The organism is Chryseobacterium sp. NG-CE01, from assembly GCF_055695505.1.
On record NZ_CM146369.1, the window covers coordinates 3,452,532 to 3,510,202 of the forward strand.

Sequence of the window (57,671 nt, forward strand, 5' to 3'; positions counted from 1 at the left end):
TCGGAAGAAGATCTGCTGTAGCTTTGCAGTACAAATTATTGATAACAAAAAACTTATCATTATGAATACATTATTAAAATCTGCTCTTCTTGCGGGATTCCTACTGATCTCGGCAAACCTTATGAGTAAGGACAAAGACTTTTCTATTTCTGTAGGAACAGTAAGTGCAAAAACAATAAACTTTGAGATATCAAACGCCAAAAATGTTTCAGTGTTTGTGTACAATGATATTGACGGCGAGATATTTTCTGAAAAATTGAATGCAGAAAATATTGTATCTAAATCTTATGATCTAAAAGAACTTTCCACAGGTACTTATTACCTGGTAGCGGAATCAGAAGGAAAGGTTGAGAAATACAGAATAAGCATTAATAATGATAATGTAATGAATGTTGATAAAACACCGGTAAGCGTTATCAATAAGCCGGAATACACCATTTCAGGTAATTTTGTAAAACTTCACATGTCTAATGTGAAAAATCCTGTAGCTATTTCTGTAACAGATTTTGCAGACAGCACTTATTACACTGCAACTAAACAATCTGAAAACGGAGAACTGAATGTTACTTTTGATCTGGATCGAAATACTTCAGAAAATTACATCATCAGAATTGAAGATGTAAACGGAAATGTTTTTAATAAAATTATTTCCTTAAAATAAGGAACTTTTAAGTTCAACTGCGCATTTTCCATATACTAATTATTATATAGTTATTCCGAGTAATACCGGATAAAATTTCACGTACAGTTTTTTTTTGTGAGGCAACTCTTCTTTCAAATCACGGAGAACGAGTTGCCTCATTTTTTTTAATTATGGTGACCCATATTCAGTTTGATTTTTTTTACTTCTTCCAGATCATGCACTGGTCTTTCGATATCGTAAGGAATCGGGATTTTAGAGAAAGTCTGGAAATACAATAAACAGGCATCCTTCCACCAGACAGCATCTTTAGACTGGATCTTCAGCTTCGACTGTACTTCTGCAAACCTTTGACTGTCAATATAAGGTTCCATCTGATCCCAGATTTTCTGATAACCTCTTACTTCATGAACACCTGAATCATATTTATAGCACAGTTCTTCCCATAATGTTTTTCCATCTTTCATTTTATAATTCCACGGAACATGATGAAACCAAAGGATAAGATTTTCCGGACAGGTTTCAACATTTCCATAAATTTCATTTAGTGGCGGAAAATATTGTGAAACCGCGTTACTTCCGGTTACGGTTCTGTCAAATCCTACTCCATTTTTATCGGCCTGATGATAATACACCGGCGACCAATCGGGTCTACCGCCTTTGTAATCTCCCCAAGGTTCCGGACCGTAATGATGTCCTCCTGCGAAAATATGATGAAGTCCCAGAGGCATCATATAATCCACAGCAGTTTCTCTTGAAGTGAGCATCATTTCTTTCACCGGATTAACGAATTTTTCATTATCCGTAAAGGTCATTGTAATCCATTCATCGGCAATCTGATCTGATGTAAGCTCATGATTCCATGCCAGTCTTCCGAAAGCGTACCAGTTGGCCTGTGCAAAATGATGACCTGTCCAGTTGGTATCTTCTCCGATATTGGCAACTGCAGAAATGGCAGTCATCTTTGCCGGGCGTAATGTTCCGTCCGTAATTTTAGCAATGGTGGAGCCTTTGCCATTAGAATAGGTATCGCTTTCTAGAGTTTCTTTAAATAAAGGCGCCAGATAAACCAGATGATTGGCCTGTCCAAGATATTCCTGAGTAATCTGAAATTCCACCATTTCAGGAGTTTTATTTAATGCCCCAAACAAAGGATTGAAAGCTTCTCTCGGCTGAAAATCAACAGGTCCGTTTTTAATCTGGATAATTACATTGTCTCTGAATTTTCCATCAAGAGGAACGAATTCCAGGTAAGCCTGCTTGGCACGGTCTTCTTTGCTCGGACTGTAGACAAAAGCCCTCCACATTACAATTCCTCCGTAAGGTTTTAAAACATCAGCCATCATATTGGCTCCGTCGGCATGCGTTCTTCCGTAGTCCTGAGGCCCGGGCTGGCCTTCTGAATTTGCTTTCACCAAAAATCCGCCGAAATCAGGAATTAATGTATAAATTTCAGAAGCTTTTTCTTTCCACCATTTCTGAACGTTTTTATTCAACGGATCAGAGTTTTCGGTTCCTCCTAATACTTTCGGGGACGAAAAATTAACGGATAAATAAACTTTAATTCCATAAGGTCTGAAAATATCGGCCAAGACTTTTACTTTCCTGAGATAATCTTCACGAAGCATATTGGGCGAAGCATTTACATTATTTAGCACCAGCGAATTAATTCCGATAGAAGCATTTGCCCTCGCATATTCCTGGTATCTTGGCGAAATTGTGTTCGGAAGGTCTTCCCATTTCCAGAGAGAATGTCCTGCATACCCACGTTCGATTGTTCCGTCCAGATTATCCCAATGGTTGAGAATCCTTACATCGTACGAAGGTTTTTCCGTTATATTCAAATTGGCAGTGGAAACGTTGGTTTGCTGAAGCCGCAAAATATGATACACCCCATACAATAATCCGATTTCCTTTGCGGAAGCAATGACAATTTTATTGTTTACCGATTTTATGGTATAACCGTCTTTCAGTTTTTTTAGAGATTTATCGGTTCGGAGTTCCACGGTTTGCCCCTGCCAGTGACTGCTCAGTTCTTTTCTGGCAATATTCAGCGTCGGGCTGTTTCCTTTAGCAATAATCTGATCTGCAGAAATTCCGTTTTTGGCAGGAAAGCGAAGCCAAAGCTGGCTGCCGTCTTCGGCGAAAATTAGTAACGGAATCATTAGAAATGCGATGAAATAAATTCGGAAATGCTGCATGGCAATTTTTTTAACATTTAATTTAAATTCCACAAATTAATTTGTGAATATGATCTGCTGTTTACATTCCATAGGTTTCGCCTACGGCTATTGAACCCTTCGGGTTCCGCTAATAAAAATTTATCCAACTAATTAAATTAACCACAAAAGTCACAAAAGATCAGTTTAAAAAGCTTTATCAGCTAATCAAAGCTTTTCAAAAGAACGAAAATCAGAGATTTTTAAAGACTATTGTTTAACTTTTTCTTTTATAAATTGTTTAAGATAGAAATTTCTAATCTTTTGCAGCTTTTGTGGTTAAATAAGTTTAAAGTTTAGTTTGTCATATGACAAACTAGAAGCTATTAATTTTCGTCCAATCCTTCGATGGTTTTTATTTTACCGTCTTCGTCATATTCAAGCTCCACAACTTTCATGCTTCTGAGCCATGTTCTTCCGCCACTCGGAACACTGTCGTGAAAGAAGAGATACCATTTCCCTTTAAACTCAACAATGCTGTGATGGGTTGTCCACCCCACTACCGGTGTTAAAATTTCACCCTGAAAAGTGAACGGTCCGTACGGATTATCTCCGGTTGCATAACACAATAAATGCGTATCTCCGGTTGAATAGGAAAAATAATATTTACCGTTGTATTTATGCATCCAGGAAGCTTCGAAGAAACGGTGTCGGTCTCCGTGAAGAAGAGGATTTCCGTTTTCATCGAGGATGAGAATGTCTTTAGGCTCTTCGGCAAACTCCAGCATGTCTTCACTTAACAAAGCGACTTTGGATGGAATGGCAGGTTCATCATCCTGAGGAATTACGGCAGATTCCAGGGCTTTATTGTTTCGGTAACGTTGAAGCTGTCCGCCCCAGATTCCTCCAAAATACATATAATGTTTTCCGTTTTCTTCAAAAATACACGGATCAATGCTGTAGCTTCCCATCATCGGGTGTTTTTCAGGAACAAAAGGTCCGTAGGGTCTGTCGCTCACCGCAACACCGATTCTGAAGATATCGTTTTTATCTTTCAGCGGAAAATACATGTAATATTTGCCGTCTTTAAAAGCAACATCGCAGTCCCAAAGCTGTCTCCCCGACCACAGAATGTCTTTAACGGAAAGCACCACACCATGATCCGTAATTTCTCCGTTTTCTACATCATCTAAGGAAAACACATGGTAATCATTCATATCAAAGTGATCTCCGTTGTCATTTTCTTCAATTCCGCTTTCGCGGTCATGAGAAGGATAGATATAAATTTTTCCTTCAAAAACATGTACGGAAGGATCTGCCATGTAGTCGTTCGGGAATAGATATTTTGCTTTGTTCATTTTAGTTTAGACTTTTAGATAATAGATTGATAGATGATAGACTGATAGATGACAGACTGATGATTGATGATTGATAATTTTATGTTGCTGAAAGCAATAATTCATTGTCTATCAGATAGAATATATTACTTTTTTTCTTTTGTTAATTGAATGATTTTTTCAACGACTGGTTTTGCTTTAAAATTACGGTCGAAAAGTAAGGGATAATCGGTTCTGCCTTTTACCGGGAAATCATTTTTCCATGATTGGTTGTCGGTAACGCCCCACAACGTTACTCTTCTTATTTTATCCTGATGTTTGATGAAAAGACGGAAGAAATCAAGATAACGATTTTCCCATTCTTTCTCTACATTTTCAGGAAGACCTTTGGTATACGGATTCATCTTCGCCTGGTATTCCACTGTATCTGAAACGTTGGCAGAAGTTCCCCAAGGTGAAGGAAGCGCGCTGATTTCCATTTCGGTAACATTTACTTTTACACCTGCTGATGCATAATCTGTTATTGCTTTTTCATATTCCGCCAGTTTCGGAGTATCCAGGCCAACATGTGTCTGCATTCCTACTCCATCGATCCTGATTCCTCTCGATTTGAGATTTTTAACGATATTTATGACCGTTTTTACCTTTTCAGGGTACCATTCATTATAATCATTGTAATACAGTTCAGCATTCGGATCGGCTTCCTGCGTATATTGGAATGCCAAAGGGATAAATTCCTCACCAAGGATTTCATAAAACTTACTTTTTCTGTACGTTCCGTCTTCCATGATGGCTTCATTGACTACGTCCCAACCTTTCACGCGGCCTTTGTATCTTGAAACAACAGTTGTAATGTGATTTTTCATGCGTTGCTTCAATACTTCAGCAGAAACATCTTTCCCGTCTTTGTCCACGAAAAACCATTTTGGCAACTGTGAATGCCAGATCAGGGTATGACCGATGATAAACATTTTATTCTTTTCACCAAAAGCCACAAAACGGTCGGCGTCATCAAAAAAGAATTTTCCTTCCTGAGGCTGCAGAAACATTGACTTCATACAGTTTTCCGCCACAATAGAGCTGAATTGGGAGGTGATAATCTGATCCGATTTCACATCCGTTCCGTTAATCTGCGGGAGGCTCATGGCCGTACCGATATAAAATTTATTTTTAAAAGCTTTTTTCAGAGAATTTCCGGTTTTTTGGGCGACTGCATTTGATACGGCCAGCATTATTAAGCCTAATGTAATTAATCGTTTCATAGTCATAATTATTTTCTTCTTTCGGCCAGATCTTTCTCGATCTGAACTTCCATTTTTTTGTTGATTTTATAAAATAAAAGTAATCCGCATGCGATAAAAAACGGTATCGAAGGGAACACACTCACAAGCATCTTTGCGCCTGTTGCGACGGTTTCAGGCTGAACAGCGTTTACGCCTCCTTCAGCAGAAATATATCCGTATTTACCGATGATTAATGCCACCAAAGAACTTCCAATACTTAATCCTACTTTTAATCCTACCATCATTGCAGAAAAGATAATAGCAGTGGCTCTCCTGTTGTTCTTCCATTCGGAATAGTCGGCTACATCTGCAATCATAGCCCAAAGTAAAGGGGTACTGATGCCATAAAAGAATCCGTGCAAAATCTGGGAAAGGAACATAACTCCTACTGCTTTCGGAGGATAAAAAATAAAGAACAGTACAAATAGCGTGGAAATAAAAAGTGATGCGATAAATGTATCCCGCTTTCCGTACTTATCGGCGAATCTTTTGGAAAAAGTAATCCCGACAATCATCATGATAATTCCACCTGCATTAAACAATCCGAAACCGGCAGATTTTGGATCTTCACCAAAGAAATTCATTCCTACCGAGTTAAAAAATGTAGTAATCGGTGAAATAAAACTTTTAAGTGAAGCTTCATCCACATAATTGTTAAAGTAATACACATAAGCGCCGCCTTTCATCGCCAGGGTTATGAAAATGAAAGCTGTAACAGTAAGCATAATAATCCATGGCCTGTTTTGGAAAACATCTTTTAAATCTTCTTTTAAGGTTGATTTCTGTTCAGGTTTTGGGATGATTCTTTCTTTGGTGGTGAAAAAGGTAATCAGCAACATTACAGAGCCAATTATCGCAAGCCAGGTCATCACCGTTTCGATACCGGCAGCTTTATCACCGTTCCCTACAGATAAAATGATTGGCAACATAAATACCTGAACGAAAAACTGCGCAAACATCACCGCTACAAAACGGTAAGAAGAAATACTATTACGTTCTGACATATCTCCCGTGATAACACCGCTTAGTGCTGCGTACGGCAGATTATTCGCTGCATATAACAACAGTAACAACGAGTACGTTGCTGCAGCGTAGATCATTTTACCTTTATAAGAAAAATCCGGCGTACTAAATGCCAGTAAAGCAGTGATTCCAAGAGGAACAGAAGTGAAGAGAATCCACGGTCTGAATTTTCCCCATCTTGTCGCGGTACGGTCTGCCAAGGCGCCAACCATCGGGTTGAAACCAAAACCGGCAATCAATCCTACAATTAATGTGATCACCGAAGCATCTTCTGCTTTGAGTCCGTAAATATCCGTATAAAAGTAGGCGAGATAGGTTACCAAAGTCTGAAAAACAAGATTGGCGGCAAGGTCTCCCAGGCTGTAGCCTATTTTTTCAATGACAGATATTTTCTGTGATGAATTGTTCATATGGTTGTAGATGTATTAGTAGATGATTGATTAATGATTATAGATAATAGATGATAGACCGATAGATTATAGATCTTTTTAATCTGACTTGCTTTATCTCCTTCTAAATTTTATAAAGTTTTTTTAATTTTATTCTGTGGTGAAGGATGAAGCCGGAAGACCGGATTTGTTTTTTAAATTTCCGTCAGGATTGTCGGCCCAGTCATAGCGTACTGAAACGGGATCTTTAATTTCATCATTCCAGACAATAATATTTTTACCTTCTGTTTTCGCTTTTGCCCACTGGTATTTTCTGTCTTTACCTGCTATTGCAAAACCTTTTAATTCCGAAACGGGAGCAAAATCATCGGTTCCTTTTTTAAATGAAAGCATAATCTTATTTCCTTCAATTTTCATGGCCTGATAAACAGGTCCATCTGCAACAATATCTTTTTTATCAGCAATTTTCAATGCCTGTAATGCTAACCTGTCGCCTACGGTTTTTTTGTCAAGCGGATGAATATCGTTCCATTCTCCAACATCGATGATTACGGCAAGTCCGGTTTGCGGAACAGTAAGCGAAACTTTTCGCTGCTGATCTCTGAGTTCTGCCCAGTTGCTTTCGACAGGCTGATTTTTAGCTTCCATAAAATTTGCAAGCTGAACGATCAGGAATGGAGCGTCTTTTTCGTTCCATTTTAACCGCCAGTCGTTGATCATCGTGGTTAAAAGATCACCGTATTCTTTCGGTTTTCCGGTATTGCTTTCTCCCTGATACCAGAGAAATCCTTTTACTATATAGTTAATTAACGGATTAATCATAGAATTGTACAGCCCGGTTGGTTTCCAGCGGATGAATGTCTGGCCCGGAGCCATTTTCTCCATTTTTGCACCGATTTTATATTTCCATGAACCTGTAAGATCGATTTTCTTTCCGCCGATTTCAAGATAATACGGTTTGTCAGCGATAAACTGTCCTTTTCCGCTTCCGTTGGTGATTCTTACGGCAATACTATTTTTACCTTCTTTTAAAATGCCGGCAGGAATATCATACCATCTCGGTGGATATTCATAAGTAACGTTTCCTACTTTCACCCCGTTAATATAAGTTACATCGGCATCTTTTATTCTACCAAGATTCAGGAAAGCTGCTTTTTCTGCCTGTTCTTTTGATAATGTGATTTCTTTTCTGAACCAAACTGTGCCTTCAAACGAGCCCTCCTGATCTTCCCATGATCCAGGAATATTCATTGTTTTCCATGAAGAATCATCAAGATCAAATTTTTCCCAGTGCTGGTTTAAACCAATATCACTCTGATCAAGCTCTGTATACCAGGCTCTGCTCAAAGCCTGTTCGTTGGATTCTATAGATTTTATTAAATCATCATTCTTCCATTTTTCAGCTTCTTCCAGATATTCAGGATATTTTTTAAGGGAATTCGCATCCATCCACGCCTGGATTGGCGAGCCTCCCAAACTTGTATGTATGATTCCTACAGGAACTTTATTTTTTTCATATAGATTTTTAGCAAAAAAATAAGCTACGCCCGAAAAATTCTGAATCGTCTGTGGATTGGTAATTTCCCATTTTCCGCCGTCAAGATCATTTTGCGGTGCTTTAAAATTGTATTTCTGCGGAACCGTAAAAAACCTGATATTCTGATTATTTACTGTTTTCATCTCTTCACCATATAAAGGTTTAAGTCTTCTCATGGGAAGTTCCATATTAGACTGTCCGGATGCCACCCAAACATCGCCGATTAAAATATCTTTAATCGTAATGTCGTTAATGGTCATCACAAACGGTCCGCCGGCTTTAAGTTCGGGAAGCATAACGTTCCAGTTGCCGCTATTATCTGCAGTTGCAGAATAGGTTTTATTTAAAAATTTAATATATACCTTTTCTCCCGCATCCGCATAGCCCCAGATTTTAAGTTTTTGGTTCCGCTGGAGAATCATCCCGTCTGAAACCAGTGCAGGAAGCCTTACTTTAGCATCAAATAAACAGGCGCTGAAAATGGCTATTATTAGAAATAATTTTGAGCAATATATTTTCATGGGTTGATCTTTTAATTTTTATTGACAGACTTTTGGTAGTTCTGCGTAAGCAAACGAACTTCGATTATTTTTGAAGTAAGCATCTGCTCTTCCGCATAAAATTTTACACTAAGAATTTCTTTATTTTTTTCCGTTTCGGGAATTGGTAAAAGCAGGGATTGAGGCGAGCTTCCAGCTTTTCCGTCCAGTTTTTTTGCTGATACTTTTTTGCCGTTGATTTCTACATTTAGAGAACGGTTGGCGTTCGCATCGAAATATAAAACATACAGATAAGCAGCATTTTTATGTTGATTTTTCATCCGGTAGCTGAACCATCCTTTGGCATCGCGGAAATGGCGGTCTTCCATATACCCGGTATTGGAATCTTTGCTTTCAAAATAATGATCAGACTCCGGCTGCTGCTCACCGAGCTGGATTTTATCTGTTGTTATAAGATCAAGCCGGCTCGCTTCGGCATCTTCTTCAGCTTTCTTTTTTTGAATAGATTCAATTTTATCTTGGTCAGCCTGAGGCCAATAGAGAATGTATCTTTCTTCCTGAATTTTGTAAAAAGGAACCAGTTGAAGACCTTTATCAAACTTTTCTTTAGGATACAAACCTGTAAGAGTGAATGTAAGATCCTGATTATTAACCTGCTTTACATGATTAATAACCTCTTTACCATTTCCTAAAATCACCGGAATTTCATTTAACGGAATCTGCGGACCGTGAGCAATATGACCGCCGCGGCTGTCATCAGCCAGTAATCCCTGCTGATTTTTGGTCCCGTACGTAGCGGCAAGAACAACAGGCCCATATTTAAAAGCATAATAATCTGATTTATCAGGTAATTGCTCTGCAGAAAGATGCATCGGAAGATTCATTTCGATCACATCTCCTTTTTTCCATTTCTTGGTTAAAGTAAAATAACCGTTGCCATCCGGCTGTACATTTTGCTTTTTTCCATTGATTGAAATGATGACCTCAGAAGGACTTGTCCACTGTGGCGATCTTAGTTTCAGGCTAAAATTCCCTTTTCCGGCCAGATCAACAATCAATTTGGTGGACGGGGTTTCCGGAAAGTTATTTTCCTGTCTGATCAGGATTTTCTTTTCTGCCCATTTGAGTGTTGATGGAATGAAAAGATTAACATAAAGATCATTATCAGAATGTGCATAAATCATTTCACCATACTTGGCGTGATTTTCCAGTCCGGAACCTACACAGCACCAGAAACTGGTCTGCGGCTGTGAATATACACGGTAATGACCGGGACGCATCGGTGTAAAATACACAAATCCTCCTTTATCATGATTTTCTGTGGAAAGAATGTGATTATAGAGCGCGCGCTCATAATAATCCATATAATATGACTTGGGCAAGGTTGCAAAAAGCTCTGTGGTGAGTTTCAGCATATTGTAGGTATTGCAGGTTTCGGGACCTTCAATACTTTTAATCATGCTGCTGAAATCATTAACCGGATTAAAATGTTCACTGACGCTGTTTCCACCGATAACGGAAGATCTTTTTTCAGTGACATTGTGCCAGAAAAAATCTGCAGCATTGCTCCACTGCTGGTTATTCTCCAGATCTGCAATGCGTTTGTAACCGATCACTTTAGGAATCTGGGTATTGGCATGAATTCCTGTAAGTTTATCCTCCCCTAAAAGCAGCGGATTAAGAATCGCCTGATGAGAAAACCTGTGGGCAAGCTGAAGGTATTTTTTATCACCGGTAATTTCATAGACATCGGCAAAAACTTCATTCAGTCCGCCGTGTTCACTGCGAAGCATCTCCTGAATCTGCTCATCAGACAGTGTGGAAACTTCATTGGCCATCCAGTCGGTAAGTTTTACCAGCATATTTTTTGCTTTCTCGCTTCCTGCATACCAATAGGCATCACGAAGTCCTGCATAAATTTTATGAATATTGTATAAAGGAACCCAGCGGTCATTCAGTCCAAAACCTGAAGCGCGAATGTTGACGTCGGAAATTTCCTTCCATATTTTCTTTCCTGACGGTATTCCTGAAACATAGCCGTTTCCTGATGCATTCTGGCAACGATCAAGCTCATCGATCATATAATCAAGCCTTTGTTTGATTTTTTGATCTCCTGTTGAAGCATACATTAATGACAGGGCAGAAATATAATGCCCTCCGATATGTCCGTCCAAACCGGTATTTTCCCAGTTAGGATAATTCTCTGCTTTTTGCCGTAAACCTGCTTCTTTGAGATAAGGAGCCAACAGCCTGTCGGGCTCCATCGACATCATATATTTCCTGTCAGCCTGCATGGCTTTATCGAAAATACTTTCCGAAAGCCTGACATCCTTCAGCGGGAAATATTGTACTTTCTGATTTACCTGTGCAAAAGCAAGTGACGAAAATGCGAATACGATTATGAAGAATTTTCGGTTCATTAATAAATGTTATTTCAACATTTCTAAAATAAAAGAAAGAATTTATATACAAAACATTTTAAGAACGAACAAGATAAAATCATTTCCGGAAAAGGATTTGGGGAAGCTTCTGAACTGATAAATCCAGGTCAGCTTATCATAAAAAATAAGATTATACATTCATAAGAAAATCAGTGTTATAAAATTAAATGTTTGTGTACAAAATGAATACAGAACATTTAAGCAGAATCGATAATAATTACATCAGCAACTTATCGTATTTTTAATAGTAAGGTTAAAAAATCAGTTTTTTAACATTTATAAAATTAAATTTTAAAAATTAACATAATTTTAACATTAACTTTACCTGTAATTCATCTGTTTTTAAGAAAAAATTACCTGACTTACCCTATATTCTTCTCCCAAAATCTTCTTCGAGGCTGTTGTTTTAGCACATTATAAATAAATGTATTAAGAAAGTGTAAAAAATACATTTATGCTTTATTGTATGGTTAAATACTTTACCTTTGTATAAACTATAAAGATGACCCAGGATTATTCTCAATATCCAAGACATTTGGTAGCCGTTGACTGTATTATTTTCGGATTCGACGGCGAAAATCTTAAAATTCTTCTTGTTCAAAGGAATTTCGAACCCAAGATGGGAGAATGGTCTTTAATGGGCGGTTTTATCGGAAGCGACGAAACTTCTGACGAAGCAGCACAGCGTGTTCTGCAGACACTCACGGGCCTTGAAAATATTTATCTTGAGCAGCTCAGCTGTTATACCCAGATTGATCGCGAACCCACAGCAAGAATCATGTCGATTTCTTATTATGCGTTGATTAATATTGAGAATAATATTCATATTAATGAAAAGTACAACGCAAAATGGTTTGATCTTCAGGATTTTCCTACTCTCATTTTCGATCATAATGAGATGGTAAAAGATGCTGTTTTAAGATTACGAAGAAGAGCTTCCACAAGACCGATCGGCTTTGAGCTTCTTCCGGAGAAATTCACCATGAAAGATCTGCAGAGCCTTTATGAAGCCATTTTTAATGAACAATACGACAAACGGAATTTCATCAGTAAAATCAATGCGCTGGATATTCTGGTAAAAACAGAGGAAAAAGATATGACCTCCTCTAAAAAGGGATCTTTTTTATATCGTTTTGATGAGGATCAATATCAAAAAAAGCTTGCCGAAGGATTTATGTTTAAGATTTAAACATTTTATATCCGCGGCTGTACAATTTTTCATTCCGCCGCTTTTCTTCTTTAAAATAAGAATGGATAACCGTCAGATCTACTGATTGAGATTCTGTTTTAAGCTATCAAGAACATCTTTTGCTGAAGGAATATTTCCCAGGTTCGTTTTTATCTTTTCTAATAAATCAGAGAATCTGGCTTCCCCATTTAAAACCTTTAAAGAATATTCAAAAGGATACAACGAGAGTACGCCGCCGTTCCTGTCATATTTTAATGTCATGAATCTCAGCGGAAATTCAGGTGTTTTATCATTAAAAAGTTTAAAATCCCATTCATTAACCAGGAAATATGAAAATGCGATGGTGATTATTAAGCCAATCTGTTTGTCGTCCTGATCAAATTGTTTGCAATATTCATAAAATCCCATTCCTTCCTGCACAGCCTGATCGATATTCAGCGGATGGTAAACCGGCTGATCCATAACGGGCTTAATTTTATTGTCAATGAAAAAGCTTTCAAGCATCTTAAAAGAGCCTTCTACCAACAGATCATTTTCAGAAAGCTCCTGTTCAGTGTATCTTCCTTTGAAGTATTCTTCAGTATAGACTTCTTTTAATCCCGAAACTTTATGATTTTCGTGGCTCGTTACTTTATTTTTTGAAAAAATTTTTCTGAAGAAACCCATGTTGTTTAATTTTTGTTAAAAGTTTTGCGCCAAATATACAAGTATTATACGACGTAGAATGTAACCAGATTAAAAATGGCAGCATTCAAGATGAATACTGCCTTTTCTTTACCTATTTTTAATTTTACCAGAACCTCACATACAGTGCGGTAAGTAAAAGCAAAGTAACCACAATAAGAACCAGCGTCCTGTTATCAACCTTAAACATGGAAGCATCAATAGCAAATGCTTTCGGATTTATTTTCGGTCCGGAAAGGCTTATCAATATCATAACAATAATGGTAATGACGAACGACCATCCCATATTGATCAAAAACGGAATCTCCGTAATCGTATGAACGACCCCGCCTTCTAATTTCTCATAGGTGAAAGCCGTATATAACCAAGTCTCTTTTCCGAAAAGATCTACAGCGAAACTGTTGAAGAAAATCGCCAGAACAAATCCTAAGATTACCCCAACCAAAGCCGCCGTTCCGGTTGTTCTTTTCCAGAACATTCCTAAAAGGAACATGGCAAAAACTCCCGGACTGATAAATCCTGTGTACTTCTGAATGAAAGTAAAACCACCTTCTCCGCCAATACCTAAAACGTCTGTCCAGGTAAATGCCAATGCCAGGAACATTGCAATGATAATAGCCCATCTCCCCGTTCTTACCATTTCGATTTCCGTAGCATCTGCTTTCAGGTATTTTTTATAAATATCCAACGTGAAAATTGTTGAAATACTGTTCACTTTTCCTGCAAGCGACGCCACAATTGCTGCAGTAAGAGCCGCTACGGCAAGACCTTTCAGACCCACCGGCAAGAATCCTAAAATAGCAGAATAAGCCCCGTCTTTTACCCCATTGAAGCCAGGCAGATGTCCTTTTGAATACAGCACATACGCTGCAATCCCCGGAAGCATCACGATAATCGGCATAAATAATTTCAAGAATCCGGCAAACAGAATTCCGGTTCTTGCCGTTTTCAGATCCGCTCCTAAAGCACGCTGCGTAATATATTGGTTGCAGCCCCAGTAATTCAGGTTTACAATCCACTGTCCTGCAAAATACATCGCCAATCCCGGGAGGACTACATATTTCTGAACATTCAGGTTTTCAGGCATTGCCAAAGTGGTAGTTGTTGTTTTTGGTTTTTCGAGGATCAGCTTAAAATGCTGCGGTGCTTCATTGATTAAGGTGTTAAAACCAGCCAATGCATTTCCTACAGCAGCACCATTGATTCTCTGATCAACGATTTGCAATGCCATATAAACGGTTGCAAAACCGCCGATGATTAAAACCGCCACCTGAATTACATCTGTGTAACCTATTACCTTCATCCCGCCAAGCCCAATCAGCAAAGCCATTAAAAGCAATCCGATCATGATGATATGAAGATTGTCTCCGCCAAGCAGCGTATCAATCGCCAAAGCGCCAAGGTAAAGGATTGAAGTAAGGTTAACAATCACATATAAAAACAGCCAGAATACCGCCATAATCAGTGAAACCGATTTATTGTAGCGGGTTTCGAGGAACTGAGGCATGGTGTAAATCTTATTTTTCAGATAGATCGGGATAAACCATACGGCAATAATAATCAAAGCTATTGCAGCGATCCATTCATAAGCGGCAACGGCAATTCCTACGAAAAAACCTTCACCAGACATTCCGATAAACTGTTCCGCGGAAATATTGGAGGCTATTAAACTTGCGCCAATCGCCCACCAAGTAAGCGAACCTTCAGCCAGAAAGTAATCTTTACTGCCTGTTGCCGAAGATTTTTTCCTGTTATAGATCCAGATCCCGTATCCGGCTACCACCACAAAATAGATTAAAAATATGATGATATCAAGAGTTGCTAAATTCCCCATACTTTATTTTTTAACTGAGAATTTATAAATGGTTTTCGACTGGTATTTTTCTCCCGGTTTCAGCTCTGTAGAAGGGAATGAAGGCTGGTTGGGAGAATCCGGAAAATGCTGGGTTTCCAGGCAGAAACCTGTTCGCTTCTGATATTTACCGCCGGTCTTCGTATCAAACTTTCCGTCAAGGAAATTTCCTGAATAGAACTGAACTCCCGGTTCATCGGTAAGCACTTCCATCATTCTTCCTGATTCCGGATGATAGACTTTAGCAATGCTTCTCAAGCCGCTCCCGTTCAGAATCCAGTTATGATCGTAGCCTTTTCCTCTTTTCAATTGCTCATCATCAGCGTTAATGTCTTTTCCGATCGGTTTAGAAACCGTGAAATCAAACGGACTGCCTTTTACGCTTTTTTGTTCACCAACAGGAATAATATTTTCATTAACCGGTAAAAATTTATCACCGTTAATCTGCAGTTCGTGATCCGTAATTTCTTTTGTAAAATTTCCGGAAAGATTGAAATACGAATGCTGTGTAAGATTTACGATTGTAGGTTTATCTGTTTCTGCTTCATAGGAGATTTCGAGAGCGTTATCGTCTGTCAAAGTATAAAAAACAGTGGTCGTCAATTTCCCGGGAAAGCCTTCTTCTCCATCAGCGCTGGTATAAGTAAGCTTTAAAGTCGGGAACTGTGCATCTTTCACAGGTTCAATATTCCAGAATTTGGTATTGAAACCTTCTTTTCCGCCGTGAAGACTGTTTGGGCCGTCATTCTTGTCCAGCTTGTATGTTTTCCCTTCCAAAGTGAATCTGGCATTGGCTATTCTGTTTCCGTAACGTCCGATTAAAGCTCCGAAGAAGTATGGATTTCCATTGAAATACTCTTCCGGTTTGGTAAAGCCCAGCACAACATCTGCATATTTCCCGTTTTTGTCAGGAGCGGTGAGCGAAGTAATGATTCCACCGAAATTGATAACTTCCACCGTCATTCCGTTTTTATTGGTAAGAGTGAATTTTTTAATGGAATCACCTTTAGCAGTTACTCCGTAATCTGAAATCTTTATATTTTCCATGTGTTCTGGATGAGTTTTTGGTTGATTTTCCTTTTTATTGCAGCCGAAAATACATAAAACGGCCAAAAGAATTATCAGGTTCATGCCTGTTTTTTTCATTTTTCTGAATATTTTGCAAGTTTAACGATAATATATTTCATTCCAACGAAGCGTATTCTTAAAATCACGGATTTTTGTGTTTTCATCAATGACCAGAGATTCAATACCCGCCATCTCCGCGAAGTCTTCTAACTGTTCCGCACTGACATTCTCACTATAACAGGTATGGTGCGCACCTCCTGCAAGAATCCATGCTTCGGCGGCAGTATAAAGATCCGGAAGTGGTTTCCAGAGTACCCTCGCAACAGGAAGTTTCGGAAGCTCTTCGGTAATTTCCATTGCTTTTGTTTTGTTGATTAACAGCCTGAAATGGTTTCCAAAATCCATTAAGGCGGCATTTAAAGAATCAATATTTCCTCTTGAATTGAATACAAGACGAACCGGATCTGCCTTGCCGCCAATTCCCAACGGATGAATTTCACAAGATGGCTGATCGGCTGCCAAAACAGGATCTACTTCCAGCATGTGAGAGCCTAAAACGGAAGGATTTGACGGATTTAAATGGTAGGTATAGTCTTCCATAAAGGCATTTCCGCCTTCCAATCCCTGTCCCATTGTTTTCATAGCACGGACGAGGGCTGCTGTTTTCCAGTCGCCTTCTCCGGCAAATCCATATCCTTTCTGCATGAGTCGCTGTACGGCAATTCCAGGAAGCTGTGCCAAACCGTGAAGGTCTTCGAAAGTATCTGAAAAACCTTTAAAATTACCGTCCTTGAGGAATTTTTCCAGTCCCAGTTCGATTCTTGCTGCAACTTCAAGAGATTTTCTGTTGGCCCCTCCTGAAAGAAGTGATGCTGCCATTTTGTAAGAAGCTTCATATTCTTCCATCAAAGTTTTCACTTCTCCGTCACCAATGGAATTAATAACACTTACCAAATCTCCTATCCCCCAAGTATTAACCGAAAATCCGAATTTGGTTTCTGCTTCCACTTTGTCACCATCTGTAACCGCTACAAATCTCATATTGTCACCAAAACGGGCGAATTTTGCACCCTGCCAGTCGTCCCAGCCAGCTGCAACTCTACTCCATTCGCCAATTTGTTTTTGTACTCTCTCTTCAGCCCAATGTCCTACGACCACTTTTCTGTTTTTGCGAAGACGGCTCACCATAAAACCGAATTCCCTATCGCCGTGAGCAGCCTGATTCAGGTTCATAAAGTCCATATCCATCGTAGACCACGGAATATCCTGGTTGAACTGCGTATGAAGATGCAACATCGGTTTTTGTAAAGCAGTTAGTCCGCGAATCCACATTTTTGCGGGTGAAAATGTGTGCATCCAGGTTACAATTCCGATACAATCTTTTGCGAAATTAGCAGCGGTTAAGGTTTCGAAAATTTCTTCAGTCGTCTTTACCGTAGGTTTTAAAACCACTTGTACAGGAATCTGTGACGAAGTGTTGAATGCTTCTACAATTTTAGCCGAATGTTCGGCAACCTGCTGTAATGTTTCCGGGCCGTATAAGTGCTGGCTTCCGGTGATGAACCATATTTCTTTCGTATTGAGAGGTGTTAACATATTTTTATAAATGATAATTTATAATTGATAATTAATTTTTATTTTTTCATTTTTCCATAGGTTTTACCTACGGCTATTAATGTTGAACCCTTCGGGTTCGTCTTTTTAGACACAGACGATAGCCATAAGCTAAAAGCCCATTGCCAGCAGCCAACTACTGTCCGTAATAGGCATTTTTACCGTGTTTGCGTTCGTAATGTTTTTTGATTAAAGAATCTTTAAGGCGCAACGCATTTGGATTAATCTGTCTCGTGAGATACGCCATTTCAGCAATCGTTTCCAGGACTTTACTGTTGTAAACGGCTTTTTCGGCATTTTTCCCCCAGGTGAATGGTCCGTGATTTCCGATGAGTACCATTTCCACTTCTTCGTATGATAATTTTTTTTCTTTGAAACAATCAAGGATTTGGATTCCGGTGTTGTATTCGTAATTGCCTTCGATTAAGTCATCGTGCATTGGTGGTGCGCAGGGGATATCTGCTGTTAAATGATCTGCATGGGTAGTTCCGAAAATCGGAATGTCCATCTGCGCCTGTGCCCAAGCCACGGAATAAATAGCATGCGTATGTGAAATCCCGCCGATGTTTTCCCAATTTTTGTACAGATAAGCGTGGGTTTTGGTATCAGAAGAAGGTCTTAGATTTCCTTCGACGACATTCGCGTCATAATCTAAAATTACAATATCTTCAGGCTTTAACAATTCGTAAGCAACACCACTCGGTTTGATGGCAAAGATTCCTTTCTCCCGGTCAACGGCACTTACATTTCCGAATGTGTAAACGACCAGCTTCAATGCATCAAGCTGCATATTGGCTTCGTAACATTCTCGTTTTAATTCTTTATAGATGCTCATTTTATTTACATATTTGTTGAAAATCTCTCTTTCAAATTTTTGGTTGATAGTCGTTAGTTTAATTATTGCAAATATTTAACAGGTCACCTCTACGAGTCTCTTTTTGTGACGATAATATTCACATATTTGCTATTAACCGCTCCTAACGGAACCGTGTTTAAACCTTATTAATAACTATAAACTGTCAACGATCAACTTCTTTTTAGACCTGATATTATTTTCGGTAAAATCTGCCAGGATCTGATATTGCTTCATAAATTCTGCATATTTTTCTACCTTTTCTGTTTGAGGGAAATACTCTGCTTCGAAATCAGAGCCCATTTTCTGACTTGCTTCCTGAACAGTCGGATAAATTCCTGCCGCAACGGCTGCATAAATAGCTGCCCCTAAAGCCGGAGCCTGGTCTGAAGCTGCAACAACAATCGGCCTATTCAGGACATTAGCCAACGTCTGCATTATGAACGGCGACTTTCTGGCAACACCCCCGATTCCGATTACTTTTTCGATTTTTACACCTTCCTCTTCAAAACGGTCAACAATTTTTTTGGACCCGAAACAAATAGCATTCACTAAAGCTTTGAAAATATGAGGTGCTTTTGTTCCCAACGAAAGATTGCTGATCGCCATTTTCAGTTCCTGATTGGCATCGGGCGTTCTTCGTCCGTTGATCCAGTCCAAGGCTACCGGTACAACTTCTGAAAGTGGAATTTTTTCCGCTTCCAGGGTGAGATTGCGGATAATATTATTTTCTATTTCTTCTTTCAGCAATTGTTTTTGGTTTTCATCAATCACACTGGAATTCATCAGAATACTTTGAGTCGGCCACAACAAGATGTCTTTGAACCAGGCCAGCACATCTCCAAATGCGGACTGACCTGCTTCGAGCCCCATTAATCCCGGAATAACAGAGCCATCTACCTGTCCGCAAATCCCTTTAACGGTTTTATCGCCGATAAGTTCGTTGGGAGCCACCATAATATCACAGGTTGATGTTCCCATAATTCTGATCAGTGTATTTTCCTCTACTTTTGCACCAACCGCTCCGGAATGCGCGTCAAAAGTTCCGACAGCAATTACCGTGTTGGTTGTTAAGCCCAATTTTGTTGCCCACTCTTGATTCAGATTTCCTGCAACTTCGTCGGAAGTGTAGGTTTTATTATACAATCTGTCACGAAGTTCTGCCAGCGAAGGATCCAGCTGACCAAGAAAATCTTTGGAAGGAAGACCGTCCCATGACTCGTGCCACATGGCTTTGTGACCCGCAGCACAACGGCTTCTCTTAAATGTTGCTAAATCCTGATTATCAGAAATTAAAAAGGTAAGGTAATCGCAATGTTCCATCCAGCTGTAGGCTGCATTTTTCACCGCTTCATCTTCTCTGTTGATGTGAAGAATTTTAGCCCAAAACCATTCAGAAGAATAAATTCCGCCTTCGAATTTTGTGTAATCTTCGCCACCCCAGTTTCTCGCCAGGTGATTGATTTCTTCAGCTTCGTTAATTGAAGTATGATCTTTCCACAACACCATCATTGCATTCGGATTTTCTGAAAACTCAGGCAAAAGGGATAGTGCAATCCCTTCTTTATTTACGGGAAGCGGTGACGAACCCGTTGTATCAATACAAATGCTGACAATATTTTCAGGCGCAACACCACTTCCTTTTACGATAGTTGAAATGGTTTTTTCCAATCCTTCGATATGGTCGAGCGGATGCTGACGAAATTGATTTTCTTCCGGCTTACAGAATTTTCCTTCTTTCCATCTTTTGTAATAGCTTACGGAAGCCGCTAATTCTGCCCCATTTTCCGTATCAATCAAAACGGCTCGAACAGAGTCTGTTCCGTAGTCTAAGCCGATAACATATTTTTTCATTAATAAAAATGATTAATTTGATTATTGTTTTTTTAACTCTTTAAAAATAAAATGTGCAATGGATTACATTCCGTAAGGAAATTATATTAATTTTTAATTTATCTCAAAGAAAACCTCACATTCCTGTTTTACAGTTAAAACAAATATAAGATTCTATTTTAAATAAATGTAATATTTACACTTAATTTTTATTTTTCTTTTATTGATGGGAGTTTACAGCTATTTTATTTTCAAAACAACAAAAGAATTAGCCGGAATTTCAACAGAAATTTTTCCTTTTTTAATGGTCTGCGTTTCTTCTTTTGGTGTAATGGTTTCTGACTGGAAATTATTTTCATCGGAAAGTCCTGTAGAAGTCAGTACAATTTTTGTGAGTTGACTGCCTATTTTAATATTTTTTGGGTTAATTTCAAGCGAAGTTTCCTTTGGATTTGAATTGACTATTTTAATGATTATTTCTCCTTTTTTAAGATCACGAACTGCCGATGCATAGAGATTATTCTCCCCTTTCAATGGCTTTCCTTTTTCGTAAATTTTAATTAAATCAGTTCCTTTATTATTTGAAAATAATTTCTGAACATAGTAATTCGGGGTAGCGTAAGATTTAAGATTGTTGAACCAGATCAGATCCGGTGTCCACTGCCACCCTTCTGCATGGGCAAAAAGCGGTGCGTAAGAAGTCATTGTCACAACATCTGCATTGCGCTCCAGTCCGGTCATAAAAGCGGCTTCCGAAAGTGCAGTCAGCCAGTTGTTTTTATTATCCGGTTTTACAACGCCGACTGATTGTGCGGCGTATTCTCCGGCAAAAACTTTTGGTCCTCTTCTATCGTATTTGTCGTATCTATCTGCATTTTCCAAAAACCATTCAGGAGAATTGTAGTAATGTTCGTCCACAATCTGTGCATTCAGTTTTATAAGCTCTTTCCAGCCATACTCGAAGAATTCTCCGTCAGGTGACGGTCCGCTTCCGGAAATGATTTTGATATCAGGGTATTTGTCGTGAATCGCTTTTTCAAAAACTTTGTAACGTTCAATATAATCTGCTCCCCACTGCTCATTTCCAACACCAATGAATTTCATATTAAAAGGTTTGGGATGTCCCATTTCAGCACGAATTTTCCCCCATTTCGTATTGGAATCACCGTTTGCAAACTCTATCAAATCCAAAGCGTCCTGAACATAGGGGTCTAAATCTTCCATTTTTACGAGTTCCGCAGTATTGAATTGGCACGCCATTCCGCAGCTTAAAATAGGAAGCGGTTCTGCGCCTAAATCCTCCGCCAATTGGAAATATTCAAAAAATCCAAGCCCGAAAGACTGCCAGTAATCCGGCGTTAGGCGGTGCGCAAATCCATTGTTCCATTTGTTGATGAGATTTTCGCGGTCTTCTACTTTACCAATCGTTTTTTTCCACTGGTAGCGTTCCGCCAACGTCCTGCCTTCCACAATACATCCACCCGGAAAACGTAAAAATCCTGGCTGTAAATCGTATAATTTTTCAACAAGATCTTTTCTTAAACCGCCTTTTCTGCCTTTCCATGTGTCTTGTGGAAACAGTGAAATCATATCCATATTCACAATACCTTTCCCGGTAAAAGTGATTTGAAGTTTTGCTTTTTCAACAGTTTTGGAAGGTGTGAAAACAGCATTATATTTTTGCCAGCCTCCTCCTTTTATGATGGTAGAAACTGAAGAAATCACCGTTCCGCTTTCATCAATCAGACTTGTATTGATGGCAGAAATATTTCCTGAAATGTTTTCGAGATTAAAGCTTAAATCGTATTTTTCACCCTGATGCAAACCAATTCCCCTGAACCCTTCGTTCTCTAGCGAATAATTTTTATCATTCCAAACCGTGATTCTTGCGTGGTTTTTATTGGTTTTGGATTTATCAGTAATAATCGTCAAAAAGCCGGAATCTAAATTAGGAGACAATGTTTTTGTGTTGGGTTGCTTCCAGCCTGTCAACGGTTCGTCGAATTCAAAGCTGCGATTTTTAATGAGTTCCGCATACAATCCGCCGTCTGCCGCAAAGTTGATGTCTTCGAAAAAAATTCCGTACATCGTTGGCTGGATTTTGATATTGGTGGAAGCCCCGTCTAAATCTAGAAAATGTTTTTTGACATTTCCATTTTGCGCTGAAAAAAATGCAACACTTAGCGAAATAACTGCTGTTAATATTTTGGTTTTTGTTTTCATTGATTGGTTTTGGACTGTTTTTTTAACCACAAAAGGCACAAAAGATTTTCACACATTAGATTTTTAGTTTAATATTTTAGCTTCAAAAAAAGAACTCATAAGTTTAAAATCTTTGATTTATCGTTTTGCTTACTTTTAAATATTAAAATCATTTCAATATATCTTTTGTCTCTTTTGTGGTTAAATTAGTTTTGGACATCTAAATTTTAATTTACTTTTAATTGAAGACTTTTCAATCCGGATTCATCGGAGGTTCCGCCGTAGAAAATGGTGTAGTTTCCTGATTTTGATACCAAATCATCAGCTTTTTCATCGTAAAATTTAAATGAATCTCCAGAAATAGTAAGCTGAACATTTTTCGTTTCACCTGCTTTTATAAAAACTCTTTCGAAAGCCCTCAAAGTCTTTACAGGAGCTGAAGCATCATTATTTCTTTTCACATACACTTCAATCACTTCTTCTCCATCTATCTTTGAAATATTCTTGACAGGAATTGTAATGTTTAAATTTTCATTCGTATTGATGGTATTTTTACTCAATTTAGCGTCACCATAATTAAATTTTGAATAACTCAACCCGTGTCCGAAAGCGTACAAAGGTTTTTCGGTCATATAACGGTAGGTTCTTCCCTGCATATCGTAATTTTCAAAGCCCTGATGTTTGCTGGTTTTAGACAAATTATTATCGAGCTGTTCCAGATTTTTGTAGAATGTAATCGGCAATTTTCCTGACGGATTATAATCTCCTGCCAAAACATCTGCAACGGCAGTTCCACCGGATTGTCCGCCGTACCAGGCATTCAACAAAGCGTCATAATTTTTTTCATCCTGTTCCAAACCGAGTGAGCTTCCCGTGCAAAGCACAAATACAACAGGTTTTCCGGTTTTTCTTAATTCGGCGAGCAGTTCACGCTGAACTTTCGGAAGATCGATGGAAGTTTTGTCTCCTCCTTTGAAACCTTCTGCGTTGACCATCATTTCTTCACCTTCCAGACTTGGCGAGAGTCCACCTGCAAAAATAATAACCTCGGCATCTTTTACTTTATTTCTTACCGAAGCGAAATTGACAGGATCTTTCCGGTACACATCGAACGCAATACTTACATATTTTCCTTTCTGGGTGTGGTGTAACTCGATCTGATATTCTTTGCCTTTTTCCATTTTCACAGGGAATTCCGAAGGATGTCTTGCATCCGGACCTTTTCTGGTCGCAATTTCTTTTCCGTCCACAAAGAGCGAATAAACGTCTGAAGTGGAAGCTGAAAAAATAACGTCTCCCGTATAAGTACTTTTAAAAACTCCTGAAATTTTAGCAGATGTATTTTCCCTTCCGACATTCGGGGCAAGCTGTGTTCCGCCAAAGCTGTTGTAGCTGATTCCTGTTTTATTGACTGAAATATTTGCAGGCTCTCCTTTGAATTCATTATTGTTGAAAAAAGTTACCTTCATTCCTTTTTCTCCATTTTTCTGACTTACAAAGTTTTGGTATAATGAAGTTCTGGAAGACGGGTCGGTGACTTCACTTCCTTTTTCATATATGATTTCTGCATTCGGAAATTTGGTTTTAATTCCATCTAAAATCGTTATGATTGAAGAAGGTGTTCCGTTGTAATTTCCCAGCTGCATCAGTCCGTCATCGGCATTTGGACCGACAACCGCAATTTTTTTGATGTTTTTATTTAAAGGCAGAACATTATTCTCGTTTTTCATCAGCACAATTGATTTTTGTGCCATTTTTAGAGCCTGCATTTTATGTTCTTCAGAATCCACCACAGCATATGGAATTGAGTTCCAATGAACGGAAGTTTTAGGATCAAGCATTCCCAGTTCAAACCAGCCTTTCAGAATTCTTCTCATCGAAATATCGAGGTCTTTCTCTGTGATTAATCCGCTCGCTAAAGACTTGTTTAAATTATTATACGTGTCGCCACATTCCAGATCTGTCGAATGTTTCAAGGCATCTGCGGCGGTACTTTTTTCGTCGGGGTGCGTTCCGTGGTATTTTTTCTGGTAGAAATCTGCCAACGCCCAGCAATCGGAAACGACCATTCCATCGTAATTCCATTTTCCGCGAAGAATTTCTGTCAGCAAAGTATTGTTAGCACAACACGGTTGTCCGTCAAAAGCATTGTAAGCGCACATCACTTCCCTCACATTTCCTTCCAAAACCAATGCTTTGAAAGCCGGAAGATACGTTTCGTATAAATCTCTTTTGGAAACTTCGGCGTTGTAGGAATGACGATTCCATTCCGGGCCGCTGTGAACGGCAAAATGTTTGGCGCAGGCGTGGGTTTTGAAATATTTAGGATCGTTTCCCTGAAGGCCTTTTACGGCGGCAACACCTAAAACTGAAGTCAGATATGGATCTTCGCCATAGGTTTCCTGACCTCTTCCCCATCTTGGGTCACGGAAGATGTTGATGTTTGGCGTCCAGAACGTAAGACCTTCATAGCGTCCGGTTTTCTGGGATTCGTCAAAAGATTTATTGTATTTGGCACGGGCTTCATCGGAAATCATTTCAAAAGTTTTGAGATGTTCCGGAACATCCCAGGTTGCTGCCATTCCAATTGCTTGAGGAAAAACTGTTGCTGTTCCCGCTCTTGCAACACCGTGAAGCGCTTCATTCCACCAGCCGTAATCGGGAATATCCAATCTGGGAACTGCTTTGGAATTGTCCATCATCATCCCGATTTTTTCGTCCACCGTTAATAATCCGAGAAGATTTTCGATTCTCTGATCGACCGGAAGTTTGGGGTTTTGAAAAGGATATTTGAAATTCTGTGCAGATGAGACAGCGCAGATGAAGATTGATATATTTAACAGAATCTTTTTCATGGATTTTTTTTTAATTCTTTTTGTTAAATCATAACCCATTTAGATTATCATTAATAATTTGATAAGAAAAACAAATATAACATTCTATTTTAAATAAATGTATAAACTACACTTAATTAATTTATTATTTCTTTTAATTCAAAACCGCCATACAGATTGATATGACGGTAATGAAGGTAAATAATTGATTCGTCTTATTGCTTAATGAACTTATTCTTAAAGACCTGACTGTTTTTATCGGAAATTTCGATAAAGTAAATTCCCGAAGTAAGTTCTGAAATATCAATTCTGTTTTTGCCTGGCTTCAATTTCAAATCTGTTTTTATTAAACTTCCTTTTGCGTCAATAATCGAGGCCATTGCACTGTGCGATTTCAGTTCGATAAAAATTTCCGTTTTTGCAGGATTAGGATATATTTTAGACTTATTTAATTCTGTCTCTTTTGCCGAAAGCACTGAGAAATTTAACGGAAGAATATTGGCAGCATATGTATTTTCTTCACTCAGGTAAGCTCTGAAAGGATTAATCATCGGTTCGCTGCCTGCTGCAACTTTATAAAATCCGGTTACTCCGTTTTCTGTCTTTAAAACATAGGCATTGGCAGGAACTTTAATTGTATGATAAACACCATTCATCTGGCTGACAGTGATTGCTTTCGGGGTAGAGACATTTCCCGTACCGGTAAATGTAACGTTTCCTGTAGCGTTTACAAGCACCGGAGTATTGGCCGGAATAATTCCGTTAGAAACCGGAGTGCAGGAAATGGCCGTTGTTCCGGGTGACATCAGATATACATTCACTCCGGAAGGAATATTGGCTTCGAAAGGCAGCAACAGTACATCATAACCATTAAATACCCTGCTGTAGGAAGCTGCTCCTGTTGTGAAATTAAACGGTACCTGAAAATCTTTTCCTGAATCTGAAAGAACAAGGTTTGAACAATTGGTCCCCGAAATGACATTATTAGCGGTAGAATTTACATTTGAATTCACATAAAATATATTGTTTGAATTAACGCTTACAGGCTGCCAGTTGGTGGCGGTGATTCCTGAAACTGTTCTGAAATCCAAAGATGTGTAATATCCGTTTTCCAGCGCATCCATCATATTGCTGTCGCTGTCGGAGTAAGTACCATTAAATTTTGAAGCAATTTCATTTCCCACGTTAAAGTATACATCTCCTAAATTCAGCGTTAAAACTGAACCGTAGTTTGAATTTCTAAGTCCTAAAATGCCTTTGCATCCGTCCGTAAGAACCTGTCTTGAAATATCTAAAGTAATATCAAAATTTCCGCCCGAAGGAAAATTAATTCTTCCATAATTATAGGATTTGGCCATTCCCTGACTGTTAATGTAGTACAAAGTCGTATTATCCGAATAGCTCTGCCCTGCCGTTGTATAGCTGTTGACATGCAATATCAGTTTATTGTATCGGTCATTCAGCTGAAGATAACCATTGGAAGCGGTCATATTATTACTGAATAATGGACTTGGGTTGGAGAAAGTAACGGTTGTATTGCTGATGTTAAATGCTGTTCCAAAGGCAGAATTTGTTATTGTCTGCGTTTCGATTTTATTATAATGAATATTTCCTCCTGTCATGAGAGAAACGGGTCTGTCGGCACTTTTGTTAAAAACGAAAGTCATTACGCTGGACGGAGTTATTTCCACTCCCGGCCGGAAAGTCTGGGTACTGAATGAAACCGGAGTTGTAAGCATATCAGACGAAGAATTCGTTAATACTTTTGTTCCTGAAGTTGTATAAAAAGGCAGATCTACTTTAAGATTATAGGTGTTTGAGGAAGGATTAATGACCATTAAAACCACCTGATTCCCGTCTGAAGAAATGTAGGAAGATCCCTGAAGCGCACCCGTACTGTCTCCCCAGATTGCCGCAATACGCGTTTTTCCGGTTGTATATTTGGCAAAGTGAGAAAGAATATATCCTCTTTTCGTTATCACTCCTGACGCAGTGCCGTTGGTACCGTCTCCCATCAGTCCGTAATATCTTTTGGAAGCATAATGAATCCAGGCATTGATATTTCCGAGCATGGAATTATTAATACTTGAAGCGAAGTTGAAGGCATCCAGATTCCAGTTAAAATCGCGCGGCGTCTGACTTCCTGAATTCCAGTTGATGAGATATTCCGTCTGCCATATTTCTTTATTATAATTCTGAAATTGCTTGTAAGCAGACTGCATCAATCCGTACTGATGGCCACCGTACACTTCAAAATTAGCCATTGTAGCGGTATTCAGCATAGCGTTGGCAAAATTATCAGTAAAACCTACACTTTCCGGAGCAATCACCTTACAGTTGATGAGATGACCGTAATCTTTTACGAAAGTCGCAATTTGCGTCGGAGTCCAGATGCATCCCTGGTATTGTGCCATTTCATCAGGTTCATTCTGAATGGAAATATAGTCCAGATCCACACCGTTAGACTGAAGATAGGTTACAAAACTATTGAGATATAAAGCATAATCCTGATAGTTTTCCGGTTTTAAATAACCAATTTGCTGTACGCCGTTTGCATCGGTATACACTGCATTTACGTGATTGTTGGTTTTCCATGCTGCGGGCATCGTCCACGGACTTGCAAAAATGGTTAAACCCATTGATTTTGCAAGCTGTGCAGTAGGTAATACCACACTCCAGTTATTGCTGTCTTCAGGAATATATAATCGCATAATGTTATATCCCGCTGTACTTCCCGTCCCCCAAAGTGTCTGAATTTCAGATGTTGACATATGATTATACGCAAACTGCGGACTGCAGACAAATCCACCAAAACCTTTTATATTCTGGTAGGTAATATTTTTATCGATCTTAACAGTGGTAAGCTGTCCGTAACACAAGCTGCTAAAAAGCAGGCACAGCGCATAAATAGTAAAAAGGCTGACTAGTTTTTTCATAATGTTTTAGTTTTGATTTTGTGATTTTCACGCATAAAATTTGGGCAAAGAATCCCCTTCAAGACAGTCTGATTAAAAAACCGCCAAGAAAAATCTCCTGAAATGATTCAGGCAACAATTATAAATAAAGTGATATCAGGTCTTTTGCTGTTATCTTTTCATTTTGATAAAAACAATATTTACATGAAAATTGAGATTAGAGATAATTATTTCATAGGCATATTTGATAGTGGTTACTATTTTTTGAAATTTCATTGAAGGATTTCGCTTTCGGGTGCACCCAGATAGGAAGGTTTTAAACCTCCGGTGTTGATCAATATTTTTTCCAGAACAATTCCCGGTTCCAGAACACGGAATCGTAAGGTATGTTTTCCGGGCTGTGAAATAGGATGTTTTGTAGCTGATTTAATAATATGTTCTGACTGCCATTTTCCCAGTTCTCCTTTATAATGACCATTGAAATTAACCACCTGCGGAGCCTGTCCGTCGAAAGAAATTTCGTAACGCAATCCTTTATTATGGTTAAAATTCAATGTCGGAGCCAGTAATAACTGAACCTCAAATTCTCCTTTGGATTCAAAATTAATATCATATTCAAGATATATATTCTCATCATCTTTCGGGTAAGCATTTTGAGGAAAAGTTGTCACTCCTGATTTGGTTTTTCCGAAATCAGGAATCACTTCCCAATGGATCCGGTCTGAATTATTCAACCCTGAAAAATTTTCAGCTTCCATCGAAACATAGCCATTCTTCTCCTGAAAGACTTTTTCTTTTGGAACATCCGTTTCGAAAACATAGGTAACTTCAAGCATGATGTTTTCTTTTCCGTCGGCCCAGGTTTTATACCCGATGCGCATCTGATCCATCATGTGTTTCCATTTTCCGTTTGCAATAACATTGTTGTACTGATTGTCGAGATAGGCGTTTCTTGCAAAACATTCTTTCACTTTATCTGCATAGGAATTTGCCTGAAGATCTTTTTTAGCAGCCAGTTCCCTGTTTTTGGCAACGGCATAGTACATTTCATACAAATTGCTGCAGGCATCAATCGGGTACAAAACCAGCTGGTAATAAGCATCCTGATATTCGGCCGGAATCTGTTCTTTTAATCGTAAAGCATCGATTGCCAAAGCTCTGTACTCATTCAGAACGGTTTCAAACTCATTATAATTTTCCAGGCTGTAGGTTTTGCTGTCAAGGGTTTCCGGTGTTACTCTACGGTTGTATTTTGCGTACAGGTTGATCATCCTTGCAATTTCTTTAGCATGTTTTTCGCCAAACTGCTGTGCGGCCCACTTTTCAGTATATTCCAGAAGGTTTTTTGAATTAAACTGTTTCGGATTCCAAGCCATTTCCATGAAAAAACTGATCGGGAATTCCATGGGTTTCAAATCTCCTACATTTACGACCCAAAGTTTGTCTACTTTATGTTCATAAGAAAGATTCATCTGTTCCCAAACCCGCTGGATGGGACTGATATTGATCCATTTTGAATTTCTCGGACCGCCTACATAATCAAAATGATAATACATTCCGTAACCGCCTTTATGCAGAGGTTTAGAAAGGTCCGGAAGCTTCCGCACATTGCCCCAGTTATCATCGCAGAACAACAGAATCACATCATCCGGAACCTTCATTCCTTTGTCATAATAATCCTGAACTTCTTTGTACAGTGCCCATACCTGCGGTGTTTTCTCCGCTTTCTTTCCGGTAGCTTCAGATATAATTTTACGTTGGTCTTTTACGATTTTTTCCAGCAGAGCAATATTCGTTCCCTCTCCCATTGCTTCATCGCCATCCCCGCGCATTCCAACTGTTACGAGTCTTTCCCAGTTATTGCTTCTTTCAATCCCTGATTTCCAAAATTTCTGCAAAACTTCACTGTTTTTATTATAATCCCAGACGTTCGGAAGGTTATTTCTTTTGATATACCGATGCCAGTCGGTTTGTGCCAAAGCCATCGGTTCGTGATGTGAAGTTCCCATGACAATTCCCATTTCATTTGCCAGCGGTCCGTTCAACACATCATCGTCATAAAATGCTTTTCCCCACATGGCAGGCCAGATGTAATTGCCTTTTAACCTTAAAATCAGTTCGAAAACTTTCTCATAAAATTTAGAGTTGAACCCGCCAAAAGTAGCTCTCGCCCAGCCTCCGAGTGAAGGTTCTTCATCATTCAGGAAAATCCCGCGGTATTCCACAGCCGGCTCTCCATCGGTGTAGATTCCTTTTTTAAAATAGATATTTTCTTTTACCTCAACCGGAATATCTGCCCAGTAATACCACGGCGAAACCCCAATCTGCTGAGACATTTCGTAAATTCCGTAAATCGTTCCGCGCTTGTCGCTTCCGGCAATCACGATGGCTTCGGAAATTCCCGGATATGGATTGCTTACATTTTGGATCATGTATTTTTCTCTTTTTCCGGTTAATAATTTTCCGTCAATTTTTTTTTGCCTGATTAAATTATCAATTATCGATTTTGTTCCTGCTGTCCCAATGATAATCAAAGGCGATTGCTGTGCGGAAAGCTGATTCAGCAAATTCGGCTCGGCCCCGGTAACTTTCTGGAAATCGGATTGCAGGCTTTTAATGGCCCTGAGAATTCCTTTGTCGATTCCCGAATTGGTAAAAATTGAAAATCTTAAATTTTTCTCTTTTAAAACAATGGTTTCAGAATTTTTTTCCGTGGTGATGAACGGTTCCGCGGCATCAATCTGCAGGCAGAATCCGAATAACATGACGAGAAAATAGAGTTTAATGTGCTTCATATTTTTTGTTTTCTTTTGCTAAACCTCATAGGTTTTTGAAACCTATGAGGTTGAATGTAATATCTTATTCTTTTATCCATAGGTTTTACCTACGGCTATTGATATTGAACCCTTCGGGTTCTCTTTGATGTCAAAATTTAATTTCTTAAAACAAAACCACCATTAGGCTGGATTTCTATCGTGAAATCACTGTTTTTGTTTACTTTCACTTCTTTTTCGGAAGAATTTCCCTGAGCATCATCATTGATTAATTTCACTGTTTTTCCTGCGAACATCGGAAGGCTGATCTTTAATTTCTTAACTGTTTTCTCTGCATTAATTCCGGCGATATACCATTGATCCTGATGTCTTCTTCCTATCACAGAATATTTTCCGGGATACCCGTCGATGAAAACCGTTTCGTCCCAAAGGGTGGGAATTTCCTTCATAAAATCCAGCTGGAATTTCGGGGCATCCGTCAGGTTATTCGGCATTACGGCAAACATCTGAACAGGATTCTGAAATAATACTGCTGTTGCGAGCTGAAAACTATCTGTGGTATATCTCTTATTTTTATCCTTGTTGGATTTTGTCAAAAATTTGTTGAGAAAAGTTCCACCAAATTCCATACTTCCGACCGTGTTTCTGATAAAAGGATGTAACGAAGCGAAAAAAGCTTCCTGTTTACGCACATCTTCAGAAAAATACAACATTTCGGATGCTAAAACGGCTTCGCTTCCGGCATAATTCGGGTACATGACTTCCCAGCCTCTCGGTAATGTGGTTCCGTGGAAAATAATCTTTAAACCAAAATCATTCGCATCCGAAAGAATATCTTCATAAAGACGAATGGTTTCCTGCTTGTCGCCGCCGAAGAAATCGACCTTTAATCCTTTTACGCCAATTTCTTTGAGCCATTTCATTTCTTTTTTGCGTTCTACGGATGAGCTCATTTTATTTCTCGGTCCCATTGGTGCATCATTGGCCGCGCCATTGGAATTGTACCAAAGCATAACGCCAACATTTTTGGATTTTGCATACTGAATAAGCTCTTTCATCCGGTCTTTGCCGATATTTTTGTCCCAAAGCGCATCCATCAGGATATATTGGAAGTTTAATGCAGCAGCGAGATCAATAAATTTCACCTGATCATCGTAATTCATACTGTTGTCCTGCCAGAGAATCCAGCTCCATGTAGATTTTCCGAACTGATATTTCCGGGAAGGTTCATACATCGGTTCTACCACATCAAACGGAATGGTTGTTTCTACAATCGGTTGTAAAGATGCACCAACGGTAATGGTTCTCCACGGTGTTGAACCGGGCAGTGAAATTGCTGCCCCCGTACTTCCGAATCCGTTATTTTCAGCCATGTCCGGATAAGCGACTTTGTACAGACCCTTTTCAGGGGTCGTTTCCAGATGAGAGGCACAATATAAACTGTTCACTCCTGTTTCCGAAAGCAATATCCAGCCGTTATTTCCGAGGTGAAATAATCCCGGGAAAACATATCCGTAATCAGCTTTGGCTCCGAGTTCCGCATCTGCTTTATAACCGCTCTCATAGCTTGGCGCCGTACGGGCAAATCCTGTCATCGGCTTCATCATTGGGGAAAGAAAGGTAGTTGTCTGAGACGGAAACCGGTAACCGGTAATTTCCGATTGTACAACTGCGCTCAGGCGGTCTTTCATGGGTAAAAGATGATACCTGAATGCAATATTGTTATTACTTACTTGAAATTCAATACTGATGCTGAATTGGTCTGCATTAGTAAAATTAACTGTTAATGTATTGGCTTTATAATCGACCTGCGATTTTTTAATTTTTTCGTTGGTATACGTTTTTGAAACCTGATCTTTTTTGCTGTCGGTGAATTCTAAATTCTGAGAAAAATCAGATTCATTGGTGATTAAACCCAGCGGAGATTTCTCCAGCATAACTTTTTCCTGATAGGTTACGTTGTATAACGCTTTTCCGTTTTCCGAAAAGACATTCAGCTTCAGTTTTCCATCGGGACTGATAACCTGTGCAACCTGGGCAAAAACTGAAATTCCGCTCAGCAGGCATAATAGTAGTGATACGTAAGATATTATTTTAATCATAATCATTTATTTTCAAGAAAAGTCCAATAGTCGAAAAACATAACATCCTTTGCTGCTTTTCCGTTAAACACAAAATATACATCGTGAACACCGGTCATTTTTTCTTTTAATTCTGTTTTCACGGTTTCCCAACGGTTATCTCCGCCTGTCAAGGGAACTTTTATCGTGGCGATTACGGGGCCGGTAACGCTATCAAGATGGACATCCATCGTTACCTCGCTGTTGTGTGTGGTTCCTACTCTTGCCGAAAATACTTTGGCACCATTTTTTCCAAAATCCACATTTTTCACACTGGTGTAAGCACCGCTTTTTTTGGCTTTAATAAAAACACCGGCTTCTTTGTTCTGATACGACTTTACATTTTCCGACCATGCGATGGTTTCCGCCTGATTAAAGCTGTAAGGATTTACTGTTGCGGTGGCTTTGGTAATTCCATTAGTCATTGTAAAAGGTGAAATAGAACCATCTTTGTTGAATTCCAGTTCCTGAACGCTGACAGAACGTGTAAATCCGCTCCCGCCCGGCAAAGCTCCATTGTGATAAAAGAAATATGTTTTTCCTTTAAAATCTATGACTCCGGGATGGTTGGTAAATGATTTTCCTTCGGCAGGCATAATAATTCCGCCGTATTTCCATGGCCCCTGTGGATTTTTGCTGGTAGAATATCCTATAAATTCGGGAAGCGGACCACCCGGCCAGAAAAGGTAATACAAATTTTTTCTTTTATACAGCCAAGGTCCTTCCTCATATTTTGAGGGTCTTTCAGGATTGGGTTTTCCATCTCTTTTTCCGAATGATTCTTCTGTCATGGGAACCTCAATAATATTTCCGGAATAAGAAATCATATCTTCATTTAATTTAACATATTTCAGTTTCGGGTTTCCCCAGTACATATGTGCCTGTCCGTCATCATCAACAAAAACGGTGGGATCGATATCGCCCCATTCGCTCTGTACCAGCGGTTTTCCCAACGGATCATGAAACGGTCCAAACGGACTTTCGCCAACGGCAACACCAATCGCCCCTTTATTGTTAGTTTTAGACCACATGGGAACATACATAAAAAATTTGCCGTTCCTTTCCACGCACTGAGCAGCCCATGCATCTCGTTTTGCCCATTCAAAATCGTTATATGAAAGAATGGTTCCGTGGTCGGTCCAGTTTACCATATCATTGGTGGAATAAACTTTCCAGTCGTTCATGGTAAACCAGGTGGAATCATCTTCATCATGCGTGGTATAAACGTAGAGCCTTCCATTGTAAACCATAGGAGCCGGATCTGCGGTGTAGTTGGTCTGTATGATAGGATTCTGGGCAGAAACTGCTCCTGAAATCATTAAAAACAAACCCAATATAGATTGTATCGTATTTTTCATATTTTTATTTGTAGTTGTTGTTCAGTCATCATTTAAGAATGAACTTATCTTTTATATCTATCTAAAATTTACAGAGTCTATCCACAGTTTTTTGCACATGAGACACATTAGGTTTTAGTTCCAACTTTGCACATATTTCAGATCACATAAGATTAAAATCAAAGATTTTTTATGTTTGAAAATTTCATATTCGTCATTGATACTTTGTGGTAGCGCTCTATTTTTTCTTAAAGCTCCAATAATCGAAATTAAACAGCTTTCTTCCTGCCGTAATATTTTTCCCCTGGAATACAAAATAGACATCATGAACACCGGAAACCTTTTCTGAAATTTTTGATGATATTGTTTTAAAGTCTTCCCAGCCACCGGTTCTTGGAATATCAATTGACGCTATCTTTGGTCCTTTTACCTCATCAAGATGGACTTCTAAAATTCCGCCGTCAATGCCTGCAGCTACTGAAGCTGAAAATTCTGCAGCGCCAGTTCCGAAATCCACTGCTCGGACTTTTATAAATCCGCCCACTCTGGTATCGGAAACGTAGACTTCATTTTTCTTGTTTTCGGAAGTACTGCATTTCTCCGACCATGCCATGGTTTCCGCTTCGTTTCTTTTGTAAGGATCTAATGTTCCGACCGGGGTTACTCCTTCTTTAGTCATTGTTATTTTTGGAATACTTCCATCGGCATTGTATTTAAATTCTTCAACAGCAGTAGAGCGTCCGTAACTTCCGCCGTTTGGTAAAAGTCCGGTGTGATAAAACAAGTAGGATTTCCCTTTAAAATCGATAATTCCTCCATGATTGGTAAAACTGTTGGTCGGCTGATCGGTCATAATTTTCCCATGATATTTCCATGGCCCGGTTGGTGATTCGCTGGTTGCATATGATAAACATTCCGTTTTTCCGGTCATACCTGCATACATCATGTAATATTGATTGTTTCTTTTGTACAGCCACGGACCTTCTACGTAAACATCATCAAACTTTTCCTGTTTTTGTAAAACCTCATCACTTCTTCCGGGACGTCTCAATCCCCCGAAAGATTCAGCTGATTGTGGAATTTCCGTAATTTTTCCGGCATAAGAAATCATATCCTTATTCAGTTTAGCATAAAATAATTTGCTGTTTCCCCAATAGAGATAAGCCTGTCCGTCATCATCAATAAAAACGGTAGGATCGATATTATCCCATGTTCCGGTTGAAATCAATGGTTTTCCGAGTGCATCCTTAAAAGGACCGACAGGGCTATCTGAAACAGCAACACCAATCGCCATATTATTATCAACAGTCTGAGCACAGATATACCAGTAAAATTTACCATTTCGTTCGATGCATTGTGCTGCCCAAGCTCTGTCCCTCGCCCAGCTGAAGGATTCTAAAGAAATGGGAACACCATGATCCGTCCAGTTTACCATATCTTCGGTTGAATGAACCCGCCATTTGGTCATCGTATAAAAATCAAATCCCGGCTGATCGTCTCCCGTGTACACATACAGTTTGTTTTTATACACCATTGGTGCCGGATCGGGTGTAAAATGCGTCTGAATAACCGGGTTCTGAGCAAAAATAGCAGTGGTTGCCAACAGAAGAGGTAATGCAATATATTTTAAATTTCGATGAATCATAATTATTATTATTTTGTTGGAATAAATTTATAGTACGCAACGCCGTGCGCGGGAATATCCAATGAAAGGATTTCTTTATCGGTATTGATGTCTGCGATGTTTTTCTGTCTCCAGAGATCTCTTACAATCTGAGTTCCTGAAATTCCTAATTTTTTGAAATCTTTATATGGCAACTTAACTTTTTCCCTTCCGAAATTAGCGAAAGCGACAGCTTTTCCTCCGTCTTCCAGTTCTTTTACATAAATTCTGAGTTCGCCGATTGTATGTAAGCAAACACCTTGTTTTCCCAAAGCATCCTGATTAACGGCAATCACCTCATCGTTTGTCAGAAGGTTTAAGGTAAAATCATCCAGTTTTTCGAGATCGCAGCCAATCAGCAACGGTGCTGAAAAGATGCTCCAAAGACTGATGTGAAGGTATTGTTCGTCCGGTTTTAAACGGCTCTGGTGCGGATTTCCCCAGCCTACTACACCCACTACCAGCATATCGGGATCGTTCCAGTTGCCCGGTTTTGCATAAGAAGCAGCTTTCTCCTGAGCCAATGCAATATTTTTCACGCTTGCCCAGGTGTCCGTTATATCGTTGGTAGTGCGCCATGATTGAGCATGAACTTCATCACCCCATTTCCAGACATCACCCATTCCGTATTGGCAAAGATTGTATACGATATCTCTTGGCTGCTGTTTCAACATGTTACCCATCAACAGGAAAGGTCTTACGCCTTTCTCAGGATCACCGCCGCCCTGGAAAGCAAGGGAAGGAACTTTATTGGCATCATTACCCGGTAACCCGTCAATAACACCGCCGTAGCTGCACCAGTCGTATTTCAGGTAATCGACGCCCCATTTTGCATAGCTTTCGGCATCCTGTTTTTCATAGCCATAGCTTCCTGCACATCCTCCGCAGGTCCATGGTCCGGGAGAGGAGTAAATTCCCATTTTCAATCCGTTTCCGTGAATATAATCGCCCAGATTTTTCATATCCGGAAATTTGGAATTGGTTAAAATATAACCGTTTTCATCGCGCATTTTTCCTTTGAAAGATGGGTCTTTTCCATCTCTGTTGTACTGCCACGAATCATCGATGTTGATGTAATTCCAGCCGTGGTTTACCAATCCTGTTTTAACCAAAGCATCGGCAGCACGTTTCACTTTGTCGGCAGAAACTTCGTGCCCGAAACAGTTCCAGCTGTTCCAGCCCATCGTTGGGGTAAGTGCAATTCTGTCCCCTGCTTCTATTCTTAATTTTTTTGAGGCTGAACCTTTTGCATTTTTTGCAGATAATTCTACTTCATACGTTCCTTTCGAATTTATTTTTCCGGTAATGATTCCTGTTTCGGGATCCAGCTTTAATCCTTCGGGAAGTTTTTTTGCAGAAAAAGTCATCGGCCGGTCCCCTGTTGCTGCAATTCTGAAAAGGAAAGGCGAACCAGGACGAACACCATAAACACCTGCTGAGTTGATACGGGGTGTTGCTGCAGGTTTAGGAGTTAAAATATAAGGTTCCGAAGCAATCGGATTGAATGTTTCCAAAGTAGCAATTCCGTTGGTTTCGAATTTTGCATTGACCCAGTCTGCGTGATCATAATAAGGACCGTTTCCGCCATCCGTTACTACAAGTTCGAGCTGCTTTATTCCTTTTAATGATACCGAAACGGGTTTTGCTTTATCTCCCAAATGCATGATTCCGCTGGACCAAAGCTTTTTGTTGTCGCCGTAAATTTCAAATTCCACGGCCGGATCATGGCCTTTCATTTCATCATCTAATCCCACTAATGCTGAAAACTTATGGGCTTTACCATTCAATTTTATCAATAAAGAACTTTCGGCGTGGGTACCGAAACCTCTGTCGAATGTATCTCCGGCAACCGTCAGTTTTTTTCCGTCCACCGAAGTATTGATGCCCGGTTTTCCGTTTCCCTGGGTGGCAACGCTGAGATCTAATTTATCCAGCCAAACTGTAGATTGCGCATTTAGCCAGCATCCAATAATAAAAAAAATGAAAGTAAATAGTTTAAATCTTAACATTTTAGAATTTTAACTGAATTAATTTAACTCATAAAAAAAATTAAGTTTTGGCTAAAGCCAACCTTATTCTTGCTTTATAAATGGGCTTCCTTCGACAAGCTCAGGATAACATTGCCCATTACTATTGATCCTAAATTCCGATTCAATGCAGCTTAATCTGCATTAAACTTCCACCAGTCGAAATAGAAAAGGTCTCTGTCTCCTCTGAAAACAAAATATACATCATGAATGCCTTTCATATTTTTAACCGGCGTTTTTATGGTTTTGAAAATATCACCTTCGGCTCTTCCGTTTACTGTTACCGTTCCTAAAACAGTTCCGTCAATCGCATCGGTACGAATTTCTATTTTTCCGCCGTACAATGCTGCTACAGACACTTCTATAGAATGACTTCCTTTGGAAAATTCTACGCCCTGAACTTTGATATAGTCTCCATTGTTGACCGACGATACGACGATACGATCGGTGATTTTTTTACCGGTATCATAAGGATTGTTTCTTTCCCATTCGGTCATTATCTCGGTTTTAAGACCTTCGCTAAAAGCGATGGTTTCGGCTTCTACTCTTTGATATGGATTAAGCGTTTCAATTCTTTGTACACCTTCCGAATCCCAGAACGGAAGTTTCTGAATGGTACCGTCAGCATTGTATTTCATTTCACTTACGCAGACAGAACGTCTCTCGTAATGTTTGCTCATCGTCTGTTTTCCTATATTGTAATTGAATCCGAAAACATAAGATTTTCCTTTATAATCAATGATTCCCGGATGATTTCCGTTGGAACGTCTGTCGCTGTCCATAATCATTCCTTCAAATTTCCACGGTCCGGTTGCCGATTTTCCCATTGCATAACCGATTCCTTCGGGACAGCAGGTAGATGCATAGGCCATATAATATTTTCCGTTTCTTTTCCACGCCCAGGGTCCTTCCTGATAATGGAAAGGATCTGGAGAGCCTTTTACTTTGGCAATGGATGGATCTTTTACGATTTCGCCGTTTACTGAAATCATATCTTCGTTCAGCTTCACATACCAAAGGTTTGGGTTTCCCCAATAGAGGTAGGCTTGTCCGTCATCATCAATCAGGACCGTAGGGTCTATATCGTCACTTGAATTTTTCACTAAAGGTTTTCCTATCGGATCACTGAAAGGGCCATATGGACTTTCTGCCACCAAAACTCCGATTCCTCTTTGTCCGGGCATCGGGCAGTACATATAAAATTTCCCGTTTCTTTCGATTACCTGCGGCGCCCATGCTCCGTTTTCCGGATCGGTCCATTTGAAATCTTTAAGGGAAGCCACAACGCCGTGGTCAGTCCAGTTGACCATATCCGTGGAAGTATAGAGCAACCAGTTTTTCATTTTAAACCCGAATGCATCATCTTCATCATGACTCGTATACAGAAAAACCGTGTCTTTATAAACCATCGGTGCAGGATCTGCAGTGAATTTGGTTTGGATGATTGGATTTTGAGCGTTTAGCGATACTCCCAGAAACAACAACCCAAAATTCAGTATATATTTCTTTATCATATTAATTATTAATATTTAATGATTTGTTCCGTCCAGGTTGGCGGATGAATGTAAAACATTCCGTCCTTGTAATGCACCGGCTCGATTCCCATTTGCGGACCCAGTTCCCAAGGCTCAAAGGTCTGACTGTACGGATAGGGTCGTTTTTCGTACATAAAGTAGTGGCAGGAATTCCAGAGATTTCCGTCCGGGCCGATGAATAATGCGTTGTGCCCCGTTTCCTGATAAGGGTCTTCAGTGTCTGTAAACTGAAGGTTTTCGTATCCTCCATCTTTTGCCATTTGTTGTCTGTAGCCTTTTTTGCGGGTTCCGAAAATCGGTTCAGGGGAAGCAAGGTCCCAAGGTCCCAACGGTGATTTTGATTTCAGCAAACCCACTTCATAACCTCTTGTCCAAGTGGAGAAAAACATAAAATACGTTCCTTCTTTTTTAGTCACGAAAGGTCCTCCGATTCCGCCGACCATCCATTCCGGCCACCCCGGTTGTTTTTTATCTAAGAATTTTTGAATAGGCGTGGTTAATTTTCCTGTTTTTAAATCAATTTTAGCCTGGAACAATCCATTTCCACTGCAATACAGATAAACCTGTCCGTCCTCATCCTCGAACAAAGTGGCATCGTTGTTATATTGTGGAGTCAGCGGACCATTCAGCAGTTCGTATGGACCTGTTACTTTATCAGCCGAAAACAACCAAATGCTGTGTGTCGCCATTCCTTTAGGATCTTCTTTGGTAACCTGCCCGCTGTTTACGGTCATGTAGAATTTTCCTTTTATTTTATGAATTTCGGGAGCCCAGAATCTTCCGTTATAAGGTGTGTTTGGAGGAAGCTTTTTTGCATCAATTAAAAAAGAATGCTGTTTCCAGTTAATCAAATCTTTTGATACCAGCAAACGAACTCCGGGATTATGCCCTTCCCAGACAGGATTGGAAGTTCCCACACAATACCACAAATCATCAACCTTAATCATGAAATGGTCGCGCATAGAAATGGCAGAATCTCTTGTAATCGGATTGGTGTATCGGAATTCTCTTTTGGCTGAAATTTTTGATATTTCACCCTGAGCAAAATTCAGATTTGAAGTAAAAATGAATAAAAATAATAACAGAATATCTTTTAAATTTTTCATATTTCGAATATTTACCTTTTATAAGGACTTTCATCCATTTTCAAATAAGATTCTTCGTAGCCCCCATTGTCTATGATGATTTTGTGCAGTACAATTCCAGGGTCAAGAGGTTCTACAGTCAAAGTAAAATTTCCGTTTTGATTTGCCGGAACAACGAATGTTTCAACTTTTTCCACAATTCTTGCTGCTGCGGCAGGATACATTTTGGTGTAATTGTTTGCCCAGGTCAAATCCTGATTGAGACCAATAATTTTTGAGTTATTTTTATCGAGATAAACCTTTACACTGTGTCCGCCTTTTTTAAACGGAAGCGTGGAATCAAAAATGAAATGAATTTTCACCTCGGAAGGTTGAGTTTTCAGATTAAATTGATAGGTTATTGCTGAACGAGTAGTTTTTTCCGTGTAAGGCATCAATGCAATCCCGGAAAGTGTTCTTCCCAAATCAGGAATAACTGTCCATTTTGTATTTGCTGAAGCTTTAACTTCAAAGAAATGTTCGGCTTCCATTGCAACGACACCATTCTTTTCTTCAAAAATATAACCGCCTGTTTTTGCTTCTTCTTTTGTGATTCTGTAAACAGTTGGCTTGATATTTCCTTCCTTTGGTTCGTCCCAGGATTTGTAACCAATGTGCGTCTGGTCCATCATATGGTTCCATTTTCCGTTGGAAATATTGAGGTTGTAATCTTTGGTATATTCTGCATCTCTCGCAAAACATTCATCGGCATAATCTGCCCACTCATTGGCTTTTAAATCTTTTTCTGCTGCCAGTTTATGATTCATTGCAACGGAATAATACATGTCGTAAAGATTTGCCATTGCACGAACGGGATGCAAAACAATCTGTTTATAGGCATCTTTGTAAGCCTCATCTAAATTGATGAATTGTCTCAAAGCTCTTGTTTCCAAAGCTAAATACGAATCCCTTACCTGCAAAAATTCACCGCTCTGAAGATTGTAGGTTTTATCGTTCAGCATTTCTGCTGAAACTCTTGAATTGTATTTACAGTAAAGATTAATGATTTCTGCAATTTCTTTGGCATTGGTCTTTCCAAAATGTTCTTCTGCAAACTTCACCGCATAAATTCCGAGATTATCTTGTGTAAAAGAAGCGGGATTCCAAGCCATATTCAGGAAGAAATCCATTGGATATTCGTTAGGCTTTAAATCTCCGACATTCAGAATCCAGATTTTATCAACACCGTAACTGTACGTTAACTGCAACTGTTCCCACATATGCGGAATCTGCGTCATATTCAGCCATTGATAGGCTCTCGGCGCACCGTGCAGATCAACGTGATAGTACATTCCGTAACTGCCCGGATGTTTTTTGGAATTCAAGTCAGGAAGTCGTCGTACATTTCCCCAATTATCATCGCAAAGCAAAATAATGACATCGTCCGGAACTTTCATTCCCTGGTCGTAATATTCCAAAACTTCACTGTACAAAGCCCAAAGTTGAGGGGTCTTTTTTGCAGGTTTCCCTGTCACTTTTTCAATGACTTTTCTTTGGTCGGTCATTATCTGCTCCAGCTGTCTGAAATTGGCTTCGGCACTTCCTAAATCGGTCATCGGTTCGTCTCCGTCACCACGCATTCCCATTGTTAAGAGATTGTCATAATTTTTGTTCCGACGGAATCCGTCTTCCCAGAATTTCACGAGCGCATCTTTATTAGTATGATAATCCCACTCGCCGTTTCCATATTCTTTTCGATGGTTTCCCCATTCTTTTTGAGCGCGCATCATAGGTTCGTGGTGTGAAGTTCCCATCACAATTCCGTAATCATCGGCTATTTTTGGATTAAGCGGATCGTCTTCGTTAAAGGCTTTTCCCCACATCGCAGGCCAAAGATAATTGGCTCTGAGACGCAACAGAAGCTCAAACATATTCGCGTACATTTTGCTGTTGACACCTCCGAATTTAGTTCTTGCCCAAGTTCCGAAAGCAGGCTCTTCATCATTGATAAAAATCCCGCGGTATTTTACTTTTGGCTCGCCCGAAGCAAAATATCCCGGAATGACATACGCTGAAGAACGTTTCTTAACAGGAACATCATTCCACCAATTCCAAGGTGAAACACCCAGCTGCTTTGAAATTTCGTAAATCCCGTAAATGGTCCCCCTTCTGTCACTTCCTGCGATGACAAGCTGTTTTTCACCCTTTGAATTTTCTATGGTTGTTATTACAAAACTTTCCCATTTGCCTTTCAAATCCTTGGCGTTGATTTTTTTGGATAAAATAAATTGATCAATCTGCTTATTAGTTCCAACCGTTCCGATAATGATTTTGGATTCGCGGAAAGCTTTTGTTGCTGAAAGGTTCGGTAATTTACCCGTTACTTTCTGAATGTCTGTTTGTAAATCTTTTGCAGCACGAATGACGGCAACATTTTCGGATGCATCATAAAATAAATCGGCAACTTTTCCCTCTTTTGAAACAATAGGAAAACCTTTATCATCTGAAATGATATTTTCTGCGATTCCTGAAGTTTGTTGCGCGAAAGTTCTTGCTGCAAAAAACAGAATTAGGATGAATAGTTTGTTATTTATTAGACGTTGTTTCATGAATAAGCTTTATCATTTAAAATTTACCGTCACTTTCTTCCCAGAATAACTCATTGATTTCTCCCGACCATCCGGTAGCATTATATGAAAGTTCCTTTTCTCAATCATTCCCGGATATCTGCCTTTCCGGGCACCGATCGTCAGTGTTTCAGCTTTATCATTCCAGTGAAAGGGAATTTCGCTGTATTTTCCTTTTTCATAATTGTAATTATCAAATTCATCTTCGTATAAGATGAAATCTGCATTGGCTCCGGGATAAACTTTAATGGTAAGATTGTCCCATTTTTTCTCTGTTGAAAACTGTACATCGGGACCAAAAGGAATAATACTTCCCGCTTTCACATACAACGGAATGCTTTGAAGATTAAGCGTTTTCTGAATTTCATGACCTCCGTTGTGTTTTTCATTCGTCCAGAAATCAAACCAATCTGCGCCTGCCGGAAGATAGACTTTCACCGTTTTATTTTGTGTGAAATCTACATTGGAAAGTGAATTTTCTTTTTTGTTGGCATCAGTTTTATTCCAGCCTTCATTTTCATCGGTTTTAAGTATTTTTTCAGGAGTATATTGCGCATTCAGAATCGGAACAACTAAAAATGACTTTCCGAAAAGATATTCGTTATTGATATCCCAGCTCTTTTTGTCTACCGAAAAATCCATTGAAAGAGCACGCAGAAAGCTAGAATTATTTTTAGAAACATCCCAGGAAGCCGAATAGATATAGGGCAATATACTGTAACGCAATCTGATGAATTTCTCTATTGCCTCATAAACCGGATCACCTTTCTGGCCAAACTGATAAATTTCTCTCGGCACATCGGTTCCGTGTGAACGCATCATGGGTGTAAAAGTTCCATACTGCAACCACCGAACGTACAGTTCCTGAAACATTTTGTTTTGAGGGCCTCCGTTTCTTTTATAAAACCCACCGAAAAACCCGCCGATATCTGAATTGAAATTCGGATTTCCTGTCAGACTGAAATTCAGTCCTGCAGGAACCTGGTTTCTCAACGATTCCCAGGAAGAATTGATGTCGCCTGACCAAGTATTGGCAGCATATCTTTGCTGGCCGGCAAAAGCTGATCTTGTGAGAATAAAAACCCTTTTATCACTTGTGGTTTCGCGCTGATGATCGTAAACTCCGCCTACTGTCATCAACGGATAGGCATTTCTCACTTTTCGGAAAGAACCGAGATACGTTTTGGTATCCAAATCTTCAGGTTTTTGACTGAGGTGATCAGGTTCCGTAGAATCCATCCACCATGAATCTATTCCCAGGCTGAACAACCCTTTATTTAAAAATTTCCAGTAAATGTTTCTGGCTTCAGGGTTATAAGCGTCGTAAACACGCACACCTGAAGGATAGTTCAGATCCGGAGGCCAAGTGTCTCTTCCTGATTCCGGCCAGGTTTTAAAATTGAAAAGCATCCCTCTTTTATCCATTTCACGGTACTGATTGGTCATTGGTCCGAATGACGACCAAATGGAAATGGAAAGATGCGCATTCATATCGTGAATATCCTGTATCATTTTTTTGGCATCGGGAAAATCGGGGCTGATGAAATCCATCGCGTTCCACTGATAATTATTCCCCCAATACTGCCAGTCCTGGATGATTCCATCTAAAGGAACTTTTAAATCGCGGTATTTTTTTACCACCTCTACCAGTTCCTCCTGACTTTTATACCGCTCTTTGCTTTGCCAGTAGCCGTAGGTCCATAAAGGAAGCATCGGTACATTTCCTGTAAGGCTGCGCATTCCTGCAATCACTCCGTCGGCATTTTTTCCGTAGATAAAATAATAATCTATCCCGTCTCCTACTTCAGAAGAGAACGATGTTTTCTCCGGTGTATCGGTAAACTGCGTGGGAGATGCATTGTCCCAAAAAATGCCGTACCCTTTCACAGACTGAAAAAACGGCACAAAATCCCAGGTATTATTCTGAATCATTTTCACGTCTGTATTCCGTTGAGACATTTTTCCGTTCTGTAAAATTCCCAAGCCATAAATGGGTTCATTTTTTTCAAGCTGAAAAGATTGTGAAACAGAAAGGATTTGATTTCCGGCATCGTCAAAAGGCTTGAATGCGCTTCCCGATTCTTTAAGAAGCTCTTTTCCTGATGGCAGCTGATAGGTTATTTCTCCTGTTGTATTATTTATAGAAAGCTGCAGCTCTTTTGTTTTTATTAAAATATTGTTCTTGCCTTCAGAAACCGAAAATTTGGTTTTCTGTTCTTTTTGAATGACGGAAAGACTGTTTTTTATAAATGTTTTTCCGGAAGGATATTTAATGATTCTTACCGTATTTTCGCCATACCATTTTACTTCAACAGTTGCATTTTTTACAGTAACGTTGATGCCTGAGTCTGTTTTTCTGTAAGACTGTGCATTGATATTTCCCGAAAGTATTACAATCGTTACGATAAACGCTTTATTTCTGATGGTATTGAAATTCATTTTTTGTGATTTGGATTGGAATTAAATTGTAAGCTTTCATTTATTTATCATCACAATAAAAGAAATGTATTGTCTCTTTTAAATTTACACGGCTGTGTAACTGCTAAAACTATTCAGAATCTTTAAACAACAGCTGAGCAAAATTATAAAGATTGTTTCTCCAGACCGGCCAGGTGTGACCTCCGGGATACTCGGAATACGAATACTTAATGCCTAACTCATCCAGTTTTTTCATCATAATCTGACAGTTTTTATAGGCAATATCTTCTTTTCCGCCCATTGAGATCCAGAAGTTCTTTATATTGGAATTGATTTTTTCTTTGTTGTCATTCATAAACTTATATTCACTATCAGCTACTTCCTGAAGAGACGGGAGAATCCATCCGGAGCTGAAAACGCCTAAGGAAGAAAACATATCTGAATTCTGAACGCCTGTATGCAGGGTATAAATTCCGCCCATTGAAAGTCCGGCCAGTGCTCTGTTCGCTGCATCTTTTTTAACCCTGAAATTAGATTCAGTAAATGGAATTACAGATTCCTTTAATTCTTTATCAAACATCTGCAGATTTCTAGCCCCGAAGCTTCCGAACCCGGCAGGTCCGATGTTGGCATCCGGCATTACGATGATCATTGGTTTTGCTTTACCTTCGGCAATTAAATTGTCCAGAATAAAATTCGTTTTCCCCTGCATTGCCCAGCCGCTTTCGTCTTCGCCGCCGCCGTGCAAAATATAGAGAACAGGATATTTTTCATTCTGATTTTTATCATAACCGGGAGGCGTATAAACGAAAACTCTTCGCCATGAATTGGTTACTTTTGAGAAAAAATTCTGAATTCTGATATCGCCATGCGGAACATCTTTCAAAGCATAATATCCATCACCCGCAAAAGGCACTTCTATACCGCTGGCGTATCTTCCCATTCCGTAAAATGTTTTGCTGGAAGGATCGGCAACGGCAACATTATCAATCAGTAAGGAATAATAATGAAACCCTTCACTTAGAGAATCTGTTGTGGTTTTCCAGATCCCGTCCTGATCTTTTGTAAGATCATATTTTTTTCCAAGATCAATCTGCACTTTCTGTGCTTCCGGTGCTTTCACCCTGAAAATAGCCTTTCCGTTGGGTAAAACCTGTGGAAACTGAGCATTCCTTATGTTAGATTCAGAAGGAATTCCCAACACAGTAAAATTGGGAAATGCACTCTGATCTACGGGTTTAAAAATGAGTTGTGAAAATATATACAAATCATTTTTCCAGACTTTAAAATCATGTCCGCCCGGTTCAATGTAAAAAATATGGGGAATTTTGTTTTGTCTGAGATAATCGCTGGTTCTTTTGGTAAACGGCATCAATCCGTCGGCATCGCCGCAGGAAATCCAGATCAGTTTTAATTCTTTTGCTTTTTGAGGATCCGGAAGTAAAACCTGAGGTTCTTTTGTATTGGGAGCAGATGAAAAACCACCTACCCAGGCAAATTTATCAATATTTCCCAGTCCGAAATTCAGGGTTTGTCCGCCTCCCATTGAAAGTCCGGCAATGGCCCTGTTTTCCCGGTCTTTTTTTACCGGAAATTTCTTTTCCACAAAAGGAATAAGATCATTCAACAAATCTTTTTCAAAAGCTGCGAATGCTTCCACCTTATCTTTTGCCATGATATTTCCTGTTGCACGATCGTCTTTCATGGCCCTGCCATTAGGTAAAACGACAATCATGGGTGTTAATTTCCCTTCGGAATAAAGATTGTCAAGAATGATTTGGGGCGTTCCGTTTTTGTACCATTCTTTTTCGTCACCTCCGATTCCGTGCAGCAAATACAGAACAGGATATTTTTTATTTTTATTAAAACCCGGCGGTGTATAAATCAACGCTTTTCTTACCGTTCCTACCGTTTTGGAAGGATACTGAATGCTGTCAATTTTTCCATGGGGAATATTTTGTTTTATCTGATCAAAACCGACAGGAGCCTGCTTTTCAAAATTCTGGGCTGATGCAAAAATTCCTGTGAGGGAAAATACGATTGCAAATACAATTGAATTTTTCATAGTTTTTATTTGTATTTTATACACTTATTAGTTTGGATAAAAATTTTTATTTAAGATTGATTTAATCTTTTCGTTTAAATTCAAAAAAGTCTACATCTACAAACCCTCCTGAAGTTTTTGTTGCATAGTTGAACACGGCAAATTTGGACCCCATAAACAATCTTCTGTAATCGAAAATCATTTTGTAGTCTTTTGCCATTTCCGTCCAGTTTTTCTGATCTGTGCTGTAATAGAAATCGGCTGTGTCTTTACCTAAATTAAAATCGGCATCAATCTTCAAGAAAACTTTGTTCGAATTTAGCGGAATACGTTTTGTTTCCTGCGTTTTCACATCGGTAATGGCTTTTGATTTATTGTCTAAACTCACGGAAGCAGAAGTAAAAACGATGAATTTTTTGCTGCCTTCTTTCACAACAGATAAAATTCCGGAATCTCCGTTGAAAGCACTGAAACCGGCTACATCACCGTCTTTCATCCCTTTAACATCCAGGGAAATAATTCCGCTCGATTTTGGGCCCTCCATTCTTTGAGTTAAAGTATTGGGAGCAGCAAACAGATTATCTACAACCCTGCTTGTTTTCAGTCTTAAAAATCCTTTTCTTTCAGATAGAGACCAGGCTTCATTTACCGGATTATGGTTCCATTGCCACTGGATTTTCATTTTCTTTCCGGAAAAATCGTCGCTTTCGATCAGGTGATTTTTAGGTTTAAAAGGCGGAAGCGGAATTTCTCCATGCAAAGGAACTTTTCCGTTATCTCCCAACACCGGCCAGTCGTTTTGCCACTTTACAGGAAGCAAAATGGGTACACGCCCTACTCCGTTTCGATCTTGGAAAATTAAGGAATACCAGTTTCCGTTTTTATCGTCAATCAAAGCACCTTGTCCTGCGTAAGAAAACCCCAGAAAATTATCTTCAAGAATTACTTTTTTTTCATAGGGTCCGGTTATTTTATCAGCTCTGTAAACGACCTGTCTGCGTTTTTCATTTCGCGGCCAGGAAATCATCATCATATAATATTTTCCATCCTTTTTAATGATCTGATTGCCTTCCAGAAGTCCTGTTTCTTCGGTATCTTTCTGAAAAATTTCGGTTCCGTTCTGATCTCCGATGATATTTTTAAAATCAGGACTGAGCTCAAAAACTTTATTGGAAGTAAAAACATAAATGCGGTCATCATCGTCAAAAAACAAGGACGCATCATGAAAATGTTTTGTTCTGGTGATTAATTTCCAACTGTTTTTTTCAGGATTTTCCGTTACGTAAAAATAAGATTTGAACGGTTCGTCATTGGGTGAAAACAGCACATAATATTTTCCTTTGTGATAACGGATTGAAGACGCCCACTGTCCCCTTCCATAAACAGTTCCGTTCAATAAATCATATTTTGGATTGTCATTCAATGTTTCAAAAACATAGCCGGACATTTCCCAGTGTACAAGATCTTTGGAATGCATAATGGGCGCTCCCGGCATGAGATGCATGGTGGTGCTAATGAGATAGAAATCGTCACCGTTTCTGGTGATGGACAAATCCGGTACGTCTGCCCAAATAATGGGATTGGTAAATTTTGTAACCGATTTCTGAAAAGGGCTTATCTGGGCTGAAAGATGATTCAGCCCGATAAATCCCAAAAAAGAAACTATATAAAATGATTTTTTAATATTCACGGTGATATGGTTTATTTTACAAACCTTGAAGGTTTAAAATCAGTATTAGATTAATTCGGCACAATATCGTTAGACGATGTGCTGTACAGACCGATCAAGCTTCCGGTGAAACCGCCGGCTACATCGGTAGATAAGATGTCTCCGGAAACCGGTCCGCCCAGATTTTTGAAAGTTTTACCGTCCGCAGAATAACTGAAATTGAGATTATCTTTTTCTCCCGTCACCTGTAATGTAATCGCTTTCGAGGATGAAATTTTTTCGCTTGTTATTAATTTCGATTCCCCTTTTTCAGTTCTTTCCAGGACCATATAAAAATCTTTATCTTTTTTGGTAATCCCAAATACGTAATTGAACCCCTCACTTTGATAGCAGGTGATTCCGGCCAGTTCTTTTTCAGATTTAGGTTTAAAATCTAAGGTTACAGATGTTTCAAAATCCTCATGCTGCAGTCTGTGGAATAATGCTGAAACAGGAGCCAATGCTTTGATATTGGTATCAAAAGGATTTACTTTTACTCCGTTTTTTGTTACGGTAATAAAATTTTCGCGGGGCCCTCTCATGGCAATCCAGCGGAAATCAAGGTTTTTATCAGTCAGCTTATCAGAATATGTGAAATTTCCATTCGGAAAAAATCCGTTTTGTCCGGTTTGATTTTGTGCACCCTGAGGCAGTTTCAATGTTGGTTTCATGGGAACCAGTCCGTTTTGGAAAACAGGATACGTTCCGCTCCAGTCAACCGGAAGAATGAATGTTTCGCGGCCTTTATTCACGCGGTTGTTTACATTCGGACGAATGGCCAGAAAAACCCCGTACCATTGTCCGTTCGGGCCTTCCACGAGGTCGGCATGACCTGCCCAGTCCACTTTTTCTTTTCGGTCTCTCGGAAAATAGCGTTGTGTAAGAATAGGGTTATTTTTTGCGGGAATAAAAGGTCCTTTCGGAGAATCTGCCATAAAAATTACTTCGCTGTGATTGCCTCCGGTTCCTCCTTCTGCACACATCAGGTAATATTTTCCTTTGTATTTGTACAGATGCGGACCTTCAATCCAAATTGGTTTTTGGGTAAGGTCAACTCCACCATTTACTATAATTTTATCTGAACCCGGCACCACCTGATCTTTTTCCAGATCGTAGTCCCACATTTTAATAACTCTGTGTCCGTTGTATTGTTCGGTTCCTTTTGGCGGCGCATCGTTATGAACGATATAGGCTTTTCCGTCTTCATCAAAGAAAATGGCAGGATCTATTCCATCGAAATTAAGCTTCTGAACTTCGCTCCATCCTTTTGCAGGATCTTTTGTTTTTACGACCATATTTCCTACTCCGCCGGCAATCTGCGTGGTGATCATATAGAACGTATCGTTGTATTTGTTGTATTTGATATCCGGTGCGTAAATTCCCTGTGAAACTCCGCCTTTTTCAACTTTTAACTGAGAAGGTCTGTCCAGAACGTGGCCTACCTGTTTCCAGTTTACCAGATCTTTGGACGTAAAAATCGGTACTCCCGGAAACATTGAAAAAGAAGAATTCACCAGATAATAATCTTCACCTTTTTTAGTGATGCTCGGATCCGGATAACAGCCCTGAAGAATGGGTGAATAAAATTCATCCGACTGCAAAGGGTGATCATTGTATATTTTATCGTTTCCACGGTAATTGAAATTGGTGAAGGTCTGTGCGGAAATAGTGTTTATGGAAAGCAGGGCCGCTACAGCCAGAAAACTGGTTCTGTTCTTTAAAAAATTCGGATTCATGGGTCTCTTTTTCATATATAAATGTCTTAATTTCTGTTTTAATTGTTGAACCCTTCGGGTTCTTTATTATTTTGTCATTATTCCACAGGTTTCACCTGTGGCTATTGTTGTTGAACCCTTCGGGTTTGTTTTTATTGTTTAATAGGATTTCATCCTATTCTGATTTAGGTCGTCCTTCAGGACTTTATTTTTAAGATGTATGTTTTTCCCGGTTCTGTCGGGAAATCATATATCAACGATGTTTTAATTTCAAAAGGATTTAATTTTGCATCTGCCGAAATTAAAGGTTCTTTGATTTGAGGAATTTCAAAAAATGGGTTCTGATTCTTACCTTCTGCTTTTTGCAGTTTTGCATTTCCATAAAGCTGCATTTCATTCGGAACTCTTATTCTGCAGTTGCCTCCTAGTCCAGATTTGATCACTACTTCTTTTGCTTTATTATTTTCCCATACAATACTTACTTCGAATCCTCCGTATGTCTTGAGCCCGGAAATTTTTCCGTTTTTCCATTTATCCGGAAGTGCGGGGAGAATATCAATAAAACTATTCTGTGTCTGCAGCAGCATTTCCGTAATTCCCGAAGTGCAGCCGAAATTCCCGTCGATCTGAAATGGCGGATGGGCATCAAAAAGATTGGGGTAAGTTCCGCCTTTAGTTCCCCTGCCGTCTTTATCTACAAGGGTAAGCTGGTCTTTAATCAGTTTATTAGCGTGATTACCGTCTAATAATTTTGCCCAAAGATTCACTTTCCAGCCCATTGACCAGCCTGTGGAAACATCGCCACGGTGAATCAAAACCGTTCTCGAAGCATCCGCCAGTTCAGGAGCAGTAAGCGGATTGATTTGATTGGATGGAAACAAACCGTATAAATGAGAAACGTGTCTGTGATTATCTTTAGGATTGTCCACATCATCTATCCACTCCTGCAGCTGTCCGTACTTTCCTATCTGCATTGGTGGTAATTTTGAAATAACCGAATTCCACACTTGAATTTTTTCCTGATCTATATTGAGAATTTCTGCCGCTTTTTTTGTTTTGGTAAACAGATCGAACATCAGCTGATTGTCCATGGTATTTCCGGCGGCCAATGCACTTCCCTGATGCCCTTGAGGAATATTCTCTGGAGACATGGACGGACTTACCACGAGCCATTGATGTGCAGGATCTTCAATTAAAAAATCTTCATAAAACTCTGTGGCTGATTTAAGAACGGGATAAACAGATTTTAAATAATTCTTATCACCATTGTATAAGTATTTTTCCCAAAGATGCTGCGAAAGCCACGCTCCGCCCATTGGCCACATTCCTGCATTGGCAAAATCCACAACCCCTGTTATTCTCCAGATATCGGTATTGTGATGGGCTACCCAGCCACGGCTGCTGTACATTACTTTTGCCGTTTCTTTTCCTGTAATGCTTAAATCTCTGACCATCTGAATCAGTGGTTCGTGCATTTCAGAGAGATTGGTTTTTTCGGCAGGCCAGTAATTCATCTCCGTATTGATGTTGATGGTGTATTTGCTGTCCCATGCCGGTTTATTCGAATTGTTCCAGATTCCCTGAAGATTGGCAGACTGACCGCCGGGCTGTGATGAAGAAATCAAAAGGTAACGCCCGAACTGATAGTATAATGAGATAAGTTCCGGATCGTAACCTGATGCAAAATTTTTAACACGAATATCGGTGGGATTTTCTGCGGCTTCAGAAGTTCCTAAATCAATATCAACTCTTTTGAAGTAGTTTTGATACGTTTTTAAATGATTTTTAAATAAGGTTTTAAAATTTTTATGTTCTGCTTCCGAAATGTATTTTCTGCTTTTCAGAACTTCGTCTGTATTTAACGTTTTATAATCTGTAAAGTTTGTAGCGATTGATATCAAAATGGTAACTTCATCAGCATTGTTTACCGAGACGGATTTTCCTGAAATAGAAGTATTTCCGCTTTTTGTAATGAATTTCGCCACGGCATTAAATTTCACTCGCCCCTCTACACCATCTAAAGTGGATGATAAACCATTCATCTGCAATATAACACCATCAGCCTGAATATTTTTTTTGAGCTCACTGTCGAAGTTTGCCGTAAAATTCAAAGCATTTTTTTTGTCAGCGCTGAGTTTGATAACAATGACATTATCAGGAATTGAAGCAAATACTTCTCTTTTAAAATTAATTCCATTGGAATTAAATGTTGTTGTCGTTAAAGCTTTTTCAATATCCAGTTCTCTGTAATAGTCTTTAACATCGCCAAGATTCTTAAAATCAAGAGCAAGGTCTCCGATATTCTGAAATGCCGAGCCGTGGAGGCTTTTTGCAGTTAAACCTTTATCAGCAAGAAGCCGAGCTTTTTTATAATTTCCTGTAAATAAATAATATCTGATGGAATCCAGCACTTTGGGACCGTCGGGATTATCGTTCCGGGAAGGTCCACCCGACCAGAAGGTTGCTTCGTTCAGCTGAAGTTTTTCTTTGTAGGGATCTCCGAAAACCATTGCAGCAATCTTTCCGTTACCAATAGGCAATGCTTCTATCCACTGTTTGGCAGGCTCGGTATACCACAGCTTATATTTTCCTCCTTTTTGCGCAGAGGAAAATATACTTATCAAAAGACAGATGGCGATGATGCAAAGTTTAGATTTCATTTTTACTTTTTAAAATTTTCAAACTGTATATTCTGATATCAAGCTGTTTTCTTTCTATTGATGAGCCAGATAACTGCCCATGCTGCAACATAAGATATTCCGGCAATAAAGAAGATAATATTGTATCCTCCGTTGATGTTTCCGGCTTTCTTGAATGCATCTAAAATAATCCCGATGAATAATGGAAAAATAATTCCTGCCGCCGAACCGAGCATTCCGCCAAAACCAATAACGGAACTTACATAATTATTGGGCAGCTTATCTCCCACCGTAGTCATCAGATTGGCTCCCCACCCCTGATGTGCCGCTGTAGCAAAGGCTATGACTACAGTAATCAGCCACATATTATCCACATATTTTGAAAACATAACCGGAACAACCATTAATGCAAACAATAGCATGGTAAGACTTCTTGCTCTTCCTATTGCCCATCCTTTTTTTATCAGAAATGAGGACAGATAACCGCCTCCTATGCTTCCAACCGTGGTTCCGCTGTAAATGATAATCAACGGCAGAGAAGGTTTTGTCATATCCATTTTAAATACATCTGAAAAATAAGCGGGAAGCCAGAACATAAAGAAATACCAGATAGGATCGGTAAGGATCTTGCCAATGGCAAATGACCACGTCACTTTATATTTCAGCAATTCTGAAAGCGGGACTTTGGACTGCTCTTCCGTTTGCCCGTTTTGATCACTCTTAATGTATTGAAATTCTATTTTGCTGAGTCTTTTTGTTTTTTCCGGGATGGTATAAAATTTCCACCAGAGAATAATCCATATTAGTCCCAACGCTCCTATCCAGACAAAAGTTTCGCGCCATCCGTAATGTCCTAAAATATAAGGCACTAAAAGTGGTGCTAATATAGCTCCAACCGTAGCTCCGGAATTGAAAATCCCTGTCGCCAGGGCTCTTTCTTTCTTCGGAAACCATTCTGCAACGGATTTTATTGCTGCCGGAAAATTTCCTGCTTCGCTGATTCCAAGCGTACTTCTTGCTATAATAAAGCCCAACGTACTTTTCACAAAACCATGGCCGATAGAAGCCAGGCTCCAAACAATAAGTGAAACGGCATATCCTACTTTGGTTCCGACCCTGTCAATAAATCTTCCCATTGCCAGATAACCAATGGCATAGGTAGCCGTGAAAGCCATTACAATGTAGCTGTAATCCTTTTCGTCCCAGACAAATTCTTTTTCAAGAACAGGCTTCAGCAAGCCCATTACCTGACGGTCCAGGTAATTAATGGTAGTTGCGAGAAATACCAAAGACAGCATCAACCATCTTACGTTGCCATTTTTAGGAGCCTGCATTAGTTTTTATTAAATTGTTATTATATTCTGAATTTTCAATGAATTGTACTTTCGACCATTATTCAGAATAATTCTTTAAAAACAAGATCTTAATTGCCATCAAGATCTTGTTATCTAAATATGAAGAGAAATTTTACTTCAGATTAAACACCGCTAAAGGCGCTGAAACCACCGTCAACGGGCAATAATGCGCCTGTAATAAAACTCGCGGCATCGGAACAGAGAAACTGTACTGCTCCGTTCAGCTCTTGCACTTCACCAAATCTTTGCATTGGTGTTTTGGCTATTACTTTTTTGCTTCTGTCTGTTAAAGAGCCATCTGGATTTAGAAGAATTGCGCGGTTTTGATCACCAATGAAAAAACCGGGAGCTACTGCATTAACACGGATTTTATCCCCAAACTTCAATGCTACATCCGAAGCCAGCCATTGGGTAAAGTTGGTAATTGCCGATTTGGCTGCAGAATATCCCGCCACTCTTGTAATTGCCGAGTATGCTGCCATTGATGATATATTTACGATGCTTCCGCTTCCCTGCTCTGCCATTGCTTTTCCGAAAACATAGCTCGGATAAACGGTTCCGTTGATATTAAGATCGGTGACCTCATCCCATCCCTGTATGTTCATATCAAAGAATGACTGTTCAGGAGATAATGTTGCGGAAGGAATATTTCCCCCTGCGATATTCAGCAGAATATCAATTCTGCCATATTTTTCTTTAATTTTTTCTGAAGCGGCTTCAAGACTTTCTATGTTCAATACATTTGCTTCTACGGCAAATGCTTCACCTCCTGATAATGTAAGTTCTTGTACGAGGACATCGAGTTTTTCCTGGTTTCTGCCCAATGCTACTATTTTTGCACCTGCATCTATGAAACTTTTAGCAAGGCTTCCTCCCAAAACGCCGGAAGCACCGGTAATAACGACAACCTTATCTTTTATGCTGAATAAATCTTTCATAATTATAATGATGATTGATATATTTCCACAGGTTTCACCTGCGGCTATTATTATTGGATCCTTCGGATCCTATTTTTTCTTCGACATTTCATTTTGTACGGCTGCCATTACACCCTCAATTTGACCGAGAGCCAGCATTCTTCCCAAAAAAGAGTAACCAGGATTATATCCTTTGTCGACATCTTCGGTCAGTAGTCTTCCGTGATCGATTCGCATTGGCAATTCTGGATTTTCCGTTTGAAATATGCGGATCACGTCAATTAATTTACCTCTTCCGCCTAAATGATGGGCTTCAATAAAATCACCGTTTTCGAAAACGTTGGTGCTTCTTAAATGAACAAATTTTGTACGATGGGCAAATTTCTGGGCCAGCTTCGGAACATCATTGTGAGGATTGGCACTTAAAGAACCCGCACAAAAAGTCAACCCGTTGTGTGAATTGTCTACAGCATTGAGCAACCAATCGATATCTTCTTCATTGGTTACGATTCTTGGCAAGCCGAGCAGTGCAAATGGCGGATCATCGGGATGTACACACATCCGGATATTCCATTTTTCACAAACCGGCATTATTTTTTCGAGGAAATATTTAAGATTCAGACGAAGCTGATTTTTATCAATTCCGTTGTATAAAGCCAGCAAGTTATTGAATTTTTCGACAGGATTCAAGTCACCTTCCTTTATATTTCCATTAACAAATCCCTGAGTCTTTACAATGACCGAATCAATAAGATTGTTATCATCTTCTGGCGTAAGCGAGTTTTTAAGTTTTTCTACTTTTTGAAGAATTTCGGGTGTATAATCATTTTCTGCTCCCTGTCTTTTGAGAATATGGATTTCAAAATAAGCAAATTTAGCTTTATCAAAATATAATGACGAGGAACCATCTTCCCATTCGTGGAAGAGATCTGTTCTTGCCCAGTCGAGTACCGGCATAAAGTTGTAACAGACTGTTGTTATGCCTGCTTTACCCAGATTTTCGAGACTTTTACTATAATTTTCTATTAAAAAATCCCGGTCTTTACCTCCGTATTTTATTGCTTCGCTTACGGGAAGACTTTCTACAACAGACCAGCGAAGACCGTGACTTTCTATATAGTTTTTGTAATTATTAACAGCCTCTAAACTCCAGACTTCTCCGTTAGGAATATCGTGCAGTGCAGAAACAATTCCTTCTACTCCTATTTGACGGAGCGTATTAAGTTTTATTTTATCGTTCTTCCCAAACCAACGCCATGTTTTTTCCATAATAATATCTGTTTATTTTATTAAAACAAAGCAGGTGTTTTTTGGTAAACACCTACTTTGCTGTTAATATGAATGTAAGAATAAAATCAATTAATAACCAGGATTC

The 57,671-nt window shown here is 39.3% G+C and carries 34 protein-coding genes (1 of these 34 only partly in view); 2 read left to right on the forward strand and 32 right to left on the reverse strand.

Features of this window, described 5'->3' with window-relative positions:
• The first annotated feature begins 61 nt into the window (after positions 1–61).
• Complete coding sequence (locus ACYT6F_RS16050) at positions 62–661, forward strand: hypothetical protein (RefSeq protein ID WP_472598632.1); 600 nt, start codon at positions 62–64, stop codon at positions 659–661.
• A 146-nt stretch (positions 662–807) separates the two neighbouring features.
• On the opposite strand, the gene ACYT6F_RS16055 is transcribed toward ACYT6F_RS16050, so the two are convergent.
• The 6 genes from ACYT6F_RS16055 to ACYT6F_RS16080 form a co-directional block, all read right to left on the reverse strand.
• Positions 808–2,841 carry an alpha-glucuronidase gene (locus ACYT6F_RS16055; protein ID WP_472598633.1) on the reverse strand — a complete coding sequence of 678 codons (2,034 nt, stop codon included), beginning with the start codon at positions 2,839–2,841 and terminating at the stop codon, positions 808–810.
• Positions 2,842–3,185: 344 nt separating this feature from the next.
• Positions 3,186–4,157 (reverse strand): glycoside hydrolase family 43 protein, encoded by a 972-nt coding sequence (locus tag ACYT6F_RS16060; protein ID WP_472598634.1) that lies wholly within the window; start codon positions 4,155–4,157, stop codon positions 3,186–3,188.
• 125 nt (positions 4,158–4,282) lie between these two features.
• Complete coding sequence (locus ACYT6F_RS16065; protein ID WP_472598635.1) at positions 4,283–5,398, reverse strand: endo-1,4-beta-xylanase; 1,116 nt, start codon at positions 5,396–5,398, stop codon at positions 4,283–4,285.
• 8 nt (positions 5,399–5,406) lie between these two features.
• Positions 5,407–6,852, reverse strand: a complete 1,446-nt coding sequence (locus tag ACYT6F_RS16070) for an MFS transporter (RefSeq protein ID WP_472598636.1) — start codon at positions 6,850–6,852, stop codon at positions 5,407–5,409.
• Between the two features lie 129 nt (positions 6,853–6,981).
• The gene (locus ACYT6F_RS16075) at positions 6,982–8,889 is read right to left on the reverse strand and encodes a sialate O-acetylesterase (protein ID WP_472598637.1); all 1,908 of its coding nucleotides are present in this window, start codon (positions 8,887–8,889) and stop codon (positions 6,982–6,984) included.
• An 11-nt stretch (positions 8,890–8,900) separates the two neighbouring features.
• On the reverse strand, positions 8,901–11,288 hold the full coding sequence (locus tag ACYT6F_RS16080) for a beta-L-arabinofuranosidase domain-containing protein (protein ID WP_472598638.1): 2,388 nt from the start codon (positions 11,286–11,288) through the stop codon (positions 8,901–8,903).
• Between the two features lie 523 nt (positions 11,289–11,811).
• On the opposite strand from ACYT6F_RS16080, the gene ACYT6F_RS16085 reads away from it, so the two are divergent.
• The gene (locus ACYT6F_RS16085) at positions 11,812–12,498 is read left to right on the forward strand and encodes an NUDIX hydrolase (protein WP_472598639.1); all 687 of its coding nucleotides are present in this window, start codon (positions 11,812–11,814) and stop codon (positions 12,496–12,498) included.
• A gap of 78 nt (positions 12,499–12,576) precedes the next feature.
• Here ACYT6F_RS16085 and ACYT6F_RS16090 read toward each other — a convergent pair whose 3' ends face one another.
• The 26 genes from ACYT6F_RS16090 to ACYT6F_RS16215 form a co-directional block, all read right to left on the reverse strand.
• Entirely contained in the window at positions 12,577–13,164 is a 588-nt protein-coding gene (locus ACYT6F_RS16090; protein ID WP_472598640.1) for a hypothetical protein, read from the reverse strand.
• Between the two features lie 124 nt (positions 13,165–13,288).
• Entirely contained in the window at positions 13,289–15,016 is a 1,728-nt protein-coding gene (locus ACYT6F_RS16095; RefSeq protein WP_472598641.1) for a sodium:solute symporter family transporter, read from the reverse strand.
• 3 nt (positions 15,017–15,019) lie between these two features.
• A complete protein-coding gene (locus tag ACYT6F_RS16100) occupies positions 15,020–16,180 on the reverse strand; it encodes an aldose epimerase family protein (protein ID WP_472598642.1) in 1,161 nt (386 codons plus the stop codon).
• 21 nt (positions 16,181–16,201) lie between these two features.
• On the reverse strand, positions 16,202–17,698 hold the full coding sequence (gene araA / locus ACYT6F_RS16105; protein ID WP_472598643.1) for an L-arabinose isomerase: 1,497 nt from the start codon (positions 17,696–17,698) through the stop codon (positions 16,202–16,204).
• 154 nt (positions 17,699–17,852) lie between these two features.
• Positions 17,853–18,551: an L-ribulose-5-phosphate 4-epimerase gene (locus ACYT6F_RS16110; protein ID WP_472598644.1), complete on the reverse strand. Its 699-nt coding sequence runs from the start codon at positions 18,549–18,551 to the stop codon at positions 17,853–17,855.
• A 174-nt stretch (positions 18,552–18,725) separates the two neighbouring features.
• Positions 18,726–20,423, reverse strand: coding sequence for a ribulokinase (locus ACYT6F_RS16115; RefSeq protein ID WP_472598645.1), 1,698 nt, complete (start codon positions 20,421–20,423; stop codon positions 18,726–18,728).
• Positions 20,424–20,642: 219 nt separating this feature from the next.
• Positions 20,643–22,625, reverse strand: coding sequence for an alpha-L-arabinofuranosidase C-terminal domain-containing protein (locus ACYT6F_RS16120; RefSeq protein ID WP_472598646.1), 1,983 nt, complete (start codon positions 22,623–22,625; stop codon positions 20,643–20,645).
• 206 nt (positions 22,626–22,831) lie between these two features.
• On the reverse strand, positions 22,832–25,459 hold the full coding sequence (locus ACYT6F_RS16125) for a glycoside hydrolase family 3 C-terminal domain-containing protein (protein ID WP_472598647.1): 2,628 nt from the start codon (positions 25,457–25,459) through the stop codon (positions 22,832–22,834).
• A 194-nt stretch (positions 25,460–25,653) separates the two neighbouring features.
• The gene (locus ACYT6F_RS16130) at positions 25,654–28,374 is read right to left on the reverse strand and encodes a T9SS type A sorting domain-containing protein (RefSeq protein WP_472598648.1); all 2,721 of its coding nucleotides are present in this window, start codon (positions 28,372–28,374) and stop codon (positions 25,654–25,656) included.
• Positions 28,375–28,625: 251 nt separating this feature from the next.
• Positions 28,626–31,148 (reverse strand): glycosyl hydrolase 115 family protein, encoded by a 2,523-nt coding sequence (locus tag ACYT6F_RS16135; protein ID WP_472598649.1) that lies wholly within the window; start codon positions 31,146–31,148, stop codon positions 28,626–28,628.
• 137 nt (positions 31,149–31,285) lie between these two features.
• Positions 31,286–33,229 carry a glycoside hydrolase family 97 protein gene (locus tag ACYT6F_RS16140; protein WP_472598650.1) on the reverse strand — a complete coding sequence of 648 codons (1,944 nt, stop codon included), beginning with the start codon at positions 33,227–33,229 and terminating at the stop codon, positions 31,286–31,288.
• Positions 33,230–33,231: 2 nt separating this feature from the next.
• Positions 33,232–34,605, reverse strand: a complete 1,374-nt coding sequence (locus tag ACYT6F_RS16145; protein WP_472598651.1) for a glycoside hydrolase family 43 protein — start codon at positions 34,603–34,605, stop codon at positions 33,232–33,234.
• Positions 34,606–34,822: 217 nt separating this feature from the next.
• On the reverse strand, positions 34,823–36,229 hold the full coding sequence (locus tag ACYT6F_RS16150; RefSeq protein ID WP_472598652.1) for a glycoside hydrolase family 43 protein: 1,407 nt from the start codon (positions 36,227–36,229) through the stop codon (positions 34,823–34,825).
• Positions 36,230–36,237: 8 nt separating this feature from the next.
• Positions 36,238–38,256, reverse strand: a complete 2,019-nt coding sequence (locus tag ACYT6F_RS16155; protein ID WP_472598653.1) for an NPCBM/NEW2 domain-containing protein — start codon at positions 38,254–38,256, stop codon at positions 36,238–36,240.
• A 152-nt stretch (positions 38,257–38,408) separates the two neighbouring features.
• Positions 38,409–39,788 carry a glycoside hydrolase family 43 protein gene (locus ACYT6F_RS16160; RefSeq protein WP_472598654.1) on the reverse strand — a complete coding sequence of 460 codons (1,380 nt, stop codon included), beginning with the start codon at positions 39,786–39,788 and terminating at the stop codon, positions 38,409–38,411.
• Positions 39,789–39,796: 8 nt separating this feature from the next.
• A complete protein-coding gene (locus ACYT6F_RS16165; RefSeq protein ID WP_472598655.1) occupies positions 39,797–40,915 on the reverse strand; it encodes a glycoside hydrolase family 43 protein in 1,119 nt (372 codons plus the stop codon).
• A gap of 11 nt (positions 40,916–40,926) precedes the next feature.
• Complete coding sequence (locus ACYT6F_RS16170) at positions 40,927–43,482, reverse strand: glycosyl hydrolase 115 family protein (protein ID WP_472598656.1); 2,556 nt, start codon at positions 43,480–43,482, stop codon at positions 40,927–40,929.
• Between the two features lie 12 nt (positions 43,483–43,494).
• On the reverse strand, positions 43,495–45,939 hold the full coding sequence (locus ACYT6F_RS16175; protein WP_472598657.1) for a glycoside hydrolase family 31 protein: 2,445 nt from the start codon (positions 45,937–45,939) through the stop codon (positions 43,495–43,497).
• Between the two features lie 109 nt (positions 45,940–46,048).
• Positions 46,049–47,983 (reverse strand): alpha/beta hydrolase-fold protein, encoded by a 1,935-nt coding sequence (locus ACYT6F_RS16180; protein ID WP_472598658.1) that lies wholly within the window; start codon positions 47,981–47,983, stop codon positions 46,049–46,051.
• 61 nt (positions 47,984–48,044) lie between these two features.
• Positions 48,045–49,652 (reverse strand): glycoside hydrolase family 43 protein, encoded by a 1,608-nt coding sequence (locus tag ACYT6F_RS16185; RefSeq protein ID WP_472598659.1) that lies wholly within the window; start codon positions 49,650–49,652, stop codon positions 48,045–48,047.
• Between the two features lie 50 nt (positions 49,653–49,702).
• A complete protein-coding gene (locus tag ACYT6F_RS16190) occupies positions 49,703–51,421 on the reverse strand; it encodes a glycoside hydrolase family 43 protein (RefSeq protein WP_472598660.1) in 1,719 nt (572 codons plus the stop codon).
• A gap of 161 nt (positions 51,422–51,582) precedes the next feature.
• A complete protein-coding gene (locus ACYT6F_RS16195) occupies positions 51,583–54,045 on the reverse strand; it encodes a glycoside hydrolase family 95 protein (RefSeq protein WP_472598661.1) in 2,463 nt (820 codons plus the stop codon).
• Between the two features lie 38 nt (positions 54,046–54,083).
• Positions 54,084–55,358 (reverse strand): MFS transporter, encoded by a 1,275-nt coding sequence (locus ACYT6F_RS16200; protein WP_472598662.1) that lies wholly within the window; start codon positions 55,356–55,358, stop codon positions 54,084–54,086.
• Between the two features lie 143 nt (positions 55,359–55,501).
• On the reverse strand, positions 55,502–56,317 hold the full coding sequence (locus tag ACYT6F_RS16205) for an SDR family oxidoreductase (protein WP_472598663.1): 816 nt from the start codon (positions 56,315–56,317) through the stop codon (positions 55,502–55,504).
• 69 nt (positions 56,318–56,386) lie between these two features.
• Positions 56,387–57,565, reverse strand: a complete 1,179-nt coding sequence (gene uxuA / locus ACYT6F_RS16210) for a mannonate dehydratase (protein WP_472598664.1) — start codon at positions 57,563–57,565, stop codon at positions 56,387–56,389.
• 90 nt (positions 57,566–57,655) lie between these two features.
• Positions 57,656–57,671, reverse strand: the 3' end of a protein-coding gene (locus tag ACYT6F_RS16215) for a RagB/SusD family nutrient uptake outer membrane protein (protein ID WP_472598665.1). 1,943 nt of this gene lie beyond the right edge of the window; the window shows 16 of its 1,959 coding nt (coding positions 1,944–1,959); its start codon lies off the right edge, out of view — the gene reads right to left on this strand; it ends in the stop codon at positions 57,656–57,658.

Bases quoted from the DNA above. Each gene is read 5' to 3' on its own strand.
- ACYT6F_RS16155 (WP_472598653.1), bottom strand. From the start codon at position 38,256: ATGTTAAGATTTAAACTATTTACTTTCATTTTTTTTATTATTGGATGC.
- ACYT6F_RS16055 (WP_472598633.1), bottom strand. From the start codon at position 2,841: ATGCAGCATTTCCGAATTTATTTCATCGCATTTCTAATGATTCCGTTA.
- ACYT6F_RS16110 (WP_472598644.1), bottom strand. From the start codon at position 18,551: ATGAGCATCTATAAAGAATTAAAACGAGAATGTTACGAAGCCAATATG.
- ACYT6F_RS16130 (WP_472598648.1), bottom strand. From the start codon at position 28,374: ATGAAAAAACTAGTCAGCCTTTTTACTATTTATGCGCTGTGCCTGCTT.
- ACYT6F_RS16195 (WP_472598661.1), bottom strand. From the start codon at position 54,045: ATGAAATCTAAACTTTGCATCATCGCCATCTGTCTTTTGATAAGTATA.
- ACYT6F_RS16080 (WP_472598638.1), bottom strand. From the start codon at position 11,288: ATGAACCGAAAATTCTTCATAATCGTATTCGCATTTTCGTCACTTGCT.
- ACYT6F_RS16125 (WP_472598647.1), bottom strand. From the start codon at position 25,459: ATGAAAAAGATTCTGTTAAATATATCAATCTTCATCTGCGCTGTCTCA.
- ACYT6F_RS16115 (WP_472598645.1), bottom strand. From the start codon at position 20,423: ATGAAAAAATATGTTATCGGCTTAGACTACGGAACAGACTCTGTTCGA.
- ACYT6F_RS16135 (WP_472598649.1), bottom strand. From the start codon at position 31,148: ATGAAGCACATTAAACTCTATTTTCTCGTCATGTTATTCGGATTCTGC.
- ACYT6F_RS16070 (WP_472598636.1), bottom strand. From the start codon at position 6,852: ATGAACAATTCATCACAGAAAATATCTGTCATTGAAAAAATAGGCTAC.
- uxuA (WP_472598664.1), bottom strand. From the start codon at position 57,565: ATGGAAAAAACATGGCGTTGGTTTGGGAAGAACGATAAAATAAAACTT.
- ACYT6F_RS16150 (WP_472598652.1), bottom strand. From the start codon at position 36,229: ATGATTCATCGAAATTTAAAATATATTGCATTACCTCTTCTGTTGGCA.
- ACYT6F_RS16145 (WP_472598651.1), bottom strand. From the start codon at position 34,605: ATGAAAAATACGATACAATCTATATTGGGTTTGTTTTTAATGATTTCA.
- ACYT6F_RS16175 (WP_472598657.1), bottom strand. From the start codon at position 45,939: ATGAATTTCAATACCATCAGAAATAAAGCGTTTATCGTAACGATTGTA.
- ACYT6F_RS16050 (WP_472598632.1), top strand. From the start codon at position 62: ATGAATACATTATTAAAATCTGCTCTTCTTGCGGGATTCCTACTGATC.
- ACYT6F_RS16095 (WP_472598641.1), bottom strand. From the start codon at position 15,016: ATGGGGAATTTAGCAACTCTTGATATCATCATATTTTTAATCTATTTT.
- ACYT6F_RS16100 (WP_472598642.1), bottom strand. From the start codon at position 16,180: ATGAAAAAAACAGGCATGAACCTGATAATTCTTTTGGCCGTTTTATGT.
- ACYT6F_RS16065 (WP_472598635.1), bottom strand. From the start codon at position 5,398: ATGAAACGATTAATTACATTAGGCTTAATAATGCTGGCCGTATCAAAT.
- araA (WP_472598643.1), bottom strand. From the start codon at position 17,698: ATGTTAACACCTCTCAATACGAAAGAAATATGGTTCATCACCGGAAGC.
- ACYT6F_RS16075 (WP_472598637.1), bottom strand. From the start codon at position 8,889: ATGAAAATATATTGCTCAAAATTATTTCTAATAATAGCCATTTTCAGC.
- ACYT6F_RS16120 (WP_472598646.1), bottom strand. From the start codon at position 22,625: ATGAAAACAAAAACCAAAATATTAACAGCAGTTATTTCGCTAAGTGTT.
- ACYT6F_RS16180 (WP_472598658.1), bottom strand. From the start codon at position 47,983: ATGAAAAATTCAATTGTATTTGCAATCGTATTTTCCCTCACAGGAATT.
- ACYT6F_RS16090 (WP_472598640.1), bottom strand. From the start codon at position 13,164: ATGGGTTTCTTCAGAAAAATTTTTTCAAAAAATAAAGTAACGAGCCAC.
- ACYT6F_RS16140 (WP_472598650.1), bottom strand. From the start codon at position 33,229: ATGATTAAAATAATATCTTACGTATCACTACTATTATGCCTGCTGAGC.
- ACYT6F_RS16170 (WP_472598656.1), bottom strand. From the start codon at position 43,482: ATGAAACAACGTCTAATAAATAACAAACTATTCATCCTAATTCTGTTT.
- ACYT6F_RS16060 (WP_472598634.1), bottom strand. From the start codon at position 4,157: ATGAACAAAGCAAAATATCTATTCCCGAACGACTACATGGCAGATCCT.
- ACYT6F_RS16085 (WP_472598639.1), top strand. From the start codon at position 11,812: ATGACCCAGGATTATTCTCAATATCCAAGACATTTGGTAGCCGTTGAC.
- ACYT6F_RS16190 (WP_472598660.1), bottom strand. From the start codon at position 51,421: ATGAAAAAGAGACCCATGAATCCGAATTTTTTAAAGAACAGAACCAGT.
- ACYT6F_RS16165 (WP_472598655.1), bottom strand. From the start codon at position 40,915: ATGAAAAATTTAAAAGATATTCTGTTATTATTTTTATTCATTTTTACT.
- ACYT6F_RS16200 (WP_472598662.1), bottom strand. From the start codon at position 55,358: ATGCAGGCTCCTAAAAATGGCAACGTAAGATGGTTGATGCTGTCTTTG.
- ACYT6F_RS16160 (WP_472598654.1), bottom strand. From the start codon at position 39,788: ATGATAAAGAAATATATACTGAATTTTGGGTTGTTGTTTCTGGGAGTA.
- ACYT6F_RS16205 (WP_472598663.1), bottom strand. From the start codon at position 56,317: ATGAAAGATTTATTCAGCATAAAAGATAAGGTTGTCGTTATTACCGGT.